We start from the raw sequence: 55,867 nt of genomic DNA on the forward strand, positions 1-55,867 counted from the left end.
ACCCGTTCGCCGCTCGAGTACCCCGAAGGGCCTTTCCGCTCGACTTGCATGTGTTAAGCACGCCGCCAGCGTTCGTCCTGAGCCAGGATCAAACTCTCCATAAAATGAATTTGAATCCCAACCAAAAGGAATCCGTCACAGAAAATCATGACGGGGTTGTGCATCATGCACTGGCTTTTAACACACTGTTGAGTTCTCAAGAAACGGACGCTTGCGGGCGTTTCGCTTCGTCTTTATCTTCGCACCCCCTCGAATCCGTGTCAAATTGACTCGAATCCTTTAAAGGTGGAGGAATGTCGCCGGACGCGCCGACTCCATAAGATTAGCAGCGCCTCCGAGTGCTCACGCCGCGTTCACCCGCCACGTAGGCCACGAATCGATCACGGCCGACCATAGACTCCCCACGTGAGCAGCTACACGCCGCCCGTGGCGAAGAAGATCCCGGCTGAACGCGTCCATCACGGCGACACCGTGATCGACGAGTACGCGTGGCTGGCCGGCAAAGACCACCCCGACACGATCTCCTACCTGGAGGCGGAGAACGCCTACCTGGAGCAGGAGACCTCTCATCTGACGGAGCTGCGCGAGCGAATATTCCAGGAGATCAAGGACCGCACCCAGGAGACCGACCTGTCGGTGCCGAGCCGCAAGGGCGCGTGGTGGTACTTCACCCGCACCGAGGAGGGCAAGCAGTACGCCGTGTCGTGCCGGGTGCCCGCGGACAGCGAGACGCCTCCGGACATCACCGTCGGTGAGCGCCTGGACCACGAGCAGACCCTCCTCGACGGCAACGAGCTGGCCGGCGACAGCCCGTTCTTCTCCATGGGCACCAGCGCCGTCTCCCCCGACGGCACGATGCTCGCCTACTCGACCGACTTCACCGGCGACGAGCGGTTCACGCTCCGGTTCAAGGACCTGCGGACCGGTGAGCTGCTGCCCGACGAGATCGAGGGCATCTTCTACGGCGGCGCCTGGTCGGCCGACGGCTCGACGTTCTTCTACACCCGCGTCGACGACGCCTGGCGGCCGTTCCAGGTCTACCGCCACACCCTGGGCACCGGCGAGGACACCCTCGTCTACCAGGAGGACGACGAGCGGTTCTGGGTCGGCATCGCGCTGACGCGCAGCGAGCGCTACCTCGTGCTCGGCGCGGGCAGCAAGATCACCAGTGAGGTGCGCCTCCTCGACGCGGCGACGCCGTCCGGCGAGTTCCAGCTCGTGCGACCCAGGAAGACCGGCGTCGAGTACGGCGTCGACCACGCGGGCGGCTTCTTCTACGTGCTGCACAACGAGAACGCGCGCGACTTCGAGCTGGCCACCGCGCCGCTCGACGACCCCGGCGAGTGGACCCCGCTGGTCCCGCACCGCGACGACACCCGCCTGCTGGAGATCGACGCGTTCGCCGGGCACGCCGTGCTGCACTTCCGCCGTGACGGGCTGACCGGGCTCCGCGTGCTGCCGCACAACGGCGAGCCCCCGTACGAGATCGAGTTTCCCGAGCCGCTGTACGACGTCGGGCCGGCCGGCAACCCCGAGTTCGTGACGAACCGGCTCAGGCTGGCCTACACCAGCATGGTGACCCCCGCCAGCGTCTACGACTACGACCTGGCCACCCGCGAGCTGATCCTGTTGAAGCGGCGGCCGGTGCTGGGCGGTTACGACCCGGACGACTACGAGCAGTTCCGCGACTGGGCGACGGCCGAGGACGGCACCGAGGTGCCGGTCTCGATCGTCAAGCGCAAGGACAGCACGCTCCCCGCGCCGACGGTGCTCTACGGGTACGGCAGCTATGAGACGTCCATCGACCCGGCGTTCTCGGTGCCCAGGCTGTCGCTGCTCGACCGGGGGTTCGTGTTCGCGGTCGCGCACGTGCGCGGCGGCGGTGAGATGGGCCGCCGCTGGTACGAGGACGGCAAGCTCACCAGGAAGCGGAACACGTTCACCGACTTCGTGGCCGTGGCCCGGCACGTCAAGCAGGCCGGGTGGAGCTCGAAGGTGATCGCGCGCGGCGGGTCGGCGGGCGGGCTGCTCATGGGCGCGGCGGTGAACCTGGCGCCGGAGGAGTTCGCGGGCGTGGTGGCCGAGGTGCCGTTCGTGGACGCGCTCAACACCATCCTGGATCCGTCGCTGCCGCTCACCGTGATCGAGTGGGACGAGTGGGGCGATCCGCTGCACGATCCGGAGGTGTACGCCTATATGAAGGGGTACACGCCGTACGAGAACGTCGACGGCAGGACGTACCCGCCTATCCTCGCGATCACCAGCCTGAACGACACGCGGGTGCTGTACCACGAGCCGGCCAAGTGGATCGCGCGGCTGCGTGAGACGGCCGCGGGCGGGCCGTTCCTGCTCAAGACGGAGATGGGCGCCGGCCACGGCGGGCGCAGCGGGCGCTACGACGCCTGGCGGGAGGAGGCGTTCGCGCTCTCCTGGATAGTGGAGAGGGGCACGGCATGACCTATCTGGCCGATCCGGGGCGCTACGAGCGGCAGCCGTACAACCGGAGCGGGCGCAGCGGGCTCAGGCTGCCGGCGGTGTCGCTGGGGCTCTGGCACAACTTCGGCGACGACCGCCCGTTGTCGAACTCGCGGGCGATCCTGCGCCGCGCGTTCGACCTGGGCGTCACGCACTTCGACCTGGCCAACAACTACGGGGTGCCGTACGGGTCGGCGGAGCGGAACTTCGGCGCGATCTTCCGGCGGGACTTCAGGCCGTACCGGGACGAGCTGATCATCTCGACCAAGGCCGGCTACGACATGTGGCCCGGCCCGTACGGCGAGTGGGGGTCGCGCAAGTACCTGCTGGCCAGCCTGGACCAGTCGCTGGAGCGGATGGGCCTGGAGTACGTCGACATCTTCTACAGCCACCGGCCGGATCCCGACACGCCGCTGGAGGAGACGATGGGGGCGCTGGACCGGGCGGTGCGCTCGGGCAAGGCGCTGTACGCGGGCATCTCCAACTATCCGGCGGAGCGGACGGCGCAGGCCGCGAGGATCATGCGGGAGCTGGGCACGCCGCTGCTCATCCACCAGCCGTCCTACTCGATGATCAACCGGTGGATCGAGGACGGGCTGCTGGACGTGCTGGAGGAGGCGGGCATGGGGTGCATCGTGTACTCGCCGCTGGCGCAGGGCCTGCTGACCGACCGCTATCTGCAGGGCGTGCCGGCGGACTCGCGGGCGGCCACCAGCCGGTTCCTCAGCCCCGACCGGATCGACGCGGAGCTGACCCGCTCGCTGAACGAGCTGGCCGGTGAGCGGGGCCAGACGCTGGCCCAGATGGCGCTGTCGTGGACGCTCAGGGACCCGCGGGTGACGAGCGTGCTGATCGGCGCGAGCAGCGTGCGTCAGCTGGAGGACAACGTGGCGTGCGTGGACGGCCCGGTGTTCACGGAGGACGAGCTGAAGGCGATCGACGCGATCACAGCGCCTCGTGCCGCTGAAGGTAGGTGAACGCCGCCCAGCCGGGGAGCACCGGCAGCCAGAACGTGAGCAGCCGGTAGAGCAGCACGGCCGAGGTCGCCAGTTCTGCGGGCACCCCGGCCACGGTCAGGCCCGCCGTGAGCGACAGCTCGACCGCGCCCAGGCCACCAGGCGTGGGCGCGGCCGAGCCGATGGCGTTGGCCGTGAGGTAGACGACCGCCACGGTGGTGAAGCCGATCTCCCAGTTGAAGGCGTGCACGCACGCGTACAGGCAGAGCACGAACGTGAGCGTGATCATGAGGGTGCCGATCGAGCCCTCGATCAGCTTGCGCGGCGACTGGAGCACGTCCAGCAGCCGGGGCAGCACGTTGGAGAACAGCCGCTTCATCCGCCGGGTCACCAGGCGGCGCAGCGGCGGCACCCCCAGCAGCACCACGACCAGCAGGGCGACCGCCAGCAGCGCCACGACCAGGCCGCGTGACGGGGTGAAGGTGCTGGCGGTGTTGGAGCCGGTGATGTAGGCGAACAGCAGCAGCAGCCCGATGTGGAAGGCCAGCATGACGAGCTGCGAGGCGCCCACGCTGGCCACCGCGAGGGCCGGCGCGATCCCGCGCTTCTGCAGGTAGCGGGTGTTGATGGCGACGCCGCCGACGGCGGCGGGCGCGACGAGCTTCACGAACGAGGCCGCGAACTGCACGAGCGTGGTCCGCCACAGCGGCAGCGGGTAGGGCACGAAGCCCCTGAGCATGACGGCGGCGGCCACGAAGCTGACGAACGAGGCGACCAGCGCCAGCACCGACCAGGCCCAGTTGGCCTGGACTACCACCTGCACCAGGTTGACCTGGCTGAGCTGGGAGAGCAGGAAGTAGGCGGCGAGCGTGCTGGCGATGATGGTGACCAGGGTGCGCGGCCGGAATCTCTCCAGCCGCATCTCCTCGACCTTGACCTCGGGTTCGAGTGCGACGATCTGTTCGCGGATGACGCCGAGGAGGTTCTTGTCCTTGGCCAGGGCCGAGCGGGTCTCGCGGGTCAGCGCGATGCGCTGGAGCAGCGGCATGGCCGCGGCGAGCGACTCCGTGCCCATGACCGCGTTCGCCGCGCGCACCGACCGCTCGGCGCCGACGCGCAGCGACAGGTAGACCAGGAGCTGGGCGATGTCGAGCCGGAGCAGCAGGTCACCGGCGGCGATCTCGCCGCTGCGGGCGTCGGTGAGCACGACCCGGCCGGCCTTGTCGAGGTGGATGCCCTCGCCGGTGAGCCGCCGGTGGGCGAGGCGCTGGATCTGCAGCAGGGACACCTGCTCCCAGATCTGGTGGAGGATGTCGTCGTCGATCTCCTCGGTGGGCACCTCGTCGAGCGGGCGGGTGTCGATGTGCTCGTAGGCGAGCAGCGCCGCTTCGGTGCCGATCTCGCTGGTGCCGAGCAGCCTGGGCGTGCTGGCTCCCGCCGCCTGCGCGGCGTACGCCATCAGGGCCTCGCGTTCGAGCTCGGCGCGGAGCGAGCGGATGGCTCTTCGCCTGGTCTCGGTGCTGAGCCGGAAGCGCCGCCACAGCCGGTACGGCAGGCCCGCCACCTGACGGTCGCGGTCGAGCACGGTGACGTCGATCCGGGCGCCGTCGGCGAGCCCGACGGAGTAGCGGCGGCTGCCCTGGTGGTCGTCCTCGATGCGGCGGGCCGACACCGGCGCGAACGACAGCTTGCGCAGGGCCGCCACCACCGCGTTCCCCGGCGGCCTGGTGTTGGGGCTGCCGATCCCGTACAGGGTGGCGTAGCCGATGGCCATGCCGACCAGGACGGTGACGATGGCGCCCGGCAGGGTGATCTGCCTGCCGGAGTAGAGGGCGAGGATGTAGAGCGCGATCACCGTCCACATGAGCGCGCGCCAGGTCGGCCGGCGGGAGACGCGCACGGCGGTGGTGTAGGCGAGGACGGACGTGAGCAGCGTGTTGAGCGGCTCGATGCTGCGGCCGCCGGTGAGCAGCTGGCTGAGGTCGTCGGCGTTGCCCGCGAGGAGCCACTGGCCCGTCAGGAACGCGCCGACCATGCCGATGATGGCGGCGATCAGCCCTTCGGCGACGCGCAGGCCGTCGCGGTGGAAGACGCGCTCCACGGCGAAGGCGACGGGCACGATGAGCACCGCGGCGCCGCCGATGAACGTGGCGATCCGGCTGAGCAGCGGGACGAGGGTGGTGCCCTCCGTGACGTCCCGTTCCAGTCCGTACAGGGTCTGCTTGGCGACCAGGGCCAGCAGGATCACGGCGCCGAGCGCGGCCAGGGTGGCCAGCAGGCGCAGCAGGTCGGAGGGGCGGCGCAGGCGCTGCGGCAGGAGCGGCTCGACGACGTACACGTCAGGCTCGGCGCGCGCTCCGGCGGCGGACGGGCTCCTCTCGGGAGATCCCTCCGCGTCCTCGTGTTCATTGATTTCGGCCACCGACAGCGATTCTGCACCTTCCTCGCGGGACCGTACGTTCTTGCGGCCTTAGTGTCCCGAATCGTCACCTGGGATCGGGCATCGGGTACCCGACCTCTTGCCCGTAGTCTGTCTCTTATGCCAGGTGAATTGAGGGTTCTGGGGGCCTGTCCGCTCGATTGTCCTGACACCTGCTCCTGGGTGGTCACCGTGCGTGACGGCCAGGCCGTCTCGATGCGCGGCAATCCCGATCATCCTTACACCCGTGGCGCGCTGTGCGTGAAGGTCAACCGTTATCTGGAACACTCCAGGGCTGCCGACCGCATCCTTTACCCGATGCGGCGGGTCGGGCCCAAGGGGTCGGGCCGGTTCGAGCGCATCACCTGGGACGAGGCGCTGGAGGAGATCTCCGTACGGCTGCGCGGCATCGTCGAGGAGCACGGCGGCCAGGCGATCTGGCCCTACCTCGGCACCGGGTCGCTCGGTTACCTCCAGGGCTGCGAGGGCGTGGCGGGGCGGCGATTCTGGAACATGCTGGGCGCGTCCCGGCACTGGCTGAACATCTGCTCGACCGCCGGCAACTCCGGGCTGACGCTGACCAATGGCACCCCCGGCGGCATGGACCCGGAGAACTTCGCGCAGGCGAAGCTGATCCTGCTGTGGGGCACGAACCCGCTCACCAGCGGTCACCACCTGTGGAAGTTCATCCAGGACGCGCGCGCGGACGGCGCCCACGTCGTGGCCATCGACCCGATCCGCACCCGCACGGCCGACCAGGCGGACGAGCACCTGGCGATCCGGCCCGGCACGGACGCGGCGCTCGCGCTCGGCCTGCTCAACGTGGTGCTGGCCGAGGGCGCCCAGGACGAGGAGTTCCTGGCCGCGCACACCGAGGGCTGGGAGAGCTTCCGGGAGGAGATCCTGGAGTATCCGGTCGAGCGGGTGGCGGAGATCACCGGCATCCCGGCCGAGGCGGTCCACAGGCTGGGGACGAGGCTGGCGCGCACCCGCCCCACCGCCATCCGCGCCACGATGGGCATCCAGCGGCACGCGGGCGGCGGCACCGCCCTGCGCACGATCGCCGCGATCCCCGGCGTGACCGGCGACTGGCGCCACCCCGGCGGCGGGGTGGCCTACTCGACCAGCGGCCACGCGCACCTCTCCATCGACACCCGCGACGACCTGCTGCCCGGCCCGGTGCGCACGCTCACCATGACCCGGCTGGGCTCGGAGCTGGCCGAGCCGGACTCGGTCAAGTGCCTGTGGGTGTACGCGGCCAACCCGGCGGGCTCGACCTCCGACGGCAACGCGGTGCGGGCGGGCCTGGCCCGCGAGGACCTGTTCACGGTGGTGGTGGAGCAGTTCCCGACCGACACCGTGGACTACGCCGACATCGTGCTGCCCGCCACCATGCAGACCGAGCACTTCGACCTGCACGCCGGCTACGGCCACCTCTACCTGCTGTGGAACGAGCCCGCGGCGTCCGCGCCCGGCGAGTGCCTGTCCACCACCGAGACGTTCCGGCGGCTGGCGGCGCACATGGGGATGACCGAGCCGTCGCTGTTCGACTCGGACCTGGAGCTGGCGGAGGACCTGCTGTCGAGCGGCCACCCGTCGCTGGAGGGCATCACGGTCGACCGGCTGCGCAAGGAGGGCTGGGTGCGGATGAACTACCCCGAGCCCTTCACCCCGTTCGCCGAGGGCTTCCCGACCAGGTCCGGCCGGATGCGCTTCCCGCCGCGCGGCAAGGCGTACGTGCCGTCGCGGTCCTCCCGGACCGACGGCGGGCTGGTGCTGATCACCCCGGCGCCGCACACCTTCCTGAACACCACGTTCGCGAACAACCCGGAGCTGCTGCGGCGGGCCAAGGACCCGGTGGTGCTGGTGCACCCGGCCGACGCGGCGGCCCGCGGGCTGTCGGACGGGCAGCGGGTACGGGTGCGCAACGCCTTCGGCGAGTTCCTGGCCGACGTGGAGGTCAGCGACCGGGTGGCGCCCGGCGTGGTGGCCTCGCCCAAGGGGCGCTGGCCCAAGCTCAGCCCCGGCGGCGCGAACGCGAACGCGGTGGTCGAGGAGCGCGACGCCGACCTGGGCAGGGGCGCGGTCTACCACGACAACCGGGTGGAGCTCATCCCCTGTGCCGGTCCATGAACGCGACGATCCGGTCGATGACCTCGCCGCCGTAGGAGCCGCGGAACAGCTCTGAGGCGTGCACGCTCTCGCCCCGGATGACATGGATCTGCCGGTCGGGGGCGCGGGTGGCGGCGTCATGGGCCGCCTGGAGGTCGTCGGCGCCGCCGTAGCCGTCGTTCTCGGTGCCGATCTGGAGCAACGGCACGGTGAGCTCGGCCGCGTCCTCGGCGTCGATGGCGCCGGACAGGGCGATCACCCCGGCCGCGCGCTCGCCGAACTTCGTCGCGGCGGGGACGGCGGTGGTGGCGCCGATGGAGCCGCCGGCGAAGAACACCCGCTCGGCGCCTTTCTTGGCCAGCCTGCGTGCCATGGCCAGCGCGGTGTCCTCGGGGCTGGCGTCGAACTTCCTGGCGTAGAGCAGCACGCGGTAGCCGGCCGCGACCAGCCGGTCGGAGAGCGGGCGCCAGGTGCACACGTTGCCGTTGTTCTCGTAGGAGATGACCACGCCGGTCTCGCCGTCGCCCGTGATGACGCCCGGCAGGCCGTCCCCGTACGTGAAGATCTCGCCATCGTCGCGGGTGTAGCAGCCGCTCACGTTCGGCCCCTTGGCCTTGGTCTTCGTGGGCGTGGGGGTGGGGGTGGTGGGCGTCGGAGAGGCCACGGGCGGACTCGGCGCCGGCTGTGCGGCTCGGTCCGTGCCCCCGCAAGCGGTCAACGCCAAGACGAGTAACACCGAGCCCGCGATCACCCGCATAGCCGCCCCTCTCCATCGGAACTATGTCAGTTCTGACATAGTGTCCGGCACAATACCCTGGACGGACCATGACCTCAACGCTGGGATTCGCGATCCTCGCCGTGCTGGCCCGCGGCGAGCGCACCGGGTACGACATCGCCGCATCCATGCGCAGGCCGCTGTCGTACTTCTGGACGGCAGGCCACAGCCAGATCCACACCGAGCTGCAGAAGCTGCTGGCCGAAGGGCTGGTGTCGTACGAGACGGAGGCCGGGCCGGGGCCGCAGGACAAGAAGATCTACCGCCTGACCGGCGAGGGCACCGCCGCGCTGCGCGGGTGGATCACCGATCCGCCGCGCGAGCGGCCCGAGCGTGACGAGCTGGTGCTCAAGACGTACGCCGCCGCGCTCGCCGACCCGGCGGCGCTGCGCCGGCTCTTCGCGGACCAGCTCGCCAAACACGAGGCGCGGCTGGCCGAGTACGAGCGGGAGGAGGAGGCCATCGGTGGGCCGCCCGGGTTCGGCGACCCGCGCTGGGGCAACTACGCGGCGCTGCGCTGCGGACTCGGGTACGAGCGCCACCGGGCCGAGTGGTGCAGGTGGATGCTCGATCAGCTCAGTGAGAGCTTGTAGCCCTCGTGGGAGGCGGTGAAGCCGAGCGCGTCGTAGAAGCGGTGCGCGCCGGCGCGTGACTTGTCGGAGGTGAGCTGCACCATCGCGCAGCCGCGGGCGCGGGCCCGGTCGATCCCCCACTGGATCATCTTCCGGCCCAGCCCCTGCCCCCGGGTCGAGGCGGCCACGCGCACGGCCTCGATCTGGCAGCGCTCGGCGCCCAGCCGCGACAGCCCGGCCAGGTAGGTCAGCTGCATGGTGCCGACCACCTTCCCGTCGCGCTCGGCCACGATCAGCTCGTCCCACGGGTCCGCGTCGATGCGCTCGAAGGCGGCCAGATAGCGCGGGTCGCCGGGGTCGCCCTCGCGCTCGGCCCCCAGCGGGTCGTCGGCCAGCATGGCCACGATCGCGGGCACGTCGTCCGCACGGGCCGTCCGGAAGAGCAGTGACAGGACATAGTGGGATTCGGGGATGTCGGGGTTGGACGGCAGGCCCATGGCCTTCCCGCTGGGCGTGAACCCCTTGCCCGCGTAGAGCGCCCTGGCGGCGGTGTTGTGGTCGACGCACCACAGCTCGACCTCGTCCAGGCCCTGCTCCCTGGCCCGCCCGATCGCCGCGTCCACCAGCCGCGAGCCGACGCCGCGGCCCCTGGCCTCCGGCGCGACCCACATGGACAGCAGGTGCGCCCGGCCCTCCTCGACCCGCACGCAGACCAGCCCCACGTCACCGCCCTCCGCGACGGCCACCCGCCACCACGACCCGGACAGCCGCTCCCGCCACGTATCGGGCGTGAACCCGCTCTCCCGCTCGTACGACGACCCGAAGGCGTCGGGCGCGTCCCGCAACGCCCGCAACCGGACCGCCTTCAACCGCTCCCACTCGTCAGCGCCGAACCGCTCGATCACGACTTCGCTCATGGCCCGCATCATGCCAACACCCTCGTACCAGGGTCGAAATCAGGGTGCATCCCCGATGTGGGCAAGGGACGCCGAAAGGCACGCTGAGGACATGAACGAAATCACCCGACGCGATGAAGTCTCCCTGTCCGGCGCGGCGCTGCGCGGTGCCCCGTGGAAGGCCGCCGCCGTCGGCGGCGGCGCGATCGCCGCGGCGAGCTTCGGCACCGGCCTCATCACCGGCGGCGGTGACCTGTCGTGGGCGCTGGGCCTGGGCATCGCCCTGTTCGCGCTCATCGCCTCCATCGGCGCGGTGACCAAGCCGAACGAGGGCGACCGCGTGACCCGCCAGGCACGCCAGTGGGGGCTGAACCATCCGTGGAAGTTCGCGCTGATGCCCGCCGGCATGGCCGCGGTGCTCGACTATCCGGTGCAGCTCGTCTTCGACGACGCGCACTGGCTCGGCGGGCTCTTCGACGCCGGGTGGCACGGCCTGCTCGTGTACGTCATCGCGGGCATCCTGACGACGACACTCAAGGGGCGCGCCCTGACGCGATGACCTCTCACGCCTCGCGCTCGGCCTGGCTCCGGCACACGCAGAACTCGTTGCCCTCCGGGTCGAGCATCGTGACCCAGCCCTTGCCGTCCTCGGTGCGGTGGTCCTCGTACACGGTCGCGCCGAGCCCGAGCAGCCGCTCGACCTCCTGCTCGCGGGTGCTGCCCGCGGTGGCGCTGACGTCGAGGTGGAGCCGGTTCTTGACCTGCTTGCCCTCCGGGACGCGGATGAAGAGCAGGAACGGGTAGCGGCCGGTCTCCAGCATCACCTCGTCGTCACCCGGGACGTCGCCCTCGCCGAGCGGGAGCCCGAGGGCCTCACCCCACCACGAGGCGAGTTTGTACGGGTCGGCGCAGTCGACGCTCACGCACTGAAGCTCGATCATGTCGTCCACCCAATCGCGGCACCGGCGACCGCGTCAAACCGGTCGGTCCCACCAGACGGTGACCCAGCGGTCGCGGGGCAGCGGCCACATGCCGAGCTCCAGCGCCGTCCGCCCGACCTCCTCGGCCCTGGACGGCTCCAGGCAGATGCGGTGGCAGGCGCTCGCCGCCAGCTCCTCCAGCGAGTCGAAGCGCTCCAGCGGGGATTCGCGCTCCTCGACGTGCACGTCGAAGCCGAGCGCGGCCGCCAGCGCCACGCAGTCTTCCGCGATGGGCCGCACCGGGCGGACGATGCCGTGGAAGTGTTCCCACAGCGGCGAGATCCAGCTCATCGGGTGACGGTTGGGCAGCTCCAGCACCACCCGGCCGCGGGTGCGCTCGTCCAGCGCCCGTAGGAAGCGGTCGAGGTCGGGCACGTTGTAGACCACGTGGGCGGCCACCGTCACGTCGACCTCGGGCACCCGCCCGGCCACGTCGGGCCAGCGGCCCTCGACCGTGGTGGCGGGCACGCCCAGCTTGTCGGCGCGGGCCGCCAGCTCCTCCAGCATCTCGCCCGAGGTGTCGACCGCGTACAGGTGACCGATCCGCTCGTGCAGCGGCAGGGACGCGGCTCCAGGGCCGGATCCGACGTCCAGCAGCGTGCCCCCGGCGGGCAGCGCCTCCGACATCCGGGTCAGGGTGGGGCCGTCGTCGCGCTCGGCGAGCGCCCTGTCGGTGCGGCTGGTGAAGCGCGCCAGCGGATAGGACCAGGGATCGGCCGGCGCGGCGGCCAGGATCTCCTCCGGAATGGCCCAGGATCCCAGGCGCTCTCGCCACAGCGCGGCGAGTTCATCGGCGTCCATGGAGTCGAGCATGCCATGCATATCTCTGGTTACCCGCGGGTAGCATTCCTAGTAAGGTTACTGGCCAGTAGAGAAACGCACCGGTTCAAGGAGAGCTGCACCCATGGGCCACTACAAGAGCAACCTTCGTGACCTCGAATTCAACCTCTTCGAGGTCTTCGGGCGCCGCGAGATCCTCGGCAGCGGTCCCTATGCGGAGATCGACGAGGACGTCGCGCGCAGCATCCTGGACGAGGTCAACCGGCTGTCCACCACCGTGCTGGCCGACTCGTTCGAGGAGGGCGACCGCCACCCGCCCGTGTTCGACCCCGCGACCGGCTCGGTGACGTTGCCCGAAGGCTTCAAGAAGTCGTACAAGGCGCTGGTCGACGGCGGCTGGGCGCACCTCGACCTACCTCCGCACCTGGGCGGCCCCGGCATCCCGCGCAGCCTCGCCTGGGCGACGGCCGAACTGGTGCTCGGCGCGAACCCCGCGCTCTACATGTACGCGGCCGGCCCCAGCTTCTCCTACACCCTGTGGAAGGTGGGCACCCCCGAGCAGAAGCGCTTCGCCGAGCTGGCCATCGAGCGCAACTGGGGCGCCACCATGGTGCTCACCGAGCCCGACGCGGGCTCCGACGTCGGCGCGGGCCGCGCCAAGGCGGTACGGCAGGACGACGGCACCTGGCACGTCGAGGGCGTCAAGCGCTTCATCACCAGCGCCGAGCAGGACATGACGGAGAACATCTTCCACCTGGTCCTGGCCAGGCCCGAGGGCCACGGCCCCGGCACCAAGGGCCTGTCGATGTTCCTGGTGCCGAAGTACCACGTCGACCTGGAGACCGGCGAGCTCGGCGAGCGCAACGGCGTGTACGTCACCAACGTCGAGCACAAGATGGGCCTGAAGGTCTCCACGACCTGCGAGCTCACCTTCGGCGAGAAGCACCCGGCGATCGGCTGGCTGGTCGGCGAGGTGCACGAGGGCATCAAGCAGATGTTCATGGTCATCGAGCACGCCCGCATGATGGTCGGCACCAAGGCCATCGCCACCCTGTCCACCGGTTACCTCAACGCCCTGGAGTTCGCCAGGTCGCGGGTGCAGGGCGCCGACCTGACCAGGCAGGCCGACAAGACCGCGCCCCGGGTCACCATCACCCACCACCCCGACGTGCGCCGCGAGCTCATGCTGCAGAAGGCCTACGCCGAGGGCATGCGGGCGCTCGTGCTCTACACGGCCACCTTCCAGGACGCCGTCCAGATCGACCCGGACGACCGGCACGCGCACGAGATGAACGACCTGCTGCTGCCCCTGGTCAAGGGTGTCGGCTCGGAGCGCTCGTACGAGCTGCTGTCGCGCTCGCTGCAGACCCTGGGCGGCTCGGGATACCTGCAGGACTACCCGATCGAGCAGTACATCAGGGACGCCAAGATCGACTCCCTGTACGAGGGCACGACCGCGATCCAGGGCCTGGACCTGTTCTTCCGCAAGATCCTGCGCAACCAGGGCTCGGCCATCGGCAAGCTGCTGACCGAGATCAACGAGTTCGCCGCCTCCGAGGCCGGCAACGGCCGGCTCAAGGAGGAGCGCAAGCTGCTCGCCGAGGCCGCGGCCGAGGTCAAGGTCATGGGCGACACCATGGCGGGCTGGGCGCTCGGCTCGATGGAGAAGCCCCAGGAGGTCTACAAGGTCGGCCTGAACAGCACGCGGTTCCTGCTGGCGCTGGGCGATCTGGTGATCGGCTGGCTGCTGCTGCGCCAGGCCGAGGTGGCCCTGGCCAAGCTGGCCGACGGCGAGGACCCGTTCTACCAGGGCAAGGTCGCCGCAGCCGGGTTCTTCGCGGAGACGGTGCTGCCGCGCCTGTCCGCCGAGCGCCGCGTGCTCACCGGCACCGGCCTGGAGCTCATGGAGCTTCCGGAGGAGGCTTTCTAGCGGTTCTCCACCCCAGGACGCCCGTTCCGGATACGGAGCGGGCGTCCCGCGTTTCCAGGCGAGGTAGTGATCGCCCATACTCGGGTATGACCGTGGGCGTACGCACTGTTTGCCGTCTGGAGGTCGTGATGGGTGTCGGGGTCAGCATCTTCTTCCTCACGCTCGGCGCCATCCTGAGGTTCGCGATCGAGCCCGACGTGTTCGGCGACAGCGTCCACATGGACATCATCGGTCTCATTTTCATGATCGTGGGCGGGGTCGGCGTCGTGCTGAGCATCGTGCTGGCGCCCAGGCGCGGCCAGACCTCGGAGGGCCGGCTGATGCACCGGGAGAACCACCCGCCGGAGATCTAACAGCCGAACTGCACGGCGGCCCGGGTCGCCAGGATGGGCTTGATGTGCTCCGCGATCACCGCCTGGTGGCGCGGGTGGTCGCGGTAGGCGCGGTAGTCGTCCTCGCTGTCGAAGTCGGCGACGACGGCGAAGTCGTGGTTGCCGGGGTTGATCCCGGCGTCGGAGCCGAGCAGGTAGGAGCGGATCTCGGGGATCTGGCCGGGGAGCTCGCGCAGTTCGGCCGCGACCGCGGCCTTCTGCTCCTCGGTTGCCTCCGGTGACCAGGTGAACAGCACCACGTGACGAATCATGGGCGAACCCTATCGACAACGATCGACCGCCTGGTTATTCTCACTCCGAGATTTACTCGTACTGAGAAAGACGATGGCGCATGGAAGACTTCGGGCTGTACGCGCCGGTCGCGGTGACCGTCGACGTGGTGGCGCTGACCATCCGCGACCGGCGGCTGCACGTGCTCATCGTCGAGCGCGACGCCGAGCCGTACGCGGGATCCTGGGCGCTGCCGGGCGGGTTCCTGGGGCCCGGCGAGGACCTGGCGGAGGCGGCGAGGCGGGAGCTGGCCGAGGAGAGCGGGCTCGGCGCCCGGCCCGCCCACATCGAGCAGCTCGGCAGCTACGGCGACCCGGCGCGCGACCCCCGCATGCGGGTCGTGTCCGTGTCGTACCTCGCCTTCGCCCCCGACCTGCCCGACCCCCGGGCCGGTGCCGACACGGCGACGGCCGGCTGGCACGCCGTCGACGACCTGCCCCCGCTGGCGTTCGACCACGCGCGGATCGTGGCCGACGGGGTGGAGCGGGCCCGCGCCAAGCTGGAGTACACGCCGCTGGCCACGGCCTTCGCGGGCGCCACGTTCACCGTCTCCGAGCTGCGGCTGATCTACGAGACCGTGTGGGGGACGCGGCTGCACGCGGGCAACTTCCACCGCAAGGTCCTCTCGGTGCCGGGCTTCGTCGAGGCCACCGGCGGGACCACCGAGACCGGCGGCACGCGCGGCGGCCCCCGGGCCAGGCTCTACCGGGCCGGCGACGCCCGCCTCCTCCACCCGCCGCTGCTCAGACCGGCGAGGGAGGAGGCGATCCGCTGACGTCGGGTCAGCCCCAGGCGAGCATGTGGAGGGGGTCCTCCAGCATGGCGCCGACGTCGCGCAGGAACAGGGAGCCCAGCTCGCCGTCGACGACCCGGTGGTCGAAGGAGACGGCCAGCGTCGTCACCTTGCGCACCGCCAGCTCGCCGTCGACCACCCACGGCATGTCCCGCACCTGACCGAAGGCGAGGATGGCGCTCTCGCCCGGGTTCAGGATCGGGGTGCCGGTGTCGACGCCGAACACGCCCACGTTGGTGATCGTGATCGTGCCGCCGGTCATCTCCGCCGGTTGGGTGCGGCCCTCCCGCGCCGTCTCCGCCAGCTCGTTGAGCGCGCGGGCCAGGGCGGGGAGCGGGAGCCGGTGGGCGTTCTTGATGTTCGGCACCAGCAGGCCGCGCGGGGTGGCGGCGGCGATGCCCAGGTTCACGTAGCGCTTGACCACGATCTCCTGGCTCGCCTCGTCCCACACCGAGTTGATCATCGGGTGGCGGGCGGCCGCGACCAGGACGGCCTTGGCCACCAGGAGCAGCGGCGAGACCCTGACCTCGGCGAAGTCGGGCATCGCGCGCAGGCGCCGGACGGCGGTCATCGTCTCCGTCACGTCGACCTGGAGGAACTCGGTGACGTGCGGAGCGGTGAAGGCGCTGCCGACCATGGCCTGGGCGGTCATCTTCCGCACGCCCTTGACGGGGACGCGCTCCTCGTCCGGGGTCTCCGCGGGGGTCACCTGGGCGACGGCCGCGTGCACGTCCTCGCGGGTGATGGTCCCCTGGGGGCCGGTGCCCGTGAGGGTGGTGAGGTCCACCCCCAGGTCCTTGGCCAGCTTCCGGACGGGCGGCTTGGCCAGCACGCTCACCCGGCCCGGCGCCGCAGGCGCGGGTTCCTCGGCCTCGGCGGTTTCGCCCGCGCCCGGGGTGGCGGTCCTGGCGGGGTTGGCCACGGGAGGGGCCGGGATCGTGGCGGGGGTGGGCGTCTTGCGGGGACGGCGTCGGGTGGTGCCGGTCTTGACGCCGTAGCCGACCAGGACCGCCTGACGCTCCTCCTTGGGCGCGGGGCCGCCGTGGGCGCCGGGTTCGACCGCGCCCTCCTCGGGCGGGTTGGGGACGAGGTCCTCCGCCAGCCTCTCCTGGGTGCCGGCTTCCTCCAGGGTGTCGACCGCGATGACGGGGACGCCGACGTCCACCGTCTGGCCCTCCTCCGCCATCAGGGCCGCCACCACGCCGTCCCACGGGATGGGCAGCTCGACGATGGACTTGGCCGTCTCGATCTCGACGACTATCTGGTTGACCTTGACCTCGTCGCCCGGCTGGACGCGCCAGCGGACGATCTCCGCCTCCGTCAGCCCTTCGCCGACGTCGGGGAGCCTGAACTCGCGTCTCATCTGCACAACCCCCTGTCAGTACGCGAAGGCGCGGTCGACGGCGTCGAGCACCCGGTCCAGGTCGGGAAGGTAGTGCTCCTCCAGTTTGGACGGCGGGTAGGGGGTGGAGAAGCCGCCGGCCCGCAGTACCGGGGACTCCAGGTGGTAGAAGCACCGCTCGGTGATCCTGGCGGCCAGCTCGGCGCCGAATCCGTTGTTGACCGGCGCCTCGTGCACCACGACCGCCCGCCCCGTCTTCCGTACGGAATCCATCACCAGCGGCTGGTCGAGCGGGTTGAGCGAGCGCAGGTCGATCACCTCAAGGGAGCGGCCCTCCTCCTCGGCGGCCTGGGCGGCCTCCAGGCAGGTCTTGACCATCGGCCCGTGGGTCAGCAGGGTGAGGTCGGTGCCGGGGCGCACCACCAGGCCCTTGTCCATGGGGGTCCACCAGCCGGTGTCGGCGGTGTCGACGTCGGCTTTCTCCCAGTAGCGCCGCTTGGGCTCGAAGAAGATCACCGGGTCGTCGGAGCGGATCGCCTGCTGGATCATCGAGTAGGCGTCGGCGGGGTTGGAGCAGGCCACCACGCGCAGCCCGGCGGTGTGCGTGAAGTACGCCTCTGGAGACTCGCTGTGGTGCTCGACGGCGCCGATGCCGCCCCCGCACGGGATCCGTACGACCACCGGGAGCTTGATCGCGCCGAGCGAGCGCATCGGCATCTTGGCCAGCTGGGTGATGATCTGGTCGGCGGCCGGGAACACGAACCCGTCGAACTGGATCTCGCACACCGGCCGGTAGCCGCGCAGCGCCAGCCCGATCGCGGTGCCGATGATGCCGGACTCGGCCAGCGGCGTGTCGATCACGCGGTCCTCGCCGAAGTCCTTCTGCAACCCGTCGGTCACCCGGAACACGCCGCCGAGCTTGCCGACGTCCTCGCCCATGATGAGGACCTTGGGGTCGTCCTCCATGGCCTTGCGCATGCCCTCGTTGAGCGCCTTGGACAGGCTCATCACCGTCATCGCTCGAACCCCTCCAGGTAGGCGGCGAACTGGGCGCGTTCCTCGTCGATCAGGGCGTGCGGCTCGGCGTACACGTGCTCGAAGATGGCCGTCGGCTCGGGATCGGGCAGGGCCAGGCAGCGCCGGCGCAGGTCGGCGCCGAGCTGGTCGGCCTCCGCCTCGACGGCGTCGAGGAACTCCTGGTCGGCCAGCTCGTTCTTGAACAGGTAGGCCTTGACGCGCTCGATCGGGTCCTTGAGCTTCCACGCCTCCAGCTCGCTGGCCACGCGGTAGCGGGTGGGGTCGTCGGTGGTGGTGTGGGCGCCCATCCGGTACGTGAACGCCTCGATGAGCATGGGCCCCTGACCCTCGCGGGCGTTCTTGAGCGCCTGGCGGGTGACGGCGAGGCAGGCGAAGACGTCGTTGCCGTCGACCCGGACGCCGGGGAAGCCGAACCCGGACGCCCTGCGGTAGAGCGGGATGCGGGTCTGCTTCTCCAGCGGCTCGGAGATGGCCCACTGGTTGTTCTGGCAGAAGAACACGATCGGCGCGTTGAACACGCTGGCCCAGATGAACGACTCGTTCACGTCGCCCTGCGAGGTGGCGCCGTCGCCGAAGTAGACGATCGTCGCGGCGTCGGCGTCGTCGCGCTGGATGCCCATCGCGTAGCCGACGGCGTGCAGCGTCTGGCTGCCGATGACGATCGTGTAGAGGTGGAAGTTGTGCTCCTTCGGGTCCCACCCGCCGTGGTTGACGCCGCGGAACAGGCCCAGCAGCTTGACCGGGTCGACGTCGCGGCACCACGCCACGCCGTGCTCGCGGTAGGTGGGGAAGGCCATGTCGGCGTCGGTCAGCGCCCGGCCGGAGCCGATCTGCGCGGCCTCCTGGCCGAGCAGCGAGGCCCAGATGCCGAGCTCGCCCTGGCGCTGCAGGGCGACGGCCTCCAGGTCGACGCGCCTCACGAGGACGAGGTCGCGGTAGAGGGACCTGACCTCTTCGGGTGTCAGGTCGATGTCGTAGTCGGGGTGCTGGACCCGCTCGCCCTCGGGGGTGAGTAGCTGGACGAGCTCCGGGGGTGCTTCGGCACCACGAGAGGCGTCGATGGTCACGTGCCACTCCTGTGCAATCGGGACCGGTGGCGATGGGTTTTCCACCTCTGACCGGCCTTTGGGTGCGTCCGACCGTGTGATGGTGGTTCGTACGCGCTTGAGGCCATGGTGGCAGACGTCACAGTCCTTCGCGCAAGCCCCATGCCCTCCCCGTTCCCCACGTTCTGGCGGCGAACACACGCCGGTAGGCTGTGGTTTGCCAACCCCGCCGTACCCAGGAGGAACGCAGTGGCGCGCGTGATCGTTGACGTGATGCTGAAGCCCGAGATCCTCGACCCGCAGGGCCAGGCGGTCGCCCGAGCGCTGCCCCGGCTGGGCTTCTCCGGTGTGTCGGCCGTGCGCCAGGGCAAGCGGTTCGAGCTGGAGCTCGACGGCCCCGCCGACGAGGCGGCCATTGCGGACGTCCGAAAGATGGCCGAGACTCTTCTCGCCAACACCGTGATCGAGGACTTCACGGTCAGAGTGGAAGAGTAGGACAGCACATTTCACATAGGGCCTGACGTGGCTAAAGCCGCATTCCGGCGTACCACAATGCCACGGGCATGCCAACAGTAAATAACAACCGCGTGATTTTGCGGTTAGCCCCGATTTCACGGGGAAACCTACTCCAGGTGACATTCCGGAGCCCGGAGGAGTCCGGTGGACATTGAGTTCTCGTTGGCACTGCCACGGGATGCGATCGGCATCCCGATGGTCAGGCGAGTGCTTGGCGATGCGATGCGTTCGCTGCACGTGAGTGAGTCGTGCATCGCCGACATGCTGCTCGCTGTCTCCGAGGCATGCTCCAACGCGGTGCGCCACGGCGGCCCCGCCAACCGCTACGAGGTCTCCGCGTCGATCGGCTACGGCCGCTGCGACGTGCGCGTGGCCGACAACGGCGGCGGCCTGCCGTCGATGCCGCTCCGCTTCCCGCCCCCCGACACCGAGAACGGCCGCGGCCTGCTCATCATGCGCTCGGTGGTCGACGAGATCTCCTTCGGCATCACGCCGGGCCGGGGCACGACGGTCCACCTGCGCAAGCAGCTCGCCTGGGAGAACGAAGAGCCCGCCCGCTCCCGCGAACTCGCCGCGGTCTGATCCCTCCCGCTTACGCTCAACGCATGAAGAAAGCGCTCGCCTGCGTCGCGCTGGTGTCCCTGGCGTCCTGCGGGCACGGCGACGACCAGCTCGTCGTACGATCCCTCACCGCGATGGAGCGCGTGGCCAGGGCCACCGGTCCCGACGACGCGGTCCGGCCGCGGAAGGCCGGGTAGGCCGGGTTCCAGGCCGTTTTCCGGAAGGGTGACCGGGTCTATTTCCAGGTGGGCGAGCACGGGCCCGGCGTGGACCCGTACGGCTACGTGTGGAGCCCTGACCGGGCGCCCGTGGACGACTCCAACCCGTCGGTCGCCTCGTCCTTCAAGCATCTGCGGGGCCACTGGTACCGCTGGCGCGACAGCTACTGACAGCGCCCGGCGTCCCGCGCCGAACCGGCCGAAAGTATGATCACGAACGCCGTGAATCCTGCTTCCGGCCGGTGTCGTCCTCTCGGTGGCCCTGCAGGATGAGGCCCCATGCCAAGCGCAGAACTCCCCCCAGGACGCCTTCCCGGCCACCCACTCACGCCCGCCGCGCCCGCGTCCGGGCGGCCCCGCATCATCGCGCTCGACGTGCTCCGCGGGTTCACCCTCTGCGAGATCCTGCTCGCCAACATCCAGCTGATGGCCACCGGCGGCACCGCCGTCGTGACGCAGCCGCTGGGCGACTGGGACCCCTGGCTCGGGCTGCCGATCTTCTCCCTGCTGTTCGGCATCGGGTTCTCGCTGCTGCTGGACTCCGCCGCCGACCGCGCCGCCCGCCCGTGGCTGGTCCTCCTGCGGCGGCTCGCGGCGCTGCTCGCGATCGGCCTGCTGCACATGCTGCTGTGGCCAGGCGAGATCCTGACCAAGTACGCCGTCGTCGGCCTGCTGGTGCTGCTGCCTTCTTCCTGGCTGCCCCGGTGGGCCGTGGCGGGCCTCGCCGCCGTGTTCATCCCCGCGGCGCTGGTCGCCGGGGGCGGGCCCCTGCTGATCGCCGGGCTGTTCCTGCTGGGCTCGGCGCTGGTCCGGTACGGGGTGATCGAGCACATCGAGCGGTCCACCCTGTGGCCGCTCCTCCTGGGGCTGGTCTTCGCGGCGGGGGCGGCCGCCGCGCTGTGGACGAGGCCCGGGGCGGGCCCGTCCTTCGCGACCGGCCTGGCCGACCTGCTGGTCGCCGGCGTGGTCGTGTGCGCCCTGCTGGTCCTGCTCAGAACACCGCTGCGACCTGCGCTGCGGGTCCTCTTCGCGCCGCTGGGCAAGATGGCCCTGACCAACTACCTGACCGCCACGGTCCTCGTCCTGGCCGCCGCCCACCTCCTCGGCCTGCCGATCGGCGAGTCCTCTCAGGTGGCGTTCCTGACCGCGGGAGCCGTCCTGGCGGCCCAGTGGCTGTTCTCCGCCCTCTGGCTGCGCCGTCACCGCCAGGGGCCCCTGGAGTGGCTCTGGCGCTGGGCCACATGGGCTGAGCGCCCGCCCGGCTCACGCTGACTGGACGGCTTCTCCGGCCTGCTGCAGCCTGGGGAAGCGGGTCTGGCTGGCCAGCAGATGGCCCACGCCGACGATGGCCACCACGGGCCATTCCACGACTCCCAGCGCCCCCATGGAGACGAGGACCACGTAGAAGGCGAGGTGTGGGCCCTCCGGCACGGTGATCGTGCCGACCATGGGCAGCGTGAACTGCCTGAGGTGCTCGTCCTCAGCGGGCTTGACGACCATGATGCCCCTCCTTCGATGGACGCCTCCCCCTTCGGCTGCCCCCCGCCAGACCCGCTAACCCGCAGCCAACCACCGGTTTCGTGAGCACCCGCCTTTTACGGTCGCGTCCAGATCCTGTCGTCAAGCGGAACGACTGGCCGGACGTCGGCGGATGACGTCCTTGGGATCGGGATCTACCAACGAGCCCACGTCCACCGAGTCATATCAGGATTGTCCCCCGCTTCATGTCAGAAACGTCCATGATCAACTGTCATTTCTGTCCGCTTGCCAGAGGCCGGCCGTGCCTGGGAAGGACACGGGTCGTGGACCCGCATAGGACCACCGCGGCGGCTGCACGAGCGTTTGATGAGATGTCGGTGTGATCGCTACCAACAACGAGATCCGCCCCGGCCTGATCGCCTATCTCGACCAGGTGACGGCCAGCGCACCCGGTCGCGCCTACAAGCAGCAGGTGCTGGAACTGCTGGAGCTCCAGCCTGGGCAGTGCGTGGTCGACATCGGCTGCGGGCCGGGGACCGACCTCGCGGCGATGAACGCCGGCGTCGCCCCCACCGGCTCCGTCGTCGGTATCGACAGGGACCCGGCGATGGTCGCCGAAGCTCGTGCCCGCGTGGTGGAGCTGCCCCGTACCGAGGTTCACCTGGGTGAGGCTCACGCTTTACCGCTCAAGGACCGCACTGTCGATCGGGCTCGAACCGATCGCATGCTCCAGCACGTGGCGGACCCCTCCCAGGTGCTGGCCGAGTTCCGCCGCGTGTCCCGCCCAGGTGGACGCATCGTCATGGCAGAACCGGATTGGGAAGGTCTGCTGATCGACTCACTCCAACCGGCCATGAGCCGGGGGTTGAGCCGCTTCATCTGCGCGGAGATCGTGCGCAATGCGAGGATCGGCCGGAGCCTCCCGCGACTGTGCAGGGACGCCGGGCTCGACGTGCAGTCCGTGGTGGCGGTCGCGCCGGTGATTGATGACTTCACCACGGCGGATCAGCTCTTCGGGCTCCGCCGCAACGTGACGCGGGCCGTAGCGGCCGGTTATCTCGATGCCGCCGCTGAGGAGTGGATCGAGGACGTCAGCTCCCGTCCTTTTCTGGCCACAGCCTTGCTGTTCCTGGTAGTGGCGGAGAGACCGGCCTGAGGAAGGCGATCCGGCAGAGGACTCGGCCGAGCCGGGTCACGGTGACAGGCCCGGCCAGACCGCGATTGGCGACTGGCCCTGATCCGATTGCGGACCTGCCCCGGACTTCCGGCTTCCAACTCGGCGACGCGACAAGGGGAGCCATTCACTCGCTCCGGCCAAGTGTTCAACGCCGGGCCCCGGATCTCCTGACGCCTATGGCCGCTTGTGGGGCGTCGGGCGGTAGCCCTCTGGAAGGGCGTCCGAGCGGAGCGAGGGCCTTGGGTGGGCGTACGAAGGGCGGAGGTTGATGAGGAGCATCGGGGCGCACCAGATAGCCTGAGGTGACCGCCGCCTGCCACGGAGATGGCGGCTGCGCAACTCCTCGGAGGGGACGACAGTCATGAGCGCTGCCCGCGTGGGCGTAGTGACGTTTCCAGGCACACTCGACGACCAGGATGCCGCCAAGGCCGTGCGCCTCGTGGGCGGGGAGCCGGTGCCGCTGTGGCACGCCGACCGGGATCTCAAGGGGGTCGACGCGGTCTTCCTGCCGGGCGGGTTCTCCTATGGCGACTATCTCCGGTGCGGGGCCATCTCCCGGTTCGCGCCGCTGATGGAGGAGATCGTGTCCGCCGCGCGGGCGGGGCTGCCGGTGCTGGGCACCTGCAACGGGTTCCAGATCCTGTGCGAGGCCCATCTGCTGCCGGGCGCGCTGACGCGTAACGCCTCGCTCCACTATGTCTGCCGCGACCAGCGGGTGCGGATCGAGACGGCCGACACGGCGTGGACGAACGCGTACGCGGCCGGTCAGGAGATCACGCTGCCGGTCAAGCACGGCGAGGGCCGTTACGTGGCCGACCCGGAGACGCTGGCCGAGCTGGAGGCCACCGGGCGGGTCGTGGTCCGTTACGTGGGCGGCAACCCCAACGGCTCGCTCAACGACATCGCCGGGGTGCGCAACGAGGCGGGCAACGTCGTCGGCCTGATGCCGCATCCCGAGCACGCGGTCGAGGAGCTGGTCGGCGCGCCGGGCACCGACGGCCTCGGCTTCTTCACCTCCATTCTCAAGAAGCTGGTGGACGCATGAGCACCGACTCCGTCAAGCGTGCGGAGGTCACCCCCGACGAGCCGATGCCCTTCGCCGAGCTGGGCATGAAGCAGGACGAGTACGACCGGGTCCGCGAGATCCTGGGCCGCCGCCCGACCGGCTCCGAGCTGGCCATCTACAGCGTCATGTGGTCCGAGCACTGCTCGTACAAGTCGTCGAAGGTGCATCTCAAGCAGTTCGCCACCAAGGCCCCGCATTCCGACGCCCTGCTGGTGGGCATGGGCGAGAACGCGGGCGTGGTCGACATCGGCGACGGCTGGGCCGCCACGTTCAAGATCGAGTCGCACAACCATCCCTCGTACGTCGAGCCGCACCAGGGTGCGGCCACCGGCGTCGGCGGGATCGTCCGCGACATCATGTCGATGGGCGCGCGCCCGATCGCGGTGATGGACTCCCTGCGGTTCGGCGGCGCCGACCAGGCCGACACCCGCCGGGTGCTGCCCGGCGTGGTGGAGGGCATCAGCCACTACGGCAACTGCCTCGGCCTGCCCAACATCGGCGGCGAGGTCGTCTTCGACCCGTGCTACATCGGCAACCCGCTGGTCAACGCGCTCTGCGTGGGCCTGCTGCGCAAGGACCAGATCAAGCTGGCGACCGCGCCGGGGCCGGGCAACAAGGTGGTGCTGTTCGGCGCCTCGACGGGCCCCGACGGCATCGGCGGCGCGAGCGTGCTGGCCAGCGCGACGTTCGAGGACGAGTCCGCGGCCAAGCGGCCCGCCGTCCAGGTGGGCGACCCGTTCATGGAGAAGCTGCTCATCGAGTGCTGCCTGGAGCTGTACGCGGCCGACGTGGTCGTCGGCATCCAGGACCTCGGCGCGGCCGGCGTGTCCTGCGCGACCACGGAGCTGGCCGCCAAGGGCACCGGCGGCATGGACGTCGACCTCAACCTGGTCCCGCTCCGCGATCCCTCCCTGCGCCCGGAGGAGATCCTGATGAGCGAGTCTCAGGAGCGGATGATGGCCGTCGTCCGGCCCTCCGACATCCCGGCGTTCATGGCGATCTGCGAGAAGTGGGACGTCCCCGCCACCGTGATCGGCGAGGTGACCGACACCGGCCGGCTGGTGATGACCTGGAACGGCGAGGTCATCGTCGACATCCCGCCGGGCACCGCGGCCGACGACGGCCCGGTCTACGAGCGCCCCTACCATGAGCCGTCGGGGCAGGCGGCGCTGAACGCCGACACCCCCGACCGGCTGGAGCGCCCGTCCGACCTGCGCGCGACGCTGCTGCGGCTGCTCGGCTCGCCCAACCTGGCGTCGAAGGAGTGGGTGACCGGCCAGTACGACCGGTACGTACGCTCCAACACGGTCCTCGCCCAGCCCGCCGACGCGGGGATGCTGCGTGTGGCGGAGGACATCGAGGGGGCCGAGCCGACCACCCGCGGCATCGCGCTGTCGACCGACGGCAACGGCCGTTACGCCAAGCTCGACCCGTACGCGGGGGCGCAGCTCGCGCTGGCCGAGGCGTACCGCAACGTGGCCGTCACCGGCGCCAGGCCGCTGGCCGTCACCAACTGCCTCAACTTCGGCTCGCCGGAGGACCCCGAGGTGATGTGGCAGTTCGCCGAGGCGGTGCGCGGCCTGGCCGACGCCTGCCGGATCCTGGGCGTGCCGGTGACCGGCGGCAACGTGTCCTTCTACAACCAGACCGGGTCGACGGCGATCAACCCGACCCCGGTGGTCGGCGTGCTCGGTGTGATCAACGACGTGGCCAGGCGGGTGCCGACCGGGTTCACCGGCGAGGGTCTGCGGGTGGCGCTGCTGGGTGAGACGCGGGCCGAGTTCGGCGGCTCGGAGTGGGCGCACGTCGAGCACGGCCACCTGGGCGGCCTGCCGCCCGAGGCGGACCTGGAGGCCGAGCAGGGGCTGGGCCGGGTGCTGGTGACGGCGGCCGCGCGGGGCCTGCTGGAGGGGTCGCACGACCTGTCCGACGGCGGCCTGGCCATCGCGCTGGCGGAGTCCTGCATGGCGCGCGGCGTGGGCGCCCGGGTGACGCTCACCGGCGACCCGTTCACCGAGCTGTTCAGCGAGTCGGCGGCCAGGGCTCTGGTCGCGGTGCGGCCGGAGGCGTTCGACGACCTGGCCAAGCTCTGCGCCGAGCACGACGTGCCGTGCTACGGGCTGGGCGTCACGGGCGGGACGTCGCTGGTGGTCGAGGGCGTGCTGGAGGTGCCGGTCGAGGAGCTGCGGGAGACGCACGCGGCCACGCTGCCGGCGCTCTTCGGCTGAACGCGGACGCGAGAAAGGGCCGGTACGCGCCCCGTACCGGCCCTTTCGGTGTGTCAGGAGCTCTTCTTCAGGCACACCACGTAGACGGTGCCGCTCGTCTGGCCCTGGCCCTGGATCGTGACGGTCCAGGTGCCGGAGCCGGTGGGGGCGCTGGCGATGACCTGCGTGCCCGAGCTGACGGCGAAGCCGCCGCCGGTCGCCAGGTCACCCTGGTTGCAGTTGGCGCTGGCGCCGCTGCGGGAGAACTGCTGGGTCTTGGTGTAGGTCGTGAAGCTGCCGCCGCCGTCCTTACCGTCCCTGCCCGGCTCGCCCTTCTCGCCCTTCGGGCCCGGGACGCCCTGCTTGCCCTGGGGACCCGCCGGCCCGGTGTCACCCTTGGGGCCCTGCTCGCCCTGCTCCCCCTTCGGGCCCTGCGGCCCGGCGTCGCCCTTCGGGCCCTGGGCGCCCTGCTTGCCCTGGGGGCCGCGCATGCCGCGCGGGCCCTGGGCGCCGGTGTCACCCTTGGGGCCCTGCGCCCCGGTGTCGCCCTTGGGACCGGACGTGACCGCGGTCTGGGTCACCGTCTCGCCACCGCCGATCTTCATCCGGATCTCGGCCGGCTTGCACTTGCCGGACGCGTTGATGATCCGGACGTACCGCGACTTCTTGTGCACGCAGGCCGTGACCTCGCCGGCCGCGGCGGCGGTGGTGGCGGAAGAGGCGGTGGCGGCGCCCCCCACGGTGAGAAGTGAGGCGGCCAGCGCGCCCACCGCGGCCACGCGCAGAATCTTCATCGAATGGTCCCTCTCAGATACGGATGTTGCTCATGGTTCTCACGCGTCAACCGTTCCAATGGATGACAGCTCTCACATAACGTGTCGATCACAAAACAGTGCGTGACAATATGTTCTGACGTTACTTGACCTGTCATGAAGGTTGATGCGCGTAAAAAGACGCATTGGCAGGCCCGGTCTCGCAGGGATAATCAGGGCGTGCCGACGCCCGAGCCTTACCTTCCTCCCGCCACCCAGCCGGTGCGCGGGGTCGTCTGGGTGATCCACCTCTCGCTGCCGCTGCTCGGGTTCTGGCTGCTGCTCGCGCAGCCGCACCTGAACGTCGAGTGGCAGCACAACCCCAGCCATTTCTGGATGATCGTGATCGTCGCCGGGCTGAACGTCGGGCTCGGCACGCTCATCAGCGAGGCCTCGCGCAAGCGGCAGGACGCCCGCTTGTTCCTGGTCTCCATGGTGTTCATCAGCAGCGCGGGCTTCTTCTTCCTGCACGGGCTGGCCACCCCGAAGGTGATCCTGCCCACCGGGTCGCTCGGCTTCGACCTGGGGCAGACGGTCGGGCTGACGATCGCCTCCGGGTTCGCGTTCGCCTCGGCGCTGCCGCTGGGCGAGCGGGCGGCCGGCCAGGTGTTCAGGGCGCAGCACGTGATCCGCGGCGTGCTCTTCGGGTTCATGGCGCTGTGGGGGCTGGCCTCGCTGGTCCCGGACGTGACGCCGCTCAGCCGGCCGCCGCTCACGGACCCGGTGGTCTGGGTGGTGTGGCTGTCGGTGCCGGGGCTGGCGCTCTACACGGCGGCCGCCGTGATGATGTTCGTGCTCCACCGGCGGCGGCCGTCGGCCATGCTGATCAGCCTGATCACGGCGTACGCGCTGCTGGCCGAGTGCATGATCGCCGGGATGCCGCAGCTCAACTGGCACCTGACCTGGTGGGAGTGGCACGTCCTGCTGACGTTCGCCTTCGGGTTCGTCGCCTACAGCGCCTACCTGCAGTTCAGGCGGGAGGGGTCGAGCGCGGGGCTGTTCGACTCGGTGGCGCTTTCGGCGACCGTGCGGCGCATCCAGCGCGACTACGACCGCGCGCTGGAGGAGCTGGTCGAGCACGTGCGGCGGGGCGAGCCGCTGGCCGCCTCCCGGCTGTCGGGCAAGTTCCGGCTGAGCGAGGGCCAGGCGGCGGTGCTCGACCGGGCGGGACGGGCCCTGGCCGACGAGCGGGAGCTGTCCGAGCGGCTGGGCGCGCTCGTCGACGTGAGCGCCCAGACCCGCGTCGGCCTGCCGGAGCAGGCGTTGCTGGCGGCGGCGCTGGACCGGGTCAGGCAGGCGTACGGTGACGTGCGGATCGGGCTGGTGTCCGACGGTCAGGCGCAGATCGGGTCGCGCTCGTACGAGTTCCCCGGCGACGTCCCCGTCAGGGGGGACGGCCGCATCGCCTTCCCGCTGACCGTCAAGAACCGGCTGGCCGGGGTGCTGGAGGTGCCGATCGGCCGCACCGAGCAGGACGAGGCGCTGGCCGCCACCCTGGCCGGGCAGCTGTCCATCTCGCTGGAGAACGCCCGCCTCTACAGCGAGCTGCACACGCTCTTCCGGCAGTACATGTCGCCCGACGTGGCGAACGCGCTGCTCGCCGACCCGGCCCAGGCCGAGCTGGGCGGCCAGGTCAAGGAGGTCACCGCGCTCTTCGCCGACCTGAAGGGGTTCACCTCGTTCTCCGAACGGGTCGCGCCGGGCGAGATCGTGGAGATGCTCAACCGCTACCACACGGCCGCGGTGCCGTGCGTCCTCTCCAACGGCGGCACGATCGTGCAGTTCGTCGGCGACGCGATGCTGGCCCTGTTCAACGCCCCGGCCACGCAGGAAGGGCACGCCAGGGCCGCCTGCGCGGCCGCGCTGGCGATGCAGCGGGCCGCCGCCGAGGTGGCCGAGGAGATGGCGTGGCGGCGGACCGGCCAGGAGCCGTGGCCGACGTTCCGGGTGGGGGTCAACACCGGGCCGGCGCTGGTGGGCAACATCGGCAGCCCTGAGCTGCGCGGTTTCAACGCGATGGGCGACTGCGTGAACGTCGCCTCCCGGCTGGAGTCGCTGGCCGAACCCGGCACGGTGGTGATCGGCTCGGCCACGCTCAAGGGTCTCGGCGACGGCGTGACCGTGCGGCCGCTGGGCAAGCTGAGCCTGAAGGGCAAGCAGGAACTCGTCGAGGCGTACGTTCTCACGTCAATGCGATAGCTACGACGCTCGTCGTACGGACATAATCGGGCGCATGAAGGCAGAGCCGGGCGAGTTCCTCTCCATGCTCACTGACGATGAGATCGAGGCCCTGCGCGCGGCCGGACGGCCGCGCAGGTGGGACCGCGGGGCGACGGTCATGTCGGAAGGCGACACATCTGACTGGGTGCTCGTGCTGACCGAGGGCCGGGTCAAGGTGTCCTCCCACACCAGCGGCGGCACTGAGGTGGTGCTGGCCGTGCGCGGGGCGGGCGGGCTGCTCGGGGACATGTCGAGCATCGACGGCTCGCCCCGCTCGGCCACGGTGACGGCGCTGGAGCCCATCTCCGGCATCGTCGTCCGCGACTTCCCCGGCTTCCTCCAGGAGCACGGGCGGATCGCGGTGCTGCTCATGCGGATGGTCACCGACCGGCTGCGCGACTCCGACCGCAAGCGCATCGAGTACGGCGCGTTCGACACCACGGGCCGGGTGGCGACCCGGCTGATCGAGCTGGCCGAGCGCTACGGCGAGAAGACCAACAGCGGGGTGCGGGTGGCGCTGCCGCTGTCGCAGGACGAGCTCGCCGGGTGGACGGGCGCGTCCAGGGAGGCGGTCAGCAAGGCGCTGCGCACGTTACGCGACCGCGGGCTGATCGAGACCGGGCGGCGCCGGGTGGTCATCCACGACCTGGAGGGACTGCGCAAACGCGCTCGGTGAACAGAATTCTAGAATATCCCTCACCCAGCTGACCGCAGACGTACGTCGTACGTCATAGTGGAAGGCATGGTCGCCGTCTCCCCCGATCAGGCCCGGTTACGTTACGCGTGGCGTGTGTGCTCGGTCACCAGTCTGGGGCTGATCCTCATCGGCATGGCCGGCAGCACGCTCAACGTGGCGCTCCCCACCGTCGTGCGCCACTTCCACGCCACCCCGTTCCAGTCGGGGTGGATCCTGCTGGCCTTCCTCCTGACCAACACCGCGAGCCTGATGTTCTTCGGCCGGGTCGCCGACCTGCTCGGCCGGCGGGAGGTCTATCTGGCCGGGTTCGCCCTGTTCACCCTGGCCTCGCTGCTGGCCGGGTTCTCGCCGGACGTGTGGTTCCTGGTCGCCATGCGGGTGCTGCAGGCCGTGGGCGCGGCCATGATCCTGGCCAACGGCACCGTCATCATCACCGAGGCCTTCCCGCCCGACCGGCTGAGCCAGGGCATGGGCGTCTACATGGGCACCCTGTCGGTGGCCCAGCTCGCCGGGCCCACGCTGGGCGGGCTGATCGCGTCCACCGCGGGCTGGCAGTGGATCTTCTGGGTCAACGTGCCCGCCGGGCTGGCCGCGGTCGTCTGGGGCGCGGTCACGCTGCGCAAGATGCCGCGCGGGCCCCGGCGCCCGGTGGACGCGCTGGGCAACGCGCTGGTGTTCGCGGCCCTGTCGGCGGTGCTGCTGGCCCTGTCGGAGGCCGGGTCGGGCGGGCTGACCAGCCCGGTGGTGCTGGCCGGGGCCGGCGTGTTCGCGTTGCTGGTGCCGCTGATCGTGATCGTGGAGCGGCGGGCCGCCCACCCGGTGCTCGACCTGCGCCTGTTCGGCGGGCGGATGCTGGCTTGCGCGAACCTGGCCTCCTTCTGCAACGCGGTCGCCAGGGCCTCGCTGATCCTCGTGGTGGCGCTCTACTTCCAGGCGGCCCGAGGGCTCGGCCCCTTCGAGGCCGGGCTGAGCGTGCTGCCTGTGCCGGTGGGCATGGGGCTGGCCTCGCCGATCGTGGGCGCGCTCGGGCGCAGGGTGTCGCCGTACGCGCTGAGCATCGGCGGGGCCCTGATGAGCTCCGCCGGGCTCGGCGCGCTCCTGCTGGCGACCGACCCTGGCACCCCGTACTGGGTGATCGGGCTCGGGCTGTTCGTGGCCGGCTGCGGCAGCGGGACCTTCCTGACCGGCAACACCACGCAGGTGATGGGCGCGCTGCCGAGCGGGAGCCTGGGCGTGGTGAACGGGTTCCGGCTCATGGTGATGAACGTCGGCGTGGTGCTCAGCGTCGGGCTGTCGCTGAGCGTGCTCGGCAGCGCCGTCGGACCCGAGGTCCGGGCCCAGGTGTACGCCGGGACGCTGTCGCGGCTCTCACCGGTGGCGCTCGACCAGCTCATGGCCGGCTTCCAGCGGACGTACGCGGTGCTGTTCGCGGTCGCCCTGGCCGGCGCCGCCCTGGCCGCCCTGGCCCGCTCCCCCCGCCGCTGAGCCGCGGGCTCACACGGCGACGACGGGCTCGGCGAACTGGGTGCGGTACAGCTCCTCGTAGCGGCCGCCGGCGGCGAGCAGCTCGGCGTGCGTGCCGCGCTCGGCCACCCGGCCGTCCTCGATGACCAGGATGACGTCGGCGGCGCGGATCGTGGACAGCCGGTGCGCGATCACCACCGCGGTGCGCCCGTCGAGCGCCTCGGCCAGGGCCTCCTGCACGGCCGCCTCGTTGGTGGAGTCGAGCGCGGCCGTGGCCTCGTCCAGGATGACCACCCGCGACCCGGCCAGCAGCAGCCGGGCGATCGTCAGCCGCTGGCGCTCGCCTCCCGACAGCCGGTAGCCGCGCTCGCCCACGACCGTGTCCAGCCGGTCGGGCAGGGACTCGATCAGGTCGCCGAGCCTGGCCCGGCGCAGCGCGTCCCACAGCTCCTCCTCGGCGGCGTCCGGCCGGACGAACAGCAGGTTGTTCCTGATCGTGTCGTGGAACAGGTGACCGTCCTGGGTGACCATGCCGAGCGTCCCCCTGATGGAGTCGGCGGCCAGGTCGCGCACGTCCACGCCGCCGATCCGCACCGCGCCCGCGTCCACGTCGTACAGCCGCGGGATGAGCTGGGCGATCGTCGACTTGCCCGCGCCCGACGAGCCCACCAGGGCGACCGTCTGGCCGGGCGCGGCGGTGAAGGAGACGCCGTGCAGCACCTCGACGCCGCCGCGGGTGTCGAGCGCGGCCACCTCCTCCAGCGAGGCGAGCGACACCTTGTCCGCCGACGGGTACGCGAAGCGCACGTCGTCGAACTCGATCGACACCGGCCCTTCGGGCACGGCCCGCGCGTCCGGTTTTTCCTTGATCAGCGGCTCCAGGTCGAGCACCTCGAAGACGCGCTCGAAGCTGACCAGCGCGCTCATCACGTCCACCCGGGCGCTGGCCAGGGCGGTCAGCGGCGAGTAGAGCCGGGTGATCAGCAGTGCCAGCGCCACCACCGAGCCCGCGTCCAGCCGCCCGGCCAGCGCGTAGAAGCCGCCCAGCCCGTAGACCAGCGCCAGGGCCAGCGACGAGACCAGCGTCAGCGCGGTGATGAACGCCGACTGGGTCATGGCCGTGCGCACCCCGATGTCGCGCACCCGCCCGGCCCGCGCCGCGAACTCGGCCGACTCCCTGACAGGCCGGCCGAACAGCTTCACCAGCGTCGCCCCCGGCGCCGAGAACCGCTCGGTCATCTGGGATCCCATGGCCGCGTTGTGGTCGGCGGCCTCGCGCCGCAGCCGGGCGATCCTGGTGCCCATCCGGCGGGCGGGCAGCACGAACACCGGGAGCAGCAGCAGCGCCAGCAGCGTGATCTGCCACGACAGCGAGATCATGACGGTGATCGCCAGCACCAGCGTCACCACGTTGCCCACGACGCCGGAGAGCGTGTCGGTGAACGCCCGCTGCGCCCCGATCACGTCGTTGTTCAGCCTGCTCACCAGCGCGCCCGTACGCGTCCTGGTGAAGAACGCGACGGGCATGCGCTGCACGTGGTCGAAGACCGCCGTGCGCAGGTCCAGGATCAGGCCCTCGCCGAGGCCGGCCGACAGCCAGCGGGCCACCAGCCCCAGCCCCGCCTCGGCCAGGGCCAGACCGGCGATCAGGCCCGCCAGGCCGACCACCACGCCCACCGGCTCGCCCGCGCCGATCGCGTCGAGCACCCGGCCGGCCAGCACCGGCGGGGCCACCGCCAGCGCCGCCATCACCACGCTCAGGCCCAGGAACAGCGTCAGTTTCCGGCGGTGCGGACGGGCGAACCCCCACACACGGCGGAGCGTCGCCTTCGAGATCTGGCGACGCTCCGGTTCGTTGTTGAGTGAATACAGCTGATGCCAGGCAGTCACTTCCATGCTCATGGCATGGAGGCTAAAACCTGAACCTCTCTTTAGGTCAAGCGCCGATCTTCTTGCCGCGCTCGTGCCAGACCACGGCCACCGACGGCCGCGGCTGGCTGCCCTCGCCGTCGGGCCAGCGGCTGGCGGGCCGGTCGGGCGTCGCGCCGTCAGCCTCGCCGGGGTGCTGCACCGCGACCCACACGCTGAGCTGGTCGTCGCTGATCAGCGGGCCGCAGGTCTCCGCGGCGACCGGCACGGTGAGGAACTGGCGTACGTAACCGCGCTCCTTGCCCTTGACCGGCATCACGAACAGGCCGTCGTTGGTGCCGAGGGCGTTGCCGTCAGTGGAGATCCACAGGTTGCCGTCGGGGTCGAAGGCCAGGTTGTCCGGGCAGGAGATCGGCGACACCTTGGTCTTGTCGAACCCGGCGAAGTAGGTCGAGGGGTCGTCCGGGTCGCCGCAGACCAGCGGGACCGACCAGGAGAACTTCTTGGCCGCCGCGTCGTCGCGCTGCTCGATCAGCTCCACCACGTGGCCGTGCTTGTTGGCGGCCCGCGGGTTGGCCTCGTCCACCTGGGCCGGGGTGCGGTTGGAGTTGTTGGTCAGCGCGATGTAGACGCCGCCGGTGACGGGGTTGCGCTCCATGTCCTCGGGGCGGTCCATCTTGGTGGCCGACACCTTGTCGGCGGCGGCGCGGGTGTAGACCAGCACCTCCGCGGCGGTCATGCCCTCGACGAACGACCTGTCGCCGCTCACCAGCGGGATCCACTCGCCCGAGCCGTCGAAGGCGCCGTCCGACGGCAGCTTGCCCGAGCCGTCGAGCTCCTCCTTCGGGCTGTCGCCGGTGAACCTGGCGACGTACAGCGTGCCCTCGTCCAGCAGGGTGCGGTTGTGCCGGTCGTGGCCCTTGATGTAGCGGCGCTTGGAGACGAACTTGTAGACGTACTCGAAGCGCGAGTCGTCGCCCATGTAGGCGACCAGGCGGCCGTCACGGGAGATCGTCGTCGTCGCGGCCTCGTGGGCGAAGCGGCCCAGCGCGGTCCGCTTGATCGGGGTCGAGTCCGGGTCGAACGGGTCGATCTCCACGATCCAGCCGAACCGGTTGACCTCGTTCGGGTGCTTCTCCAGGTCGAACCGCTCCTCGATCCGGTCGAACCGGCGGCCCGCGGTGCCCGACGGGATGCTGTAGCGGGTGATGTACGGCTTCTGCGCCTCGGGGACCTTGTCACCGTTGACGAAGTACTGGTTGAAGTTCTCCTCGGCGGTCAGCACCGTGCCCCACGGGGTGGTGCCGCCGGCGCAGTTGTTGAGCATGCCGACCGGCTTGACGCCCTTGGGGTCGGCGGCCGTCTTCAGCAGGTCGCTGCCGGCGGCCGGACCGGAGAACCGCATCGGCGTCGACACCGTGATCCGCCGGTTGTAGCGGCGGCGCCCGTTGGTGACGAGCTTCCACTCGCCCGTGTTGCGGACCCGCTCCACCTCGACGACCGAGCCGCCGTGGGCCGCCATCGCGATCCTGATCTGCTCCTCGGTGGCCGCCGTCCCGTCGGTGTAACCGCGGAACATCAGGTTCTCGTCGGTGTACTCGTGGTTCACCCACAGCAGCCCGCGGTTGCGGTTCATCTCGAAGAGCGTGACGTAGTCACAGTTGTAGCCGAACTGCATGGCCTGCGCCTCGGCCGTCTGGTTGTCGAAGTCGAACGCGGGCGCGCCCGGCAGCACCGGGTCACCCCAGCGCACCACCGCCGACGACCTGTACCCCTTGGGCACGGTCAGCGCGTCAGCCTTGTTGGGCGCCACCGGCTCGAAGCCGAGCCCGCCCTTGCCACGCGGGGGGCCGGACCTGCCCGGGTCGGCCATCGCCGGGGCCGCCCCCATCGTCACGCCGGCGCCGGCCACCAGCGCGCCCAGCGCACCGGCGCGCAGCACGCCCCGGCGGGACAGCGCCTGCTCGGCCACCTCGCCGAAGTACGGGTTGCCGCTGGTGTTGGCCACGTCGTGCGCGCACTGGTTGCCGCATCGGAACTGACAGGTCATCGCGGATCGGCCACCCTTGTGCGGGGTGGAAAGCAGCGGCAGCAGCCGGCGCGGCGACAGGTTCGCCACAGGGTCCTCCAAGGTTGCACGGTTCTCCCGCCGGGACGTTACGGTCACCGCACCAACCCGAGATGAACGAACGCCACCGCCTCGATGAACGCTTTACCGTCGCCCGTCAGAGGACAATGGGGCGGTGCCACCACGCAGAATCGACCCCGAGAAGCTGAGATCCGCCCTCGACGACCAGCTCGTCGCGCTCGACCGGCCGCCCTACGACGGGCCCGCCGACGCCCTCACGGGGGCGCTCGTCGCCGCCGTGCTCGCCGCCTACGACCGCGGCCTCCAGCCCGAGCGCTCAGCGGCCCGCCTGGTCGTGCGTCACCTGCTCGACCGGCTCGTCACCGCCGCGCCCGGCCGCACCGTCGAGGTCCGCGTCCCCCCGTACGCTGCCGTCCAGGCGATCGCCGGCCCCCGCCACACCCGCGGCACCCCGCCCAACGTCGTCGAGACCGACCCGCGCACCTGGATCGAGCTGGCCACCGGCCGCCTCACCTGGGCGGAAGCGGTGGCCGCCGGCACCGTCTCGGCCAGCGGCGCCCGCGCCGACCTGTCAGCCCACCTGCCGGTCTAGCGCGGGCCCCGCATCCACGGGATCCGCTCCTCGAAGCACCGGTCCGCGAGGCCCTGGGGCAACCGGCCGCAATCCTGCACGATGTCCCAGAACCAGAGGGACACCGCGCCGAACACCACCAACGCCAGCACGCTGAAGGCGATCCCGGTGATCGCCCTGCCCTTGCCCACCCGCCGGACCAGCGCCACGATGCCGAACACGATCGACAGGATCGCCGTGAGCAGGCCGATGAAGCACACGAACACCAGGAACGGGCTCGCCACCCCGAGCACCAGCGACGCGGTCGCCAGCCCGCTCCCCGGCTGCGCGGCCTGCCACTCGCCGTACCCCGGTCCCCCACCCGGCGGCCCCCCGTACGGACTCGACGGCGACGTCCCCGGCACAGGCCGCTGCTCCCCGTACGGCCCACCCCCGGCTCCCCCGTACGGCGACGGCCCCCCATACGGCGACGCCGGCCCTCCATAAGGCGACGCCCCACCCTCAGGTCTCCCGTAGGGCGACTCCCCACCCTCCGGCCTGCCATAAGGCGGCTCCGTGCCCTCCGGCCCCCCGTGAGGCGGCGCTCCGCGCTCCGGCCCGCCGGGCGGCTCGGGGGCTCCTTCTGCAGTTCCTTCGTGTGGTGGGGTGGCTCCGGGGGCGGTGGGTCGGCCCTCGGAGGGCGGACGGTCGCCGGTGGGTTCTCCGCTCTCGGGATGCTTTCCGCTGTCGGCGAAGGCCCCGCGGCCTTCGCCGTGCGCCCAGTACGGCGGTTGCTCGGTCCCGCGTGGGCCCGGCCCCTCGCCGGTGGCGGGGCGCTGTCCGGGAGCTGCACCGGCTTCGCCCTCGGGCCAGTCCTCGCCGTACCTGGGAGTGTCATCGGGCGGCGGGACACGGTGGGCGCCGTAGGCCTGCGGACCGCTGCTGGGCTGCTGACGGTGCGCGCCGTAGGACTCGCCTTCCGAACGACCCGGACGCGCGCCTTGAGGCTCGTCTCCTTCCGGCCGGCCGGGACGGGGGACGTCGGGACCGCTCTCGTACGGAGGTTCGGCGAACGGCAGGGGCTCACCCGTGGAGGGCTCCTCGAAGCGGGACGGGGTGCGGCCCTCGGGCTCCTCGTAGCGGGACGGGGGCCGGGCACCGGGGGTGGTGGGCCGGTCCTCGGAGGTGCCCTCCCAGCCGGGGTACGGCGGAGTGCCGCCGGGGGTGGGATAGGCGCGGCCCTTGTCGTCGTCCCGGGGCGGGACCTCGAACACCGCCGTCCGCTCGGCGTCACTCTCGTCGGGCACCTGGGCGGGTGGCGGCGTCTCCGGTGATTCGGGCAGGTCCGGATGCCGCGGCTCCCCAGGCCCTCCCCCGGGCGCCGGCCCCGGAGATGGTTCCCCAGGAACGGGGCCCGGAGAGGGTTCAGGTTCCACGGGACCCGGACCGGGCGAGGGTTCAGGTTCCACGGGACCCGGACCGGGCGAGGGTTCAGGTTCTATGGGACCCGGTTCGGGGCGGGAGGGCCGGTCGGGTTCGGGCACGACGGGAGGCTTAGGAGCGAGAGGTTCCTCACCCTCACCGGGCTCCTCCGTCCGGCCGCCGTCATCGCCGGCGGCCCCCTGAGGACGCTCGTCCGCGGGGTCATCCGGGGCGCCTTCGGCCCACCAGGGGCGGTCCGGTTCGGGGTGGTCGTTCGGGTCGCCAGGTGTGGTCACGTTCCGCTCTCCCGACGGGGTCTGCATGCCGGATACTTCACCTTTTCGCAGGAGCGGCACTTGAAACCTGACGACACGGGTAACCCCCCGGTCATCTTCCGTACAAACGGGCACGGTCCGGCGAGGACGTACCCCGGGTGCGCGAGCACGAAGCCGGCCGACCTAGACTGAACTACGTGCTGAAGGGCGACGGCCGGCTCGGCCATGACCTGGACCCCGACGACCGCGCGCCGAAAGACGCCTGCGGCGTGTTCGGCGTCTGGGCGCCAGGCGAGGAAGTGTCCAAACTCACCTACTACGGGCTGTACGCGTTGCAGCACCGCGGCCAGGAGTCCGCGGGCATCGCGGTCAGCGAGGGCAGCCGCATCCTCGTCTACAAGGACATGGGCCTGGTGGCCCAGGTCTTCGACGAGTCCGTGCTCGGCACCCTCCGCGGCCACCTGGCCATCGGCCACTGCCGCTACTCCACGACCGGTTCCAGCGTGTGGGAGAACGCTCAGCCCACGCTGAGCTCGACCGACGTGGGCGGGCTCGCGCTGGCCCACAACGGCAACCTGATCAACACCCCGGCGCTGGCCGAGCGTCTGGAGCCGGGCACGACCCGGGCGACCACCGACACCGACGTGCTCACCACGCTCCTCGCGCAGGACCGCAGCCGGTCCGTCGAGGACGCCGCCGCCGAGCTGCTGCCGCAGGTCAAGGGCGCGTACTCACTGGTGTTCATGGACGAGACGACGCTCTACGCCGCGCGCGACCCGCAGGGCATCCGCCCGCTCGTGCTCGGCAGGCTGGAGCGCGGCTGGGCGGTGGCGTCGGAGACGGCGGCGCTCGACATCGTCGGCGCCACGTTCGTCCGCGAGATCGAGCCGGGCGAGCTGCTCACGATCGACGAGCGCGGCGTCCGCTCGCGCAGGTTCGCGCTGGCGGAGCCCAAGGGCTGCCTGTTCGAGTACGTCTACCTCGCCCGCCCCGACACGACCATCGCCGGGCGCGGCGTGCAGGTCACCCGGGTCGAGGTGGGCCGGGTGCTGGCCCGCGAGCATCCGGTCGAGGCCGACCTGGTGATCCCGACGCCCGAGTCCGGCACCCCCGCCGCCGTGGGCTACGCCCAGGAGAGCGGCATCCCCTACGGCCAGGGCCTGGTGAAGAACTCCTACGTCGGCCGCACGTTCATCCAGCCGTCGCAGACGATCCGCCAGCGCGGCATCCGGCTCAAGCTCAACCCGCTGCGCGAGGTCGTCGAGGGCAAGCGCCTGGTCGTGGTCGACGACTCGATCGTGCGCGGCAACACCCAGCGGGCCATCGTGAAGATGCTGCGGGAGGCCGGCGCGAGCGAGGTGCACGTACGGATCTCGTCGCCGCCGGTCGCGTGGCCGTGCTTCTACGGCATCGACTTCGCCACCCGCGCCGAGCTGATCGCCGGCTCGCTGTCGGTGGAGGAGATCCGGGCCTCGCTCGGCGCCGACTCGCTCGGCTACATCTCGCTCGAAGGGCTCACCAAGGCCACCACGATCCCCGCCGAGCGGCTCTGCCGGGCCTGCTTCGACGGCTCCTACCCGATCCCGATCGACGAAGACAACGTCGGCAAGTTCGTCCTGGAGAGCAAGGCGTGACCACCTACGAGGCCGCGGGCGTCGACATCGAGGCGGGCGAGCGCGCGGTCGCGCTGATGAAGGACAAGGTGGCCCGCTCGCGCCGCCCGGAGGTGGTCGACGACGCCAGCGGCTTCGCCGGGCTGTTCGACGCGTCGGCGCTGCTGCGTTACCGGCGTCCGCTGCTGGCCACGTCGACCGACGGGGTCGGCACCAAGGTCATGATCGCGCAGCGCTACGGCAAGCACGACACGATCGGCGTCGACCTGGTCGGCATGGTCCTCGACGACCTGGTGGTGTGCGGGGCCGAGCCGCTGTTCATGACCGACTACATCGCCTGCGGCAAGGTCGTGCCCGAGCGGGTCGCGGAGATCGTCGGCGGGGTGGCCGAGGGCTGCCGGCTGGCGGGCGCGGCGCTGGTGGGCGGCGAGACGGCCGAGCACCCCGGCGCGATGGGGCCCGACGAGTACGACCTGGCGGGCGCCGGCACGGGCGTCGTCGAGGCCGACGCGATGCTCGGTCCCGACCGGGTCCGCGAGGGCGACGTGGTGCTGGGGCTGGCGTCGTCGGGCGTCCACTCCAACGGCTACTCGCTGGTGCGCCACGTGCTCAGGCTGGCCGACCTCTCCCTCGACGCGGAGCTGCCCGAGCTGGGCCGGCCGCTGGGCGAGGAGCTCCTGGAGCCGACGCGCATCTACTCGCTCGACTGCCTGGAGCTGGCCCGCACGGTCGAGGTGCACGCCTACGCGCACATCACCGGCGGCGGGCTGGAGGGCAACGTGTCCCGCTCGCTGCCCGGCCATCTGGACGCGGTGCTCGACCGCTCGTCGTGGACTCCTCCGGCGATCTTCCAGGTGCTGGCGGGCCACGGCCGCATCGCGCAGGCCGACCTCGACCGTACGTTCAACCTGGGCGTCGGGATGGCGGCGATCGTTCCGGCGGAGGTCGCCGACGAGGCGGTCCGCCTGCTGGAAGGGCGCGGGCTGCCCGCGTGGGTGCTGGGCGAGGTCGTGCCCGGCGAGGGCCGCGCCCGCTACCGCTGAACAGCTTCCGGTGTGCCGGGCGCTACCGGTTGATCGCGCCCGGCCATCCCGTGTCGCCGGACACGTACACCTCTCACCCGGCACGACGCGAGCGTGACGAAGCCCCACGGGTGGCCCGTGGGGCTTGCGCGCTTCGGGCTGGGCGCCCGGCGGATGCCGGGCACTCGCCACGGTCAACGGGAAGAGTGAGAACGGCTAGCGGCGGCCGGACGATCGTCCGCCGTCGTCGTCTCCGTAGTCGTCGGCGTAATCGGCATAGCGATCCGCCAGCTCGTCGTTGAGGTCGTCGGCGTCGTCGTTGCTGGAGTCTCCGACCCCGAGTTCGTCGCGAAGTCGGTCGAGATCCGTGCCACCGCTGTTGTACTTCAGCTGGCGAGCAACCTTGACCTGCTTGGCCTTTGCTCGGCCGCGCCCCATTGGCTCGACCCCCTCGTGTGGGGTCGTCTCCCGACCCCTCGTCGCTAACGCACCACACGCTGACGCCGCCCTTGCATCGGGCGTCAGCCTATCGTTCGCCTATTACCGTACCTGTTTTGTGCCCAGCTCGGTACGTCGTATGAGCGCGGGGCGTCAGCGCCCTAGCCAAATGCCCCTAATCCGCCCGACTTCCGACATTCTGCGCTCTGCCAGCCTATCCGCTGCCACCGCCGGGGGTACGCCTTCCTCCGACGCGATCGCGAAGATCTTCAGGGTCGTGTCGTAGATCCCCATCGCCTTGGCGCGGGCGCGCTCCATGTCGAAGCCGCCGATCTCGTCGGACACCTGGATCACGCCGCCGGAGTTGACGACGTAGTCGGGCGCGTAGAGGATGCCGCGCTCGTCGAGCTGCTTCTCCACGCCGGAGTGGGCGAGCTGGTTGTTGGCCGCGCCGCAGACGACCTTGGCGCGCAGCGTGGACACCGTGGCGTCGTCGAGCGCGCCGCCCAGCGCGCACGGCGCGAACACGTCGATGTCCGCCGCGGTCAGCTCCCGCGCGTCGGCGACCACGTCGACCTCGGGGTGGAGCCGCTTGACGCGGTCGATCGCCCGCTCGCTGACGTCGCAGATCACCACGTCGGCGCCGTCGTCGCGGAGCAGGCTGACCAGGCGGTGGCCGACCTTGCCGACGCCCTCGACGCCGACCCGCCTGCCGCGCAGCGTCGGGGCGCCGAACACCCGCTCGGCCGAGGCGCGCATGCCCTGGAAGACGCCGAACGCCGTCAGGATGGAGGAGTCGCCGGCGCCGCCGTGGGCGACGGTGCGGCCCACGACGAAGCGGGACTCGCGGGCGATGAGGTCCATGTCCTCGCTGTAGGTGCCGACGTCGCAGGCCGTGATGTAGCGGCCGCCGAGCGACTCGACGAAGCGCCCGTACGCGCGCAGCAGCGGCTCGCTCTTGTCGCGGGCGGGATCGCCGATGATGACGGCCTTGCCGCCGCCGAGGTCGAGGCCGGCCAGCGCGTTCTTGTAGGCCATGCCCTTGGCGAGGTTGAGCACGTCGGCCAGGGCGGCCTGCTCGCTCTCGTACGGGTAGAACCTGGTGCCCCCGAGAGCGGGGCCGAGTGCGGTGTTGTGGATGGCGATGATGGCGCGAAGGCCGCTCTGCTCGTCGGCGCAGAAGACGACCTGCTCGTGAACGTCCTTGTGGGACGCACCGAAGACGTCGGTCACGGTAGTGACTCCCTGTCCGGTCCGCCGCCCCTTCGCGGCGGAGATCACTCAAGCGTAGTCGGCACGACGATGCACGGCGGGTTGGCTTCATGACACGATGCCTCCGTGCTGCCCTATGCCGCCTACCTCCGCGTCTATGAGCCGCTGACCGCGTTCTCCGAATCCGAGCGCAAGGTCTGGGCCGACTATGCCGATTCTCGCGACCGTCCGCGCCGGGCCAACGCGCTCCAAGCCGAGCACGGGGAGTCGGTCAGGCGCCTGCTTGGCATGCCTCCTCAAGTCGTACCCGCGCAGGAGAGCCCCAACGCCTACCTGCGGCGTGTCGAGGACCGTCTGTACGTCTGCCCCTGGCAGACCCGGTTGCGCTCGTGGCTGGCCTTCTCAAGGCTGCGGGGAAGCGTCCCTGTGAAGCTGATGGACCGGTTCGTCCCGAATGCCATCGCCGAGCAGACGGCCGACGACTTCGACCGCTACAAGCGCGGCGCCGGTTCGGACGCGCTGCGCACCCACATCCGCACCACGGCCTGGCACGTGCCACCCTCGTGGTTCGTGCCGTTCGACGGCAACGAGCGCTGGCTGGTGCTCGGCGCCTCCGTGCCCGGACAGGACGTGACGACCGCCACCGGGCGCAACCTCATCTACGTCACGTCCATGGCCCAGGCCAGGAGGCGGGCCGCGCGGGCGCTGCAGGTGCTGCGGCGCAACCTCGGCGACACCGCGCCCAACTTCGACGTGGAGGACGTGGCGCGGTGGCTGGAGGAGTTCCACCCCCACTCGCTGGTGGAGCTCGACTACGGCGGCCTGGTGCACCTGATGAACGACGAGGCGCTGCAGGCCGACCAGTCGGTGGCGGAGCTTTCCGCGGCCCTGACGGGGCTGGACACGGGTCAAGAAGAGCTTGCCTATGCCATGTACCAGAGGGTCATCCTTCGCTGGAAGTCAATGCAACTCCTGGAATCTTCCAACTGAACCCCAATACGACCGTCTGACCTGCATGAGTAGGTCATGAGTCGCGGCTGCTCACTTCTGCGAACTGAGTAGTTTGCCGTTTTCACTGCGATACCACGAAACGTGTCGCTAGAATCACCGAGCGTGACATCGCCGCAGGGGCGGGCAGTTGGGTCAAAGAAGGGCTCGCCAATCGCTCTGCGTGGCGGTATGGTCACATCGGGTGATGCCGTATATGGCCCAGAAAAGCCGCACGCTCTGGGTCATAGAGGGACATCCGTGACACGCGCAAAGGCAGTCGCAGGATCGCGAAGCCGGTCCACACGGAGGAGAGGCCGCACAAATGTCAGCTCGTACACCCGAGGCCGAGCCGCTGCTCACGCCCGCCGAGGTCGCCACCATGTTCCGGGTCGACCCCAAGACCGTCACCCGGTGGGCCAAGGCGGGCAAGTTGACGTCGATCCGCACCCTCGGCGGTCACCGGCGCTACCGGGAGACCGAGGTTCGCGCACTGCTGGCGGGGATTCCGCAGCAGCGCTCGGAGTGAGACCAGGGTCGTCACCAACCTCAGGGGGGTTCTCACGGTGGGCCAGGTCGGCGTGGCCCGGTCCACCCCAGTGACGACTCGGACGTCATCCAGGGGAGTTGGCGCCGCCCGCCCGGCGCCATCCTTCCCCGGTTTCCTTCCCACGCCGCCCACGCCGCCCGCGCCGCCCGCCGAGGCGCGCGGACCCATGCGCGACTGAGCGTCGCGCGGTCGAAACGCAGTCGTCGCACGCCGTCGAGCTTCTGAACGCTCCGGCCTCATCCCTTGCCGACCTGCGGACATCCGGGCAATGACGGGCTTCCGGAACCCAGGCCGTACCCTGCGGCGAACTCGATCGTTTGGTGGTACAGGTGCCCCAACATCCGCATCGCGGGGGAGACACATGCCAGGACCGCCAGTGAAGTCATCGACCATCACCGAGCTGAGAGAGGTAGACGCGCTGCCTCGACCAAGGCCCACCATCCGCAACGTCGCCGAGCGAGCCGGCGTCTCGAAATCGCTGGTCTCACTCGTGCTGCGCGGATCCCCGCACGTGAGCGAGCACCGGCGCCAGGCCGTGCTGCAGGCGGCCCGTGAACTCGGCTACCGGCCGAACGCCGTCGCGCGCAGCCTCGTGGAAGGCCGCACGCACCTCGTCGGCGCACTCGTCGCCGACCTGCACAACCCGTTCTACGCCGAGTTCCTCGACGGCCTGCAGGAGAGCCTGCACGGCGACGGGTTGCGCATGCTGATCGGCAACAGCCAGTGGGACCCGGCGTTCGAGGACGAGGCCGTGGAGGCCTTCCTGGAACTCCGGGTCGACGGGCTGGTGCTCTTAGGCATCGCGCCCACCAGCGAAACCCTGATCGAGGCGACCTCGTACACCCCGACGGTGGTCGTCGGGGAACGTGACATCGAGCTCGACGGCGTCGACATCGTGGTCGACGACGACCAGCACGGCGCGCGCCTGGCGATCGACCACCTGGTCGCGGCCGGGCACAAGCGCATCGCGCACATCGAGGGCCCGCGCCCCTCCCGCTGCGAGGGCTACCTCGTGGCCATGCGCAGGCACTCGCTGGCGCCCTACATCATGGTCGAGGCGGCGGACGCCTCGGAGGACGGCGGCAGGACGGCGGCACTCGCCCTGCTGACCCGCGAACCGAGGCCCACCGCCATCTTCGCCGCCAACGACGTGGTCGCGCTCGGCGTGCTGATCGCCGCGGCCGAGCTCGGCCTGCGGGTGCCGGAAGACCTCTCGGTGATCGGCTACGACAACACCCACCTGGCGGCGTCGGACCACATCTCCCTGACCTCGGTCGACCAGCCCCGCCGCGCGATGGGGCGGACGGCCGCGGCGCTGCTGAGCGATCGCATCTCCGAGCCGGCCAAGGCCGCCCGGCTACGCGAGGTGACACCGGAGCTGATCGTGCGGCGTAGCACAGGTCCTGCCTAAGAGGATGTCAAAGGTCGGTCAACACGCTCCGTGACGCCCCGCCCGGCGGTTAACTCGCCAGGGTCATGCTAATTGTGGCCGGACTTGCGGTCCGGCCACGATCTGATCCGGGGGGACAGCCATGCGTGATCCGGAACTGGTGTCGTGCGCCCAGCGTGCCGCGGCCGAGCTCGAGCGCGCCTGGGCGCAGTGGCGCGCCGGGCGGGGCCGGGGCACCGACGTCGGCGTGGAGTCCGTCGCCAGCTACGTCGCCCACTCGCTCGACCACCCGTGGGGCCGGCCCCGCGTCGTCCTCGGCCTGGACGCCGAGGACGCGCGGGAGCTGGCCGCCCTCCTCCAGCGTCAGGAGGTCGGCGAGCACGTGTGGTGAGCGGGTTCGCGGCGTTCCGCACCCCGCGGACGAGGTTGCCGTAAGTTGGAGCGCATGCGTGCGCTTCCCGCCTCTCTTCTCGCTGCCTGCGGCCTGGTCGCCTCCGCGTGCGGCGGCGCCGTTCCCGGTGCCCCCGTGGCGGACCAGATGGCGCGCCGGGACGCCGGGCCCACGTCGAGCGCCACGGCCGCCGAGCCCGCCCGATCGGACGGCTCGGCCCGGCCCGCCGAGAAGGCCCCCTCCGTGCGGCCGCTCGACGGCAGGGTCGTCGTCATCGACCCGGGACACAACGGAGGCAACGCCCGCGCCCCGAAGGAAATCAACCGCAAGGTCAACGTGCTGACCCAGTGGAAGGCCTGCGACACCACCGGCACCTCCACCAACAGCGGCTACCCCGAGGCGGCCTTCAACTGGGACGTGTCCACGCGCCTGGCCAAGATCCTCAGGAGCCGCGGCGCGACGGTGAAGCTCACCCGCTCCAGCAACACCGGCGTCGGCCCGTGCATCACCGAGCGGGCCGCGATCGGCAACCGCAGCGAGGCCGACGCCGCGATCTCGGTCCACGCCGACGGCTCCAGCCCGGGAAACCGCGGCTTCCACGTCATCATGCCGAAGAAGATCGGCGGGCCGGTCGACCCCGTGGTGGGCGCCTCGGCCAGGCTGGGCAAGGCCGTGCGCGACGCCTTCCGCGAGGGCACCGGGCTGCCGTACTCCACCTACATCGGCAAGAAGGGGCTCGACTACCGCGGCGACCTGGGCGGGCTCAACCTGTCGACGGTGCCGAAGGTCTTCATCGAGGCCGGCAACATGCGCAACGCGGGTGAGGCGGCGAAGTTCCGCGACCCGGCGTTCCGTCAAAAGATCGCGCTGGCGCTGGCGAACGGCTTGCAGCACTATCTGAAGTCATGATCCCTCGCCCGAAGCTCAGCCGTCCCTTGTCCGCCTCCTACGAGCTGACCGCCGGGGCCGCCGTCTCGGGGCCGGCCGACCTGATCGGCGCCGTCCGCACCGCGATGCCGGGGCTGGACCTGCTGCCGGGCGACGACGGCGCGATCGACCTGCGGCTCGACCCCTCGCTCGGCGACGAGGCCTACCGGCTGACGACGGGCTCGCGCGGCGTCGAGATCGCCGCCGGCGGCCGGGCGGGCGCGTTCTACGCCGCCCAGTCGCTGCGCCAGCTGCTGCCCGACGAGGCCTTCCGGTACGGTGCCGCGACGTCGTGGAACGTGCCCGGGGTGCGGATCGAGGACGCGCCCCGCTTCCCGTGGCGCGGGCTCCACCTGGACGTGGCGCGCCACTTCTTCCCCAAGCGGGAGGTCACGCGGCTGATCGACCTCATGGCGCTGCACAAGCTCAACCGCCTCCACCTCCATCTGGCCGACGACCAGGGCTGGCGGGTGGAGAGCCGGGCCTACCCGCTGCTGCACGAGATGTCCTCCCACCGCCCGCGCTCGGCCGTGCACCCGTACGGTCAGCCGGAGGCGTTCGACGGCATCCCGCACGGCGGCTACTACACCCTGGACGACCTGGCCGAGATCGCCGCCTACGCCCGCGACAGGGCGGTGACCGTGGTGCCGGAGATCGACGTGCCGGGGCACGCCTCGGCGATCCTGGCGGCCTACCCGTCGCTGGGCGCCACGGGCGAGCCGCATGACGTGCTCGACCGGTGGGGCATCTCCCCCGCGATCCTGTCGCCGCTGCCGCCGACGGTCGAGTTCCTCACCACGATCTTCGACGAGCTGCTGGGGGCGCTGGGCGAGACCCCCTACGTGCACATCGGCGGCGACGAGGTGGTGCTCGACCAGTGGGCCGCCTCGCCCGAGATCGACGCCTACCGTGAGTCGCTCGGCCTGGCCACGGTCAACGACCTGCAGGCGTGGTTCCTGCGGCGGCTGGCCGACGCGCTGGCCGAGCGGGGCAGCCGCGCGGTGGTGTGGGACGAGGCGTTCGTGAGCGGCGGGCTGCGGCCGGACACGGTCGTCATGCCGTGGCGTGGGCAGGGCGTGGCCCGCCGCGCCGCCGCCGCGGGCCACGACGTGGTGGCCACCTCGGTCTTCCCGCTCTACTTCGACTACGCGGAGGCGGCCTCGCCCGACGAGCCGCTGGCCATCGGCGAGACGATCACCGTGGCCGACGTGGCCGCGTTCGACCCCGCCCCGGACGACTGGGCTCCTCAGGAGCGTGAGCGGGTCATCGGCGTGCAGGCGCAGCTCTGGACGGAGCGCGTGCCCGACCCGCGCACCCTCGACTACCGGATGTGGCCCAGGGCGTGCGCGCTGGCCGACATCGCCTGGGGCGCCCAGGACGACTTCGCCGGCCGCCTGGAGGCCCACCTGGGGCGGCTGGACGCGCTCGGCGTCGAGTATCGCCCGCCGGCCGGGCCGCACCCGTGGCAGCGCCGCAGGCCGCACCTCCCCGGCGTCATCCGGCTCGACGAGGTGATGGACCGCATCGAGGCCATGACCCACGACCCCGAGTCGACCCGGCCCAGCATCTGACCCGTCAGGCCAGCGCGAGGGCCAGCCGCTGCGGCAGCGCGGTGTTGCGTCTGCGGCCGAGGGTGTGGACCGCCATCTCCAGGGCCTCGCGCCGGCCCACCAGCACCACCCACGACTTGGCCCTGGTCACCAGCGTGTAGAGGAGGCTACGGCGCAGCATGATGCCGCCCGACTCGGCGACGATCGGGGCGACCACGAACGGGTATTCGCTGCCCTGGGAGCGGTGCACGCTGATCGCGTACGCGTGGGTCAGCTCGTCGAGCTCGCCGAAGGCGTACTCGACCGTGCGGCCGTCGTCGGTGCGCAGCTCCACCAGCCGCTCGCGCTGGTCGACGGCGGTGACCGTGGCGGTCTCGCCGTTGAAGACGCCCTTGTCGTAGTTGTTGCGGATGGGCAGGACCCGGTCGCCCGCCCGGTAGACCGAGGAGCCGTACCAGTGCTCGTCGACCCCGTCGCCCGGCGGGTTGAGCCGTTCCTGCAGGCGGCGGCCCAGCTCGACGGTGCCCGTGACGCCCTTGCGCATCGGGCAGAGCACCTGCACCTGGTCGGGGCGGATGCCCTGCTTGCGGGGGATGGCCTCGGTCGCGAGGTGGATGACCCGGTCGGCCACCGCCTGCGGGTCGTCGAGCTCCTCGAACCAGAACCCGCCGCCGCCGGGCAGCCCGGGCAGCTCGCCGGCGCGCACGTGGTGGGCGGCCCTGACGATGCCGCTGCCCTGCGCCTGGCGGAAGATGTGGGTGAGCCGGACGCGCGGGATCTCCTCGACGCTCAGCAGGTCGGCCAGCACCCGGCCGGGGCCGATGCTGGGCAGCTGGTCGCTGTCGCCGACCAGCAGCAGGTGACTGCCGGACGGGACGGCCGACGCCAGCCGGGTGGCGAGCTGCAGGTCGAGCATGGACGCCTCGTCGACCACGATGAGGTCGGCCTCGACGGCCCGCTCCTGGAACAGCGCGCCGTCGTCCTCCGGCTGCTGGGCGAGCATGCGGTGGACGGTCATCGCGGGCAGCCCGGTCAGCTCCGACAGGCGCTTGGCCGCCTTGCCCGTGGGGGCGGTGAGCGTCACCCGGCCGCCCATCGCCCGCACGGTGGCGGCGATGGCGGCCACCGTGTGGCTCTTGCCGCAGCCCGGGCCGCCGGTCAGCACCGAGACCGTGCTGGTCAGCACCAGGTTGACCGCCGCGCGCTGGTCGTCGTGGAGCCGGTCGTCCTCCTGGAAGGGCCGCAGCCGCAGCTTGGACGGGGCGCGGGCGAGCCGGGCGAGGTGAGCGGCCAGCGCGACCTCGCGGCTGTGTTCCTGCTTGCCGTAGACGACCAGGCGGCCCGGGTCGGAGGGTGACGCCTCGACGACCACCCGGCGGTCGGCGTGGAGCGCGTCGACGGCCTGCCTGATCTTCGGCTCGTCCTGCTCGACCAGCGCGGCCACCTGGGCGACGAGCGCGCGCAGCGGCACGAAGCAGTGGCCGCCGCCGGCCGCGGCCGCCTCGATCCGGTCGACCACGGCCGCCTTGACGCGCTGCGGGCTGTCCTCCGGGACGCCGGAGCGCAGCGCGATGCGGTCGGCGCTCTGGAAGGCGATGCCGCGCACCCGGCCCACGAGCTGGTAGGGATCGGTGGTGAGGACACGCAGCGACTCGTCGCCGTACACCTGGTAGATCTTGGCGGCGAGCAGCGGGCTCACCCCGAAGCCCTGCAGGGCCACCATGAGGGCGGCGACGGCCTTCTGCTCGGCCCACGCCTCGACGATCTGGGCCTGACGGATGGCGCCGATGTTGACCACCTCGCGCAGCCGGCCGGGCTCGGTGTCGATGACCTTGAGCGTCTCCTCGCCGAAGTGGCTGACGATGGCGTGGGCCAGTCGCGGCCCGACGCCCCGGATGAGGCCGGAGCCGAGGTAGAGGGCGATGGCGCGGACGGTCGAGGGCGCTATGCGCTCGCACCGGCGGACCTGCAGGCGGGCGCCGAAGCGGGGGTGCTCGCCCCACTCGCCGGCGAGCAGCAGCCGCTCCCCCGGCTGTGCCCCGGCCAGCGTCCGGCCGGAGGCGATGAAGGAGGGCAGGTCGTCGGCGCTCACCCGGGCGACGGTGTAGTCGTCGTCGCCGACATGGACGAGCTGCTCGACCGTGACCTCGACCTCGTCGGGTCTCGCGCGCGCCACCACTCAACTCCCGGCCGTCGTGTCCGGCATCCGACGCTCGGACATTAGCCGCCCGTGCCGACAGTCCTACCCGGGCGGGCCGTCATGCAGGATCTTCTCGAAGAGCAGGTGGTCTCGCCACTCGCCGTCGATGTGCAGGTACTTCTCGGCCACGCCGATCTCGGTGAAGCCGCACTTGCGCAGCACGCGCTGGGAGCCGTGGTTGTCGAGGAGGGTGCCGGCCTGGAGGCGGTGCAGCCCCAGCGACTCCGCCGCGACGCGGCAGGCCTCCCGCACCGCGCCGGTGGCCAGGCCGCGGCCGTTGCGGGCAGCGTCGACCCAGTAGCCCAGGTGGCCGTTGCGGAAGGCGCCGAGCACGATGTCGTTCACGTTGAGGATGCCGACGATCAGCGGGCCGTCGGCGAGCACCCACGGGAACATCCGGTGCTCGTCGCGGATCTTGAGCATCTCCGCCACCCGCGCGGCCTGGCCCGCCGTGGTGAAGAACTCCTCCGTCCGCCGCGGCTCCCAGCGGCGCAGGTGGTCGCGGTTGCGACGGTACGCGTCCGCGAGCGGCTCGGCGTCGTCGAGCGCCAGCGGACGCAGCACGACCCCGCCGCCGAGCTCCGCCGGACCTGTCACCGCGAGTCATCGGAGACCGTACGACCGGCCTCCGCGGAGTCGGGGGCCGCGCGGCCGATCTCTCCAGATCCGGGGTCCGTACGATCGGTCGCCGCGGATCCGGAAGTCGCGCGGCCGATCTCTCCGGATCCGGGGTCCGTACGGCGGGAATCCGCAGGGGCCGTGCGGCCGATTATGGCGGTGATGGAGGTCAGGCGGTGGCGGCGGATGCGGCGGGAGAGCTGGCGGTGGATGCGGGACGCCCACAGCGGGCCGCCGTAGATCCAGCCGGTGTAGCCCTGGACCAGGGTGGCGCCGGCCAGGAGGCGCTCCCAGACGTCGTCGACGTCCTCGACGCCGCCCACGGACACCAGGGTGAGCCGGTCGCCGACGCGGGCGCGCAGCCGCCGCAGCACCTCCAGCGAGCGGGCCTTGAGCGGGCGGCCGGACAGCCCGCCGGTGGGGCCGTCGTGCGCGATCGTGGTGTTGGTCGCGATGATGCCGTCGAGCCCCAGCTCCAGCGCCAGGTCCGCGACGGCGTCGACGTCGTCGTCGGCCAGGTCGGGCGCGATCTTGACGAGCAGCGGGGTGCGCCGCGGCGTGCTGTCGCAGACCTCCTTGACCGCGGTCAGCAGGGGCCGCAGCAGCGACACCGCCTGGAGGTCGCGCAGGCCGGGCGTGTTGGGCGAGCTGACGTTGACCACCAGGTAGTCGGCCGACGGCGCGAGCTCCTTGGCGCTGGTGACGTAGTCGGCGGCCGCCTCGGACTCGGGCACGACCTTGGTCTTGCCGATGTTGACGCCGACCACGGCGGGCACCCCTCGGGTGCGGCGCAGGCGGCGGGCGGCGGCCGGGGCTCCGGCGTTGTTGAAGCCCATCCTGTTGACCACCGCGCGCTCGCGTACGAGCCTGAACAGCCGCGGGCGCGGGTTGCCCGGCTGCGCGTGCGCGGTGATCGTGCCGACCTCGACGTGCGAGAAGCCGAGCGCGGCCACGGCCTCCGCGCAGGCGGCGTCCTTGTCGAAGCCGGCGGCCAGCCCGAGCGGGCCGGGGAAGTGCACGCCGAACGCGGTGATCCGCAGCGCCGGGTCGTGCGGGGCGAGCGCCCTGTGGAGCAGGCGCTTGAGCAGGGGCAGTCTGGCGACCAACGCCAGCCCCCTGACGGTCCGGTGGTGCACGGCCTCGGCGTCGAACCGCCGCAAGACCTGCGTGAACACGAGGCGATACATCACGTGTCAGGCTACCAATCCCGCCTCGTAGGCGATGATCGCCGCCTGGACCCGGTTGCGGACGCCCAGCCGGGTGAGTATCGCGCTCACGTACGCCTTCACCGTGCCCTCGACGATGTGCAGGCGTCCGGCGATCTCCGCGTTCGACAGCCCGGCGCCGACCAGGGCCAGCACCTCGCGCTCGCGCTCGGTCAGCGACTCCAGCCGGTCGCGGGCGTGCGCGCCGCGCGCCATCCGGCCGCCGGCGAGCTGGGCGATCACCCGGTGGGCGACCTTCGGCGAGAGGTAGGCCGCGCCGTCGGCCACCGCGTGCACGCCCGCGATCAGCTCGCGCGGGTCGCCCGACTTGAGCAGGAAGCCGCTCGCGCCCACTTCCAGCGCCTTGGCGATGTAGTCGTCCTCGCCGAACGTGGTCAGCATCACCACCGCCGTGCCCGGCGCCGCCCTGCGCATCTCGGCCGCCGCGGCCAGCCCGTCGAGCACCGGCATGCGGATGTCGAGCAGCGCGACGTCCGGGTGGTGGCTGATCGCCAGGTCGACCGCCTCGCGCCCGTCGCCGGCCTCGGCCACCACGTCGAGCTTCGGGTCGGACGCCAGGATGGCCCGCACCCCGGCGCGCATCATGGCCTCGTCGTCGGCCAGCAGTATGCGGATCACGGTTCTATAGTGACCGACATGGCTCAGGTGAAGGTCTACGGGCGGCGCGAGGTGTGGGCGGGGCGGCAGCGGGAGGTCTCCGACCTGCTCCAGGGATGCCTGGTCGAGGCGTGGGGGCTGCCGGAGGACAAGCGGTTCCACCGGTTCCTGCTGCTGGACGCCGACGACCTGGTCTGTCCGCGGCGTTCCGGCTCGTACCTGATCATCGAGATCGTCTGCTTCACCGGCCGCAGCGACGACGCCAAGCGCGCGCTCATCCGGACGATCTACGAGCGGCTCCCGTACGAGCCAGAAGACGTGGAAATCACAATCATCGAGATGCCGCAGGTCAACTGGGGTATTCGGGGCAAGGTCGCCGACGAGCTGACACTGCCTTACCAGGTGGACGTCCAGCCGCGGGGGTGACGGTCAGGTGCGCCCTCCGGCGAGCGGTATGGTCCGAACCATGAGCACTCACTACGACGTCGTGGTCCTGGGCGCGGGTCCGGGAGGATACACGGCCGCCGTACGCGCCTCCCAGCTCGGGCTGCGCACGGCGGTCATCGAGGAGAAGTACTGGGGTGGCGTCTGCCTGAACGTGGGCTGCATCCCGTCCAAGGCGCTGCTGCGCAACGCCGAGCTGGCCCACATCTTCACCAAGGAGGCCAAGACCTTCGGCATCCAGGGTGACGTCACGTTCGACTACGGCGCCGCCTTCACGCGCAGCCGCAAGGTCGCGGACGGCCGGGTCAAGGGCATCCACTACCTGATGAAGAAGAACTCCATCACGGAGTACGACGGGCGCGGCACGTTCCTCGACGCCAACACCATCCAGGTGAACGACGAGACGATCACCTTCGACAACTGCATCATCGCCGCCGGCGCGACCACCAGGCTGATCCCCGGCACGTCGCTGTCGGACCGGGTGGTGACGTACGAGGAGCAGATCCTCTCGGAGGACCTGCCCGGCAGCGTCATCATCGCGGGCGCGGGCGCCATCGGCGTGGAGTTCGCGTACGTGCTCCACAACTACGGCGTCAAGGTCACGATCGTGGAGTTCCTCGACCGGATCGTGCCGCTGGAGGACGAGGAGGTCTCGGCCGAGCTGGCCAAGCGCTACAAGCGGCTCGGCATCGAGCTGCACACCTCCACCCGGGTGGAGAACATCGAGGACACCGGCTCCTCGGTCAAGGTGACCGTGTCGCGCGACGGCCAGCAGCAGGTGCTGGAGGCCGACAAGGTGCTCCAGGCGATCGGCTTCCAGCCGCGCGTCGACGGCTACGGCCTGGAGAAGACCGGCGTCGAGCTGACCGACAGGGGCGCGATCGCGGTCGACGGCCGCCTGCGCACCAACGTGCCGCACATCTACGCGATCGGCGACGTCACCGCCAAGCTGATGCTGGCGCACGCGGCCGAGTCGATGGGCATGATCGCCGCCGAGACCATCGCGGGCGCCGAGACCATGGAGCTCGACTACGTGATGATCCCGCGCGCCACCTACTGCCAGCCGCAGGTGGCCAGCTTCGGCTACACCGAGGCGCAGGCCCGCGACCTGGGCCACGACGTCAAGGTGGTCAAGTTCCCGTTCACCGCCAACGGCAAGGCGCACGGCCTGGGCGACGCGAACGGCTTCGTGAAGATCGTCAGCGACAACGAGCACGGCGAGCTGCTCGGCGCCCACCTGATCGGCCCCGAGGTCACCGAGCTGCTGCCCGAGCTGACGCTGGCCCAGCAGTGGGACCTGACGGTGCACGAGGTGGCCCGCAACGTGCACGCCCACCCGACGCTGGGCGAGGCGGTCAAGGAGGCGGTCCACGGCCTGGCCGGCCACATGATCAACATGTGACGCTGAGCGGGTGATCGGTATGGGCGGGACAACTCCCGCCCTTCGCTCGATCTTCTATGGTTCCGGCCAAAAGGGGCGTACCACGCGGTAGCCTCGGGCCTCGATGGCCAATTCCACCGGGACCCGGGAGACCCTCGCGCGCGTTCCTCCTCGCGAGAGCCGCCTGGGCTGGCTGGACGCGCTGCGCGCCGTCGCCGCGCTCGTGGTCGTGTACGAGCACGCGCTCAACCCGCTCTACCCGGAGCTGCGCGCCGTCACCGGGCCCTGGTTCGACGCCGGGATCTATGGCGTCATGGTGTTCTTCCTGGTGAGCGGTTACGTGATCCCCGCCTCGCTGGAGCGGCGGGGCAGCGTGGCCGGGTTCTGGGCCGGCCGGTTCTTCCGGCTCTACCCGCTGTGGGCGGTGGCCGTGGCGGCGGCCCTGCTGCTGGCCGTCTCCGGCGTCGACCCGATGCACGTCTGGCTCACCGACCGGCCGACGTCGGCGGTGCTCGGGCATCTGACCATGTTGCAGGACCTGCTCAACGTGCCGAACGTGCTCAACGTGCTCTGGACGCTCTCGTACGAGATGGCCTTCTACCTCCTGGTCACCGCCCTGTACGTGGCCGGGGTGCACCGGCGCAGCGCGGAGGTCGCCTTCGGGTTCGGGGCCGCGGCCGTGCTGCTGGGCGGGGTGCTGCCGTCGGTGCTGCTGTCGCGCGGGGCCGGGGCGACGCTCGGCACCGTGCTCGCCGTGATCGCGCTGGTGGGGTGCGGGCTGGCGGGGGTGCTGAGCGGGCGTCCTGGTGCGCGGCGGGCCGGGGCGCTGGTGCTCGGGGTGGTGGTGCTCGGGCTGATCCTGGTGAACGGGCGCATCCCGGCCTGGCAGAGCCTGACGATCCTGGCCACCATGTTCGCCGGCACGGCCCTGTACCGGGTGCGGGACGGGCAGGTCGCGCCGTGGCGGGCGGCGGCGCTGGCGGGGAGCGTGCCGGTCGCGGCGGTGGCCGCGGCGCTCTGGCACGGCGACGGCGTCCCGTGGCCGTGGGTGAGCGCGGTGCCGGCGGCGTGGGCCACGTTCGCGGCCGGGATGCTGCTGGCCCGGCGGCGGGTGCCGGCGTGGTGGGCGTGGCTGGGCATGGTGAGCTACTCGGTCTACCTGCTGCACCCGATCCTGCTGGAGATCGTGGACGGGCTGCTGGCGGATCCGGCCGCCGTCGCGTGGCCGTACCGGGCCGGGCTGGGCGTGGTGGTGCTGGGGGCGCTGCTCGGCTGCGCGGCGCTGACGTACCGGCTGGTGGAGGCGCCCGCCCAGCGAGCGGGCAAGCGGATCGCGGCGAGGTTCGTGAAGTAGGAAGCGTTCGCAAAGCGTCGGATGAGGGGGGCCGGGGCGGCTACGGTCATGCCATGGACGAAGCCACCCCCATGCCCAGGCCGGTTCGGACCGCTCGGATCCTGCTCTGGATCTATATCGTGGTGATGGCCCTGGTCGCCGGCCTCATCCTCTTCTTCGCGGGGTCCGCCCCGGCCGGGGTGGACACCTCGCAGATCTACCTGATCACGGGGTGGAGCGCCGCCCTCCTCGTGCTCACGGCCTTCCTGACGGTCAAGCTGACCGCCCGCAGGCGCTGGGCCCGCTTCGGCCTCATCGCGATCATGGCGATGAACGTCCTGGGCTACCTTGCCAACCTGGCCGCGGGCGGCGGGCTGAGCCTTCCGGCCATCGTGGGGCTCGGCCTGGCGATCGGGGTGATCGTCCACCTCTTCCGTCACGACAGCAGGGCCTACCTCGACCAGTAGCGGGCCATCTTGGCGGCCATCTTCGCGGCGTCCGCCCGGTGTCTGGCCAGGGTGCGCAGCGGCTTGGCGTCGTTGTGCATGTCCCAGTAGATCGCCACGGCGGAGCCCTCGCGCACGGCGACG

At 71.1% G+C, this 55,867-nt stretch carries 53 protein-coding genes, 1 rRNA gene and 1 pseudogene (1 of these 55 cut by a window edge); 32 read left to right on the forward strand and 23 right to left on the reverse strand.

The genetic code is table 11. The features are described 5' to 3' along the window. Positions 1-104 (reverse strand): 16S ribosomal RNA (locus tag KME79_RS25655); the annotation flags it as partial. A 301-nt stretch (positions 105-405) separates the two neighbouring features. On the opposite strand from KME79_RS25655, the gene KME79_RS47095 reads away from it, so the two are divergent. Then, positions 406-2,457, forward strand: coding sequence for a S9 family peptidase (locus KME79_RS47095; RefSeq protein ID WP_308249050.1), 2,052 nt, complete (start codon positions 406-408; stop codon positions 2,455-2,457). Beyond that, entirely contained in the window at positions 2,454-3,452 is a 999-nt protein-coding gene (gene mgrA, locus KME79_RS25665) for an L-glyceraldehyde 3-phosphate reductase (RefSeq protein WP_219546679.1), read from the forward strand. Before KME79_RS47095 ends, mgrA begins: the two co-directional genes overlap by 4 nt. Here mgrA and KME79_RS25670 read toward each other — a convergent pair. Continuing rightward, positions 3,421-5,853 carry a flippase-like domain-containing protein gene (locus KME79_RS25670; RefSeq protein ID WP_308249051.1) on the reverse strand — a complete coding sequence of 811 codons (2,433 nt, stop codon included), beginning with the start codon at positions 5,851-5,853 and terminating at the stop codon, positions 3,421-3,423. The two genes, mgrA and KME79_RS25670, sit on opposite strands and share 32 nt — an antisense overlap. A 117-nt stretch (positions 5,854-5,970) precedes the next feature. On the opposite strand from KME79_RS25670, the gene KME79_RS25675 reads away from it, so the two are divergent. Continuing rightward, complete coding sequence (locus KME79_RS25675; RefSeq protein ID WP_219546680.1) at positions 5,971-7,983, forward strand: molybdopterin-containing oxidoreductase family protein; 2,013 nt, start codon at positions 5,971-5,973, stop codon at positions 7,981-7,983. Here the strand turns inward: KME79_RS25675 and KME79_RS25680 are convergent. Then, positions 7,961-8,626, reverse strand: a complete 666-nt coding sequence (locus tag KME79_RS25680; protein WP_219546681.1) for an alpha/beta hydrolase — start codon at positions 8,624-8,626, stop codon at positions 7,961-7,963. The genes KME79_RS25675 and KME79_RS25680 overlap by 23 nt on opposite strands. Before the next feature lie 161 nt (positions 8,627-8,787). Between KME79_RS25680 and KME79_RS25685 the strand changes: the two genes are divergently transcribed. After that, positions 8,788-9,330, forward strand: coding sequence for a PadR family transcriptional regulator (locus KME79_RS25685; RefSeq protein WP_148035159.1), 543 nt, complete (start codon positions 8,788-8,790; stop codon positions 9,328-9,330). Here the strand turns inward: KME79_RS25685 and KME79_RS45305 are convergent. Then, positions 9,309-9,707, reverse strand: a complete 399-nt coding sequence (locus KME79_RS45305) for a GNAT family N-acetyltransferase (protein WP_246640455.1) — start codon at positions 9,705-9,707, stop codon at positions 9,309-9,311. The two genes, KME79_RS25685 and KME79_RS45305, sit on opposite strands and share 22 nt — an antisense overlap. 117 nt (positions 9,708-9,824) lie before the next feature. Continuing rightward, positions 9,825-10,238 (reverse strand): annotated as a pseudogene (locus KME79_RS45310) (GNAT family N-acetyltransferase); the annotation flags it as partial. Positions 10,239-10,317: 79 nt separating this feature from the next. Between KME79_RS45310 and KME79_RS25695 the strand changes: the two are divergent. Continuing rightward, the gene (locus KME79_RS25695; RefSeq protein WP_219546683.1) at positions 10,318-10,764 is read left to right on the forward strand and encodes a hypothetical protein; all 447 of its coding nucleotides are present in this window, start codon (positions 10,318-10,320) and stop codon (positions 10,762-10,764) included. Positions 10,765-10,768: 4 nt separating this feature from the next. Here KME79_RS25695 and KME79_RS25700 read toward each other — a convergent pair whose 3' ends face one another. Beyond that, positions 10,769-11,146 carry a VOC family protein gene (locus KME79_RS25700; protein WP_148035161.1) on the reverse strand — a complete coding sequence of 126 codons (378 nt, stop codon included), beginning with the start codon at positions 11,144-11,146 and terminating at the stop codon, positions 10,769-10,771. Positions 11,147-11,179: 33 nt separating this feature from the next. Next, positions 11,180-11,986, reverse strand: coding sequence for a class I SAM-dependent methyltransferase (locus KME79_RS25705; RefSeq protein WP_246640447.1), 807 nt, complete (start codon positions 11,984-11,986; stop codon positions 11,180-11,182). Positions 11,987-12,089: 103 nt separating this feature from the next. On the opposite strand from KME79_RS25705, the gene KME79_RS25710 reads away from it, so the two are divergent. After that, positions 12,090-13,895, forward strand: coding sequence for an acyl-CoA dehydrogenase (locus tag KME79_RS25710; RefSeq protein ID WP_219546685.1), 1,806 nt, complete (start codon positions 12,090-12,092; stop codon positions 13,893-13,895). A 128-nt stretch (positions 13,896-14,023) separates the two neighbouring features. After that, positions 14,024-14,248, forward strand: a complete 225-nt coding sequence (locus KME79_RS25715; protein WP_219546686.1) for a hypothetical protein — start codon at positions 14,024-14,026, stop codon at positions 14,246-14,248. On the opposite strand, the gene KME79_RS25720 is transcribed toward KME79_RS25715, so the two are convergent. Next, a complete protein-coding gene (locus KME79_RS25720; RefSeq protein WP_219546687.1) occupies positions 14,245-14,538 on the reverse strand; it encodes a Dabb family protein in 294 nt (97 codons plus the stop codon). The two genes, KME79_RS25715 and KME79_RS25720, sit on opposite strands and share 4 nt — an antisense overlap. An 80-nt stretch (positions 14,539-14,618) precedes the next feature. On the opposite strand from KME79_RS25720, the gene KME79_RS25725 reads away from it, so the two are divergent. Next, positions 14,619-15,332 (forward strand): NUDIX hydrolase, encoded by a 714-nt coding sequence (locus KME79_RS25725; protein WP_219546688.1) that lies wholly within the window; start codon positions 14,619-14,621, stop codon positions 15,330-15,332. Positions 15,333-15,339: 7 nt separating this feature from the next. On the opposite strand, the gene KME79_RS25730 is transcribed toward KME79_RS25725, so the two are convergent. The 3 genes from KME79_RS25730 to pdhA are packed head-to-tail and all read right to left on the reverse strand — an operon-like array spanning position 15,340 to position 18,797. Next, positions 15,340-16,713, reverse strand: coding sequence for a dihydrolipoamide acetyltransferase family protein (locus tag KME79_RS25730; RefSeq protein WP_219546689.1), 1,374 nt, complete (start codon positions 16,711-16,713; stop codon positions 15,340-15,342). A 15-nt stretch (positions 16,714-16,728) separates the two neighbouring features. Then, positions 16,729-17,709, reverse strand: coding sequence for an alpha-ketoacid dehydrogenase subunit beta (locus tag KME79_RS25735; protein WP_148035168.1), 981 nt, complete (start codon positions 17,707-17,709; stop codon positions 16,729-16,731). Continuing rightward, a complete protein-coding gene (gene pdhA / locus KME79_RS25740) occupies positions 17,706-18,797 on the reverse strand; it encodes a pyruvate dehydrogenase (acetyl-transferring) E1 component subunit alpha (protein ID WP_148035169.1) in 1,092 nt (363 codons plus the stop codon). The genes KME79_RS25735 and pdhA overlap by 4 nt, the downstream gene beginning before the upstream one ends. A gap of 228 nt (positions 18,798-19,025) precedes the next feature. On the opposite strand from pdhA, the gene purS reads away from it, so the two are divergent. The 5 genes from purS to KME79_RS25765 all read left to right on the forward strand — a co-directional run bounded on the left by purS (position 19,026) and on the right by KME79_RS25765 (position 21,343). After that, positions 19,026-19,271, forward strand: coding sequence for a phosphoribosylformylglycinamidine synthase subunit PurS (gene purS / locus KME79_RS25745; protein ID WP_219546690.1), 246 nt, complete (start codon positions 19,026-19,028; stop codon positions 19,269-19,271). 216 nt (positions 19,272-19,487) lie between these two features. Further along, complete coding sequence (locus KME79_RS25750) at positions 19,488-19,874, forward strand: ATP-binding protein (RefSeq protein ID WP_219546758.1); 387 nt, start codon at positions 19,488-19,490, stop codon at positions 19,872-19,874. Between the two features lie 23 nt (positions 19,875-19,897). Continuing rightward, positions 19,898-20,050: a hypothetical protein gene (locus KME79_RS25755; RefSeq protein ID WP_219546691.1), complete on the forward strand. Its 153-nt coding sequence runs from the start codon at positions 19,898-19,900 to the stop codon at positions 20,048-20,050. Positions 20,051-20,098: 48 nt separating this feature from the next. Beyond that, a complete protein-coding gene (locus KME79_RS25760; RefSeq protein WP_219546692.1) occupies positions 20,099-20,242 on the forward strand; it encodes a hypothetical protein in 144 nt (47 codons plus the stop codon). Positions 20,243-20,350: 108 nt separating this feature from the next. Beyond that, positions 20,351-21,343, forward strand: coding sequence for a DUF418 domain-containing protein (locus KME79_RS25765; RefSeq protein WP_219546693.1), 993 nt, complete (start codon positions 20,351-20,353; stop codon positions 21,341-21,343). Here the strand turns inward: KME79_RS25765 and KME79_RS25770 are convergent. Next, positions 21,335-21,571: a hypothetical protein gene (locus KME79_RS25770; RefSeq protein WP_219546694.1), complete on the reverse strand. Its 237-nt coding sequence runs from the start codon at positions 21,569-21,571 to the stop codon at positions 21,335-21,337. The genes KME79_RS25765 and KME79_RS25770 overlap by 9 nt on opposite strands. A 358-nt stretch (positions 21,572-21,929) precedes the next feature. Between KME79_RS25770 and KME79_RS25775 the strand changes: the two genes are divergently transcribed. The 3 genes from KME79_RS25775 (at position 21,930) to purL (ending at position 26,021) form a co-directional block, all read left to right on the forward strand. Continuing rightward, a complete protein-coding gene (locus tag KME79_RS25775; RefSeq protein WP_219546695.1) occupies positions 21,930-22,706 on the forward strand; it encodes a methyltransferase domain-containing protein in 777 nt (258 codons plus the stop codon). Between the two features lie 382 nt (positions 22,707-23,088). Next, positions 23,089-23,772, forward strand: coding sequence for a phosphoribosylformylglycinamidine synthase subunit PurQ (gene purQ, locus KME79_RS25780; RefSeq protein ID WP_148035175.1), 684 nt, complete (start codon positions 23,089-23,091; stop codon positions 23,770-23,772). Beyond that, positions 23,769-26,021 carry a phosphoribosylformylglycinamidine synthase subunit PurL gene (gene purL, locus KME79_RS25785; protein WP_219546696.1) on the forward strand — a complete coding sequence of 751 codons (2,253 nt, stop codon included), beginning with the start codon at positions 23,769-23,771 and terminating at the stop codon, positions 26,019-26,021. Before purQ ends, purL begins: the two co-directional genes overlap by 4 nt. 53 nt (positions 26,022-26,074) lie before the next feature. Here the strand turns inward: purL and KME79_RS25790 are convergent, their stop codons facing one another. Further along, positions 26,075-26,794 carry a collagen-like protein gene (locus tag KME79_RS25790; RefSeq protein ID WP_219546697.1) on the reverse strand — a complete coding sequence of 240 codons (720 nt, stop codon included), beginning with the start codon at positions 26,792-26,794 and terminating at the stop codon, positions 26,075-26,077. Positions 26,795-26,992: 198 nt separating this feature from the next. Here KME79_RS25790 and KME79_RS47100 point away from each other — a divergent pair, with 198 nt between their 5' ends. From KME79_RS47100 to KME79_RS25805, 3 genes are all read left to right on the forward strand, one after another. Beyond that, positions 26,993-29,011, forward strand: a complete 2,019-nt coding sequence (locus KME79_RS47100; RefSeq protein WP_308249052.1) for an adenylate/guanylate cyclase domain-containing protein — start codon at positions 26,993-26,995, stop codon at positions 29,009-29,011. Between the two features lie 34 nt (positions 29,012-29,045). Next, complete coding sequence (locus KME79_RS25800) at positions 29,046-29,708, forward strand: Crp/Fnr family transcriptional regulator (RefSeq protein ID WP_148035179.1); 663 nt, start codon at positions 29,046-29,048, stop codon at positions 29,706-29,708. Positions 29,709-29,774: 66 nt separating this feature from the next. Then, positions 29,775-31,214 carry an MFS transporter gene (locus tag KME79_RS25805; protein ID WP_148035180.1) on the forward strand — a complete coding sequence of 480 codons (1,440 nt, stop codon included), beginning with the start codon at positions 29,775-29,777 and terminating at the stop codon, positions 31,212-31,214. Between the two features lie 9 nt (positions 31,215-31,223). Here the strand turns inward: KME79_RS25805 and KME79_RS25810 are convergent, their stop codons facing one another. Both KME79_RS25810 and KME79_RS25815 read right to left on the reverse strand, forming a co-directional pair. Continuing rightward, complete coding sequence (locus tag KME79_RS25810) at positions 31,224-33,095, reverse strand: ABC transporter ATP-binding protein (RefSeq protein WP_219546699.1); 1,872 nt, start codon at positions 33,093-33,095, stop codon at positions 31,224-31,226. Positions 33,096-33,129: 34 nt separating this feature from the next. Beyond that, a complete protein-coding gene (locus KME79_RS25815) occupies positions 33,130-35,181 on the reverse strand; it encodes a PhoX family protein (RefSeq protein ID WP_219546759.1) in 2,052 nt (683 codons plus the stop codon). A gap of 124 nt (positions 35,182-35,305) precedes the next feature. On the opposite strand from KME79_RS25815, the gene KME79_RS25820 reads away from it, so the two are divergent. After that, positions 35,306-35,743 (forward strand): sterol carrier family protein, encoded by a 438-nt coding sequence (locus KME79_RS25820; protein ID WP_148035182.1) that lies wholly within the window; start codon positions 35,306-35,308, stop codon positions 35,741-35,743. On the opposite strand, the gene KME79_RS25825 is transcribed toward KME79_RS25820, so the two are convergent. Further along, on the reverse strand, positions 35,740-37,008 hold the full coding sequence (locus tag KME79_RS25825; RefSeq protein WP_219546700.1) for a DUF4190 domain-containing protein: 1,269 nt from the start codon (positions 37,006-37,008) through the stop codon (positions 35,740-35,742). The two genes, KME79_RS25820 and KME79_RS25825, sit on opposite strands and share 4 nt — an antisense overlap. 587 nt (positions 37,009-37,595) lie before the next feature. Between KME79_RS25825 and purF the strand changes: the two genes are divergently transcribed. Further along, positions 37,596-39,032 carry an amidophosphoribosyltransferase gene (gene purF, locus KME79_RS25830; RefSeq protein WP_219546760.1) on the forward strand — a complete coding sequence of 479 codons (1,437 nt, stop codon included), beginning with the start codon at positions 37,596-37,598 and terminating at the stop codon, positions 39,030-39,032. Then, positions 39,029-40,054, forward strand: coding sequence for a phosphoribosylformylglycinamidine cyclo-ligase (gene purM / locus KME79_RS25835; protein WP_219546701.1), 1,026 nt, complete (start codon positions 39,029-39,031; stop codon positions 40,052-40,054). The genes purF and purM overlap by 4 nt, the downstream gene beginning before the upstream one ends. A gap of 195 nt (positions 40,055-40,249) precedes the next feature. Here purM and KME79_RS25840 read toward each other — a convergent pair whose 3' ends face one another. Further along, positions 40,250-40,471: a DUF3073 domain-containing protein gene (locus KME79_RS25840; protein WP_148035186.1), complete on the reverse strand. Its 222-nt coding sequence runs from the start codon at positions 40,469-40,471 to the stop codon at positions 40,250-40,252. A gap of 153 nt (positions 40,472-40,624) precedes the next feature. After that, positions 40,625-41,704, reverse strand: a complete 1,080-nt coding sequence (locus tag KME79_RS47105) for a Leu/Phe/Val dehydrogenase (protein WP_219546702.1) — start codon at positions 41,702-41,704, stop codon at positions 40,625-40,627. 105 nt (positions 41,705-41,809) lie between these two features. Here KME79_RS47105 and KME79_RS25850 point away from each other — a divergent pair, with 105 nt between their 5' ends. From KME79_RS25850 to KME79_RS25875, 6 genes are all read left to right on the forward strand, one after another. Continuing rightward, positions 41,810-42,673 (forward strand): DUF8083 family protein, encoded by an 864-nt coding sequence (locus KME79_RS25850; RefSeq protein ID WP_148035188.1) that lies wholly within the window; start codon positions 41,810-41,812, stop codon positions 42,671-42,673. A gap of 322 nt (positions 42,674-42,995) precedes the next feature. Then, complete coding sequence (bldC, locus tag KME79_RS25855; protein ID WP_013133571.1) at positions 42,996-43,199, forward strand: developmental transcriptional regulator BldC; 204 nt, start codon at positions 42,996-42,998, stop codon at positions 43,197-43,199. A gap of 397 nt (positions 43,200-43,596) precedes the next feature. Beyond that, positions 43,597-44,631 carry a LacI family DNA-binding transcriptional regulator gene (locus KME79_RS25860; RefSeq protein ID WP_261808923.1) on the forward strand — a complete coding sequence of 345 codons (1,035 nt, stop codon included), beginning with the start codon at positions 43,597-43,599 and terminating at the stop codon, positions 44,629-44,631. 121 nt (positions 44,632-44,752) lie between these two features. After that, positions 44,753-45,001 carry a hypothetical protein gene (locus tag KME79_RS25865; protein ID WP_148035189.1) on the forward strand — a complete coding sequence of 83 codons (249 nt, stop codon included), beginning with the start codon at positions 44,753-44,755 and terminating at the stop codon, positions 44,999-45,001. Positions 45,002-45,055: 54 nt separating this feature from the next. After that, entirely contained in the window at positions 45,056-45,910 is an 855-nt protein-coding gene (locus tag KME79_RS25870; protein ID WP_219546703.1) for an N-acetylmuramoyl-L-alanine amidase, read from the forward strand. Continuing rightward, a complete protein-coding gene (locus KME79_RS25875) occupies positions 45,907-47,499 on the forward strand; it encodes a beta-N-acetylhexosaminidase (RefSeq protein ID WP_219546704.1) in 1,593 nt (530 codons plus the stop codon). Before KME79_RS25870 ends, KME79_RS25875 begins: the two co-directional genes overlap by 4 nt. Positions 47,500-47,503: 4 nt before the next feature. On the opposite strand, the gene recD2 is transcribed toward KME79_RS25875, so the two are convergent. The 4 genes from recD2 to KME79_RS25895 form a co-directional block, all read right to left on the reverse strand. After that, a complete protein-coding gene (recD2, locus tag KME79_RS25880; protein ID WP_308249053.1) occupies positions 47,504-49,654 on the reverse strand; it encodes an SF1B family DNA helicase RecD2 in 2,151 nt (716 codons plus the stop codon). A gap of 66 nt (positions 49,655-49,720) precedes the next feature. Then, complete coding sequence (locus tag KME79_RS25885; protein WP_219546706.1) at positions 49,721-50,275, reverse strand: GNAT family N-acetyltransferase; 555 nt, start codon at positions 50,273-50,275, stop codon at positions 49,721-49,723. Continuing rightward, positions 50,272-51,486 (reverse strand): quinone-dependent dihydroorotate dehydrogenase, encoded by a 1,215-nt coding sequence (locus KME79_RS25890; protein WP_308249054.1) that lies wholly within the window; start codon positions 51,484-51,486, stop codon positions 50,272-50,274. Before KME79_RS25890 ends, KME79_RS25885 begins: the two co-directional genes overlap by 4 nt. Positions 51,487-51,489: 3 nt before the next feature. Beyond that, on the reverse strand, positions 51,490-52,140 hold the full coding sequence (locus tag KME79_RS25895) for a response regulator (RefSeq protein WP_219546708.1): 651 nt from the start codon (positions 52,138-52,140) through the stop codon (positions 51,490-51,492). An 18-nt stretch (positions 52,141-52,158) separates the two neighbouring features. Here KME79_RS25895 and KME79_RS25900 point away from each other — a divergent pair, with 18 nt between their 5' ends. The 4 genes from KME79_RS25900 (at position 52,159) to KME79_RS25915 (ending at position 55,744) form a co-directional block, all read left to right on the forward strand. Beyond that, positions 52,159-52,545, forward strand: a complete 387-nt coding sequence (locus KME79_RS25900; RefSeq protein WP_219546709.1) for a tautomerase family protein — start codon at positions 52,159-52,161, stop codon at positions 52,543-52,545. Between the two features lie 40 nt (positions 52,546-52,585). Then, on the forward strand, positions 52,586-53,965 hold the full coding sequence (gene lpdA, locus KME79_RS25905) for a dihydrolipoyl dehydrogenase (RefSeq protein ID WP_219546710.1): 1,380 nt from the start codon (positions 52,586-52,588) through the stop codon (positions 53,963-53,965). Positions 53,966-54,068: 103 nt separating this feature from the next. Beyond that, positions 54,069-55,298, forward strand: coding sequence for an acyltransferase family protein (locus tag KME79_RS25910; protein WP_219546711.1), 1,230 nt, complete (start codon positions 54,069-54,071; stop codon positions 55,296-55,298). Positions 55,299-55,351: 53 nt separating this feature from the next. After that, positions 55,352-55,744, forward strand: a complete 393-nt coding sequence (locus KME79_RS25915) for a hypothetical protein (RefSeq protein WP_219546712.1) — start codon at positions 55,352-55,354, stop codon at positions 55,742-55,744. Here KME79_RS25915 and KME79_RS25920 read toward each other — a convergent pair. Continuing rightward, a protein-coding gene (locus tag KME79_RS25920) for a hypothetical protein (RefSeq protein WP_148035201.1) crosses the window boundary here: on the reverse strand, positions 55,729-55,867 show its 3' end. The gene runs 443 nt beyond the window's last position; only the last 139 of its 582 coding nucleotides appear in the window; its start codon lies off the right edge, out of view; its stop codon occupies positions 55,729-55,731. The two genes, KME79_RS25915 and KME79_RS25920, sit on opposite strands and share 16 nt — an antisense overlap.

The organism is Nonomuraea harbinensis, from assembly GCF_019396385.1.
Classification (GTDB): domain Bacteria; phylum Actinomycetota; class Actinomycetes; order Streptosporangiales; family Streptosporangiaceae; genus Nonomuraea; species Nonomuraea ferruginea.

Excerpts from the sequence above, each read along its gene's own strand:
- KME79_RS25870 (WP_219546703.1), top strand. The coding sequence starts at position 45,056 with ATGCGTGCGCTTCCCGCCTCTCTTCTCGCTGCCTGCGGCCTGGTCGCC.
- KME79_RS25800 (WP_148035179.1), top strand. The coding sequence starts at position 29,046 with ATGAAGGCAGAGCCGGGCGAGTTCCTCTCCATGCTCACTGACGATGAG.
- KME79_RS25735 (WP_148035168.1), bottom strand. The coding sequence starts at position 17,709 with ATGACGGTGATGAGCCTGTCCAAGGCGCTCAACGAGGGCATGCGCAAG.
- KME79_RS25700 (WP_148035161.1), bottom strand. The coding sequence starts at position 11,146 with ATGATCGAGCTTCAGTGCGTGAGCGTCGACTGCGCCGACCCGTACAAA.
- KME79_RS25805 (WP_148035180.1), top strand. The coding sequence starts at position 29,775 with ATGGTCGCCGTCTCCCCCGATCAGGCCCGGTTACGTTACGCGTGGCGT.
- KME79_RS25915 (WP_219546712.1), top strand. The coding sequence starts at position 55,352 with ATGGACGAAGCCACCCCCATGCCCAGGCCGGTTCGGACCGCTCGGATC.
- KME79_RS25705 (WP_246640447.1), bottom strand. The coding sequence starts at position 11,986 with ATGGACGCCGATGAACTCGCCGCGCTGTGGCGAGAGCGCCTGGGATCC.
- KME79_RS25790 (WP_219546697.1), bottom strand. The coding sequence starts at position 26,794 with ATGAAGATTCTGCGCGTGGCCGCGGTGGGCGCGCTGGCCGCCTCACTT.
- KME79_RS25750 (WP_219546758.1), top strand. The coding sequence starts at position 19,488 with ATGGTCAGGCGAGTGCTTGGCGATGCGATGCGTTCGCTGCACGTGAGT.
- purL (WP_219546696.1), top strand. The coding sequence starts at position 23,769 with ATGAGCACCGACTCCGTCAAGCGTGCGGAGGTCACCCCCGACGAGCCG.
- KME79_RS25770 (WP_219546694.1), bottom strand. The coding sequence starts at position 21,571 with ATGGTCGTCAAGCCCGCTGAGGACGAGCACCTCAGGCAGTTCACGCTG.
- KME79_RS25715 (WP_219546686.1), top strand. The coding sequence starts at position 14,024 with ATGGGTGTCGGGGTCAGCATCTTCTTCCTCACGCTCGGCGCCATCCTG.
- mgrA (WP_219546679.1), top strand. The coding sequence starts at position 2,454 with ATGACCTATCTGGCCGATCCGGGGCGCTACGAGCGGCAGCCGTACAAC.
- KME79_RS25875 (WP_219546704.1), top strand. The coding sequence starts at position 45,907 with ATGATCCCTCGCCCGAAGCTCAGCCGTCCCTTGTCCGCCTCCTACGAG.
- bldC (WP_013133571.1), top strand. The coding sequence starts at position 42,996 with ATGTCAGCTCGTACACCCGAGGCCGAGCCGCTGCTCACGCCCGCCGAG.
- KME79_RS25840 (WP_148035186.1), bottom strand. The coding sequence starts at position 40,471 with ATGGGGCGCGGCCGAGCAAAGGCCAAGCAGGTCAAGGTTGCTCGCCAG.
- KME79_RS25730 (WP_219546689.1), bottom strand. The coding sequence starts at position 16,713 with ATGAGACGCGAGTTCAGGCTCCCCGACGTCGGCGAAGGGCTGACGGAG.
- KME79_RS25685 (WP_148035159.1), top strand. The coding sequence starts at position 8,788 with ATGACCTCAACGCTGGGATTCGCGATCCTCGCCGTGCTGGCCCGCGGC.
- KME79_RS25900 (WP_219546709.1), top strand. The coding sequence starts at position 52,159 with ATGGCTCAGGTGAAGGTCTACGGGCGGCGCGAGGTGTGGGCGGGGCGG.
- KME79_RS25755 (WP_219546691.1), top strand. The coding sequence starts at position 19,898 with ATGAAGAAAGCGCTCGCCTGCGTCGCGCTGGTGTCCCTGGCGTCCTGC.
- KME79_RS25695 (WP_219546683.1), top strand. The coding sequence starts at position 10,318 with ATGAACGAAATCACCCGACGCGATGAAGTCTCCCTGTCCGGCGCGGCG.
- KME79_RS25810 (WP_219546699.1), bottom strand. The coding sequence starts at position 33,095 with ATGAGCATGGAAGTGACTGCCTGGCATCAGCTGTATTCACTCAACAAC.
- KME79_RS25725 (WP_219546688.1), top strand. The coding sequence starts at position 14,619 with ATGGAAGACTTCGGGCTGTACGCGCCGGTCGCGGTGACCGTCGACGTG.
- KME79_RS25865 (WP_148035189.1), top strand. The coding sequence starts at position 44,753 with ATGCGTGATCCGGAACTGGTGTCGTGCGCCCAGCGTGCCGCGGCCGAG.
- KME79_RS25910 (WP_219546711.1), top strand. The coding sequence starts at position 54,069 with ATGGCCAATTCCACCGGGACCCGGGAGACCCTCGCGCGCGTTCCTCCT.
- KME79_RS45305 (WP_246640455.1), bottom strand. The coding sequence starts at position 9,707 with ATGCTGGCCGACGACCCGCTGGGGGCCGAGCGCGAGGGCGACCCCGGC.
- KME79_RS25765 (WP_219546693.1), top strand. The coding sequence starts at position 20,351 with ATGCCAAGCGCAGAACTCCCCCCAGGACGCCTTCCCGGCCACCCACTC.
- lpdA (WP_219546710.1), top strand. The coding sequence starts at position 52,586 with ATGAGCACTCACTACGACGTCGTGGTCCTGGGCGCGGGTCCGGGAGGA.
- KME79_RS25710 (WP_219546685.1), top strand. The coding sequence starts at position 12,090 with ATGGGCCACTACAAGAGCAACCTTCGTGACCTCGAATTCAACCTCTTC.
- purQ (WP_148035175.1), top strand. The coding sequence starts at position 23,089 with ATGAGCGCTGCCCGCGTGGGCGTAGTGACGTTTCCAGGCACACTCGAC.
- KME79_RS25675 (WP_219546680.1), top strand. The coding sequence starts at position 5,971 with ATGCCAGGTGAATTGAGGGTTCTGGGGGCCTGTCCGCTCGATTGTCCT.
- KME79_RS25720 (WP_219546687.1), bottom strand. The coding sequence starts at position 14,538 with ATGATTCGTCACGTGGTGCTGTTCACCTGGTCACCGGAGGCAACCGAG.